General features: G+C 40.2%; 46 protein-coding genes and 1 pseudogene. 22 read left to right on the forward strand and 25 right to left on the reverse strand.

What is annotated here, in order from left to right:
* Positions 1-170: 170 nt before the first annotated feature.
* Positions 171-824 carry an oxygen-insensitive NAD(P)H nitroreductase gene (gene nfsB, locus E0409_RS11150; RefSeq protein WP_131290892.1) on the reverse strand — a complete coding sequence of 218 codons (654 nt, stop codon included), beginning with the start codon at positions 822-824 and terminating at the stop codon, positions 171-173.
* 345 nt (positions 825-1,169) lie between these two features.
* Between nfsB and hpaI the strand changes: the two genes are divergently transcribed.
* Positions 1,170-1,964 carry a 4-hydroxy-2-oxoheptanedioate aldolase gene (hpaI, locus tag E0409_RS11155; protein ID WP_131290894.1) on the forward strand — a complete coding sequence of 265 codons (795 nt, stop codon included), beginning with the start codon at positions 1,170-1,172 and terminating at the stop codon, positions 1,962-1,964.
* Positions 1,965-2,036: 72 nt separating this feature from the next.
* On the opposite strand, the gene E0409_RS11160 is transcribed toward hpaI, so the two are convergent.
* The 3 genes from E0409_RS11160 to E0409_RS11170 all read right to left on the reverse strand — a co-directional run bounded on the left by E0409_RS11160 (position 2,037) and on the right by E0409_RS11170 (position 3,994).
* Positions 2,037-2,456, reverse strand: a complete 420-nt coding sequence (locus tag E0409_RS11160; RefSeq protein WP_131290896.1) for a hypothetical protein — start codon at positions 2,454-2,456, stop codon at positions 2,037-2,039.
* A gap of 174 nt (positions 2,457-2,630) precedes the next feature.
* Positions 2,631-3,350, reverse strand: coding sequence for a UDP-2,3-diacylglucosamine diphosphatase (locus E0409_RS11165; protein ID WP_131290898.1), 720 nt, complete (start codon positions 3,348-3,350; stop codon positions 2,631-2,633).
* Positions 3,351-3,484: 134 nt separating this feature from the next.
* Positions 3,485-3,994 (reverse strand): peptidylprolyl isomerase, encoded by a 510-nt coding sequence (locus tag E0409_RS11170; protein ID WP_131290900.1) that lies wholly within the window; start codon positions 3,992-3,994, stop codon positions 3,485-3,487.
* A gap of 166 nt (positions 3,995-4,160) precedes the next feature.
* Between E0409_RS11170 and E0409_RS11175 the strand changes: the two genes are divergently transcribed.
* Positions 4,161-5,882, forward strand: a complete 1,722-nt coding sequence (locus tag E0409_RS11175; protein ID WP_131290902.1) for a glutamine--tRNA ligase/YqeY domain fusion protein — start codon at positions 4,161-4,163, stop codon at positions 5,880-5,882.
* A 196-nt stretch (positions 5,883-6,078) separates the two neighbouring features.
* Complete coding sequence (locus E0409_RS11180) at positions 6,079-6,525, forward strand: SRPBCC domain-containing protein (RefSeq protein WP_131290905.1); 447 nt, start codon at positions 6,079-6,081, stop codon at positions 6,523-6,525.
* Positions 6,526-6,715: 190 nt separating this feature from the next.
* Here the strand turns inward: E0409_RS11180 and E0409_RS11185 are convergent, their stop codons facing one another.
* Positions 6,716-7,252 carry a lecithin retinol acyltransferase family protein gene (locus E0409_RS11185; RefSeq protein WP_131290907.1) on the reverse strand — a complete coding sequence of 179 codons (537 nt, stop codon included), beginning with the start codon at positions 7,250-7,252 and terminating at the stop codon, positions 6,716-6,718.
* A 164-nt stretch (positions 7,253-7,416) separates the two neighbouring features.
* Here E0409_RS11185 and E0409_RS11190 point away from each other — a divergent pair, with 164 nt between their 5' ends.
* Positions 7,417-8,175, forward strand: a complete 759-nt coding sequence (locus E0409_RS11190) for a phosphodiester glycosidase family protein (RefSeq protein ID WP_131290909.1) — start codon at positions 7,417-7,419, stop codon at positions 8,173-8,175.
* A 171-nt stretch (positions 8,176-8,346) separates the two neighbouring features.
* Here E0409_RS11190 and E0409_RS11195 read toward each other — a convergent pair whose 3' ends face one another.
* The 4 genes from E0409_RS11195 to putA all read right to left on the reverse strand — a co-directional run bounded on the left by E0409_RS11195 (position 8,347) and on the right by putA (position 15,452).
* Positions 8,347-9,591 carry an outer membrane protein transport protein gene (locus tag E0409_RS11195; protein WP_131290911.1) on the reverse strand — a complete coding sequence of 415 codons (1,245 nt, stop codon included), beginning with the start codon at positions 9,589-9,591 and terminating at the stop codon, positions 8,347-8,349.
* A 224-nt stretch (positions 9,592-9,815) separates the two neighbouring features.
* Positions 9,816-10,043, reverse strand: a complete 228-nt coding sequence (locus E0409_RS11200) for a hypothetical protein (RefSeq protein ID WP_067724629.1) — start codon at positions 10,041-10,043, stop codon at positions 9,816-9,818.
* Between the two features lie 251 nt (positions 10,044-10,294).
* Positions 10,295-11,377, reverse strand: a complete 1,083-nt coding sequence (gene trmA / locus E0409_RS11205; RefSeq protein WP_131290913.1) for a tRNA (uridine(54)-C5)-methyltransferase TrmA — start codon at positions 11,375-11,377, stop codon at positions 10,295-10,297.
* A 304-nt stretch (positions 11,378-11,681) separates the two neighbouring features.
* Positions 11,682-15,452: a trifunctional transcriptional regulator/proline dehydrogenase/L-glutamate gamma-semialdehyde dehydrogenase gene (gene putA, locus E0409_RS11210; RefSeq protein WP_131290915.1), complete on the reverse strand. Its 3,771-nt coding sequence runs from the start codon at positions 15,450-15,452 to the stop codon at positions 11,682-11,684.
* 118 nt (positions 15,453-15,570) lie between these two features.
* Between putA and E0409_RS11215 the strand changes: the two genes are divergently transcribed.
* Positions 15,571-16,062, forward strand: coding sequence for an Lrp/AsnC ligand binding domain-containing protein (locus E0409_RS11215; RefSeq protein ID WP_131290917.1), 492 nt, complete (start codon positions 15,571-15,573; stop codon positions 16,060-16,062).
* A 67-nt stretch (positions 16,063-16,129) separates the two neighbouring features.
* Here the strand turns inward: E0409_RS11215 and putP are convergent, their stop codons facing one another.
* Positions 16,130-17,665: a sodium/proline symporter PutP gene (putP, locus tag E0409_RS11220; RefSeq protein ID WP_131290919.1), complete on the reverse strand. Its 1,536-nt coding sequence runs from the start codon at positions 17,663-17,665 to the stop codon at positions 16,130-16,132.
* A gap of 462 nt (positions 17,666-18,127) precedes the next feature.
* On the opposite strand from putP, the gene aspA reads away from it, so the two are divergent.
* The 5 genes from aspA (at position 18,128) to E0409_RS11245 (ending at position 25,874) form a co-directional block, all read left to right on the forward strand.
* On the forward strand, positions 18,128-19,576 hold the full coding sequence (gene aspA / locus E0409_RS11225) for an aspartate ammonia-lyase (protein ID WP_131290971.1): 1,449 nt from the start codon (positions 18,128-18,130) through the stop codon (positions 19,574-19,576).
* A gap of 136 nt (positions 19,577-19,712) precedes the next feature.
* Positions 19,713-20,084 (forward strand): hypothetical protein, encoded by a 372-nt coding sequence (locus E0409_RS11230; protein ID WP_131290921.1) that lies wholly within the window; start codon positions 19,713-19,715, stop codon positions 20,082-20,084.
* 135 nt (positions 20,085-20,219) lie between these two features.
* Entirely contained in the window at positions 20,220-23,678 is a 3,459-nt protein-coding gene (gene mfd, locus E0409_RS11235) for a transcription-repair coupling factor (protein ID WP_131290924.1), read from the forward strand.
* A gap of 233 nt (positions 23,679-23,911) precedes the next feature.
* Complete coding sequence (locus E0409_RS11240) at positions 23,912-24,346, forward strand: HIT domain-containing protein (RefSeq protein ID WP_067865690.1); 435 nt, start codon at positions 23,912-23,914, stop codon at positions 24,344-24,346.
* A 124-nt stretch (positions 24,347-24,470) separates the two neighbouring features.
* Complete coding sequence (locus tag E0409_RS11245) at positions 24,471-25,874, forward strand: adenylate/guanylate cyclase domain-containing protein (protein WP_131290973.1); 1,404 nt, start codon at positions 24,471-24,473, stop codon at positions 25,872-25,874.
* A gap of 83 nt (positions 25,875-25,957) precedes the next feature.
* Here E0409_RS11245 and fdx read toward each other — a convergent pair whose 3' ends face one another.
* The 8 genes from fdx to E0409_RS11285 all read right to left on the reverse strand — a co-directional run bounded on the left by fdx (position 25,958) and on the right by E0409_RS11285 (position 32,119).
* Positions 25,958-26,296, reverse strand: a complete 339-nt coding sequence (gene fdx, locus E0409_RS11250; RefSeq protein WP_067724649.1) for an ISC system 2Fe-2S type ferredoxin — start codon at positions 26,294-26,296, stop codon at positions 25,958-25,960.
* A gap of 13 nt (positions 26,297-26,309) precedes the next feature.
* A complete protein-coding gene (gene hscA, locus E0409_RS11255; protein WP_131290926.1) occupies positions 26,310-28,172 on the reverse strand; it encodes a Fe-S protein assembly chaperone HscA in 1,863 nt (620 codons plus the stop codon).
* Positions 28,173-28,210: 38 nt separating this feature from the next.
* Positions 28,211-28,726: a Fe-S protein assembly co-chaperone HscB gene (gene hscB / locus E0409_RS11260; RefSeq protein ID WP_067724653.1), complete on the reverse strand. Its 516-nt coding sequence runs from the start codon at positions 28,724-28,726 to the stop codon at positions 28,211-28,213.
* A 109-nt stretch (positions 28,727-28,835) separates the two neighbouring features.
* Entirely contained in the window at positions 28,836-29,156 is a 321-nt protein-coding gene (gene iscA, locus E0409_RS11265) for an iron-sulfur cluster assembly protein IscA (protein ID WP_067724655.1), read from the reverse strand.
* A 37-nt stretch (positions 29,157-29,193) separates the two neighbouring features.
* Complete coding sequence (iscU, locus tag E0409_RS11270) at positions 29,194-29,580, reverse strand: Fe-S cluster assembly scaffold IscU (RefSeq protein ID WP_131290928.1); 387 nt, start codon at positions 29,578-29,580, stop codon at positions 29,194-29,196.
* 86 nt (positions 29,581-29,666) lie between these two features.
* Positions 29,667-30,884, reverse strand: coding sequence for an IscS subfamily cysteine desulfurase (locus tag E0409_RS11275; RefSeq protein WP_131290931.1), 1,218 nt, complete (start codon positions 30,882-30,884; stop codon positions 29,667-29,669).
* A 1-nt stretch (position 30,885) separates the two neighbouring features.
* A complete protein-coding gene (locus E0409_RS11280) occupies positions 30,886-31,359 on the reverse strand; it encodes an Rrf2 family transcriptional regulator (RefSeq protein WP_131290933.1) in 474 nt (157 codons plus the stop codon).
* Positions 31,360-31,471: 112 nt separating this feature from the next.
* Positions 31,472-32,119 carry a hypothetical protein gene (locus tag E0409_RS11285; protein WP_131290935.1) on the reverse strand — a complete coding sequence of 216 codons (648 nt, stop codon included), beginning with the start codon at positions 32,117-32,119 and terminating at the stop codon, positions 31,472-31,474.
* 192 nt (positions 32,120-32,311) lie between these two features.
* Here E0409_RS11285 and E0409_RS11290 point away from each other — a divergent pair, with 192 nt between their 5' ends.
* The 3 genes from E0409_RS11290 (at position 32,312) to E0409_RS11300 (ending at position 35,210) form a co-directional block, all read left to right on the forward strand.
* The gene (locus E0409_RS11290) at positions 32,312-32,779 is read left to right on the forward strand and encodes a phasin family protein (RefSeq protein ID WP_131290937.1); all 468 of its coding nucleotides are present in this window, start codon (positions 32,312-32,314) and stop codon (positions 32,777-32,779) included.
* A gap of 158 nt (positions 32,780-32,937) precedes the next feature.
* Positions 32,938-33,210 (forward strand): non-specific DNA-binding protein Hbs, encoded by a 273-nt coding sequence (gene hbs, locus E0409_RS11295; protein WP_004651791.1) that lies wholly within the window; start codon positions 32,938-32,940, stop codon positions 33,208-33,210.
* Between the two features lie 131 nt (positions 33,211-33,341).
* Positions 33,342-35,210 (forward strand): SurA N-terminal domain-containing protein, encoded by a 1,869-nt coding sequence (locus tag E0409_RS11300; RefSeq protein WP_131290939.1) that lies wholly within the window; start codon positions 33,342-33,344, stop codon positions 35,208-35,210.
* 60 nt (positions 35,211-35,270) lie between these two features.
* On the opposite strand, the gene E0409_RS11305 is transcribed toward E0409_RS11300, so the two are convergent.
* The gene (locus E0409_RS11305) at positions 35,271-36,143 is read right to left on the reverse strand and encodes a DUF2797 domain-containing protein (RefSeq protein WP_131290941.1); all 873 of its coding nucleotides are present in this window, start codon (positions 36,141-36,143) and stop codon (positions 35,271-35,273) included.
* A 34-nt stretch (positions 36,144-36,177) separates the two neighbouring features.
* Here E0409_RS11305 and E0409_RS11310 point away from each other — a divergent pair, with 34 nt between their 5' ends.
* Positions 36,178-36,648 carry a DUF6231 family protein gene (locus E0409_RS11310; protein ID WP_131290943.1) on the forward strand — a complete coding sequence of 157 codons (471 nt, stop codon included), beginning with the start codon at positions 36,178-36,180 and terminating at the stop codon, positions 36,646-36,648.
* A 110-nt stretch (positions 36,649-36,758) separates the two neighbouring features.
* Entirely contained in the window at positions 36,759-37,424 is a 666-nt protein-coding gene (locus E0409_RS11315) for a YidB family protein (RefSeq protein ID WP_131290945.1), read from the forward strand.
* A gap of 97 nt (positions 37,425-37,521) precedes the next feature.
* Here E0409_RS11315 and E0409_RS11320 read toward each other — a convergent pair whose 3' ends face one another.
* Genes E0409_RS11320 through E0409_RS11330 form a run of 3 tightly spaced genes read right to left on the reverse strand, consistent with a single transcriptional unit; the run spans position 37,522 to position 39,498 of the window.
* Positions 37,522-38,139 (reverse strand): OB-fold-containig protein, encoded by a 618-nt coding sequence (locus tag E0409_RS11320; RefSeq protein WP_131290947.1) that lies wholly within the window; start codon positions 38,137-38,139, stop codon positions 37,522-37,524.
* Positions 38,140-38,167: 28 nt separating this feature from the next.
* Complete coding sequence (locus tag E0409_RS11325; protein ID WP_171458811.1) at positions 38,168-38,479, reverse strand: Rieske (2Fe-2S) protein; 312 nt, start codon at positions 38,477-38,479, stop codon at positions 38,168-38,170.
* A gap of 14 nt (positions 38,480-38,493) precedes the next feature.
* On the reverse strand, positions 38,494-39,498 hold the full coding sequence (locus E0409_RS11330; RefSeq protein ID WP_131290951.1) for an adenosine kinase: 1,005 nt from the start codon (positions 39,496-39,498) through the stop codon (positions 38,494-38,496).
* Positions 39,499-39,635: 137 nt separating this feature from the next.
* Here E0409_RS11330 and E0409_RS11335 point away from each other — a divergent pair, with 137 nt between their 5' ends.
* The 3 genes from E0409_RS11335 (at position 39,636) to E0409_RS11345 (ending at position 44,680) form a co-directional block, all read left to right on the forward strand.
* Positions 39,636-40,085, forward strand: a complete 450-nt coding sequence (locus tag E0409_RS11335) for a GNAT family N-acetyltransferase (RefSeq protein ID WP_131290953.1) — start codon at positions 39,636-39,638, stop codon at positions 40,083-40,085.
* A 476-nt stretch (positions 40,086-40,561) separates the two neighbouring features.
* On the forward strand, positions 40,562-43,501 hold the full coding sequence (locus E0409_RS11340) for an insulinase family protein (protein WP_131290955.1): 2,940 nt from the start codon (positions 40,562-40,564) through the stop codon (positions 43,499-43,501).
* A gap of 24 nt (positions 43,502-43,525) precedes the next feature.
* Positions 43,526-44,680: a phospholipase A gene (locus E0409_RS11345; protein WP_131290957.1), complete on the forward strand. Its 1,155-nt coding sequence runs from the start codon at positions 43,526-43,528 to the stop codon at positions 44,678-44,680.
* A gap of 68 nt (positions 44,681-44,748) precedes the next feature.
* Here the strand turns inward: E0409_RS11345 and E0409_RS11350 are convergent, their stop codons facing one another.
* Positions 44,749-46,089 carry a TrkH family potassium uptake protein gene (locus tag E0409_RS11350; protein ID WP_131290959.1) on the reverse strand — a complete coding sequence of 447 codons (1,341 nt, stop codon included), beginning with the start codon at positions 46,087-46,089 and terminating at the stop codon, positions 44,749-44,751.
* Between the two features lie 3 nt (positions 46,090-46,092).
* Positions 46,093-46,743 carry a potassium channel family protein gene (locus E0409_RS11355; protein WP_131290961.1) on the reverse strand — a complete coding sequence of 217 codons (651 nt, stop codon included), beginning with the start codon at positions 46,741-46,743 and terminating at the stop codon, positions 46,093-46,095.
* A 325-nt stretch (positions 46,744-47,068) separates the two neighbouring features.
* Here E0409_RS11355 and E0409_RS11360 point away from each other — a divergent pair, with 325 nt between their 5' ends.
* Positions 47,069-47,614 (forward strand): hypothetical protein, encoded by a 546-nt coding sequence (locus E0409_RS11360; RefSeq protein WP_131290963.1) that lies wholly within the window; start codon positions 47,069-47,071, stop codon positions 47,612-47,614.
* A gap of 44 nt (positions 47,615-47,658) precedes the next feature.
* Here E0409_RS11360 and ilvA read toward each other — a convergent pair whose 3' ends face one another.
* Positions 47,659-49,197, reverse strand: a complete 1,539-nt coding sequence (gene ilvA, locus E0409_RS11365; RefSeq protein ID WP_131290965.1) for a threonine ammonia-lyase, biosynthetic — start codon at positions 49,195-49,197, stop codon at positions 47,659-47,661.
* 107 nt (positions 49,198-49,304) lie between these two features.
* On the opposite strand from ilvA, the gene rpiA reads away from it, so the two are divergent.
* The 3 genes and pseudogenes from rpiA to E0409_RS11380 form a co-directional block, all read left to right on the forward strand.
* Complete coding sequence (gene rpiA / locus E0409_RS11370; protein WP_131290967.1) at positions 49,305-49,976, forward strand: ribose-5-phosphate isomerase RpiA; 672 nt, start codon at positions 49,305-49,307, stop codon at positions 49,974-49,976.
* Positions 49,977-50,116: 140 nt separating this feature from the next.
* Positions 50,117-50,791 carry a M48 family metallopeptidase gene (locus E0409_RS11375; RefSeq protein ID WP_131290969.1) on the forward strand — a complete coding sequence of 225 codons (675 nt, stop codon included), beginning with the start codon at positions 50,117-50,119 and terminating at the stop codon, positions 50,789-50,791.
* 107 nt (positions 50,792-50,898) lie between these two features.
* Positions 50,899-51,001, forward strand: a pseudogene (locus E0409_RS11380) (IS5/IS1182 family transposase); the annotation flags it as partial.

Genomic DNA, 51,001 nt, shown 5'->3' on the forward strand with positions numbered 1-51,001 from the left:
TTTAATTAACTGATGAAATACGGTATTCTGATGTGACAAAACCTGAATCCTGGTCGTTAAAGTGTTTGTTTGCACTCATATTTTAACTGTTCGGACTCAGGTTTTTTTATTTAAATCAAACTATGGGACAGCAGTGGTTGAAACCCCCTTTTATTGTAATGAATCGTTAATTAAAGCTGAGTGAAAATCTGTTCTTTGTCTAGACGGGATTTTGGCAGTTTGGCATTGAAATCATTTTCACTACGATAACCCAGTGTCAGTAATACCGAAGGGATCAAGCCTTTCTCAGTTAACTGCAATTCATCATTGATGATTTGTTCATCAAATCCACCAATGGGCGTTGCATCAATGCCTTCAATTCCAGCAGCTAATAGAATTTGACCTAAGGCAATAAAGGTTTGATTTTCCGCCCAGCGCTGGATATCACCTTTTTCATTGCGATAATAATTGACATAACCGGAGCGGCTGTCTTTTTGTCCCTGTTTGGCTTGTTCATCTTTAAAGCGACCACTGATGTCATCTTGAGTGAGCAAGTTATCTAAATGCTGTTCGCTGATATCGGCTTTAGTACAGAACAAAATGGTATGCGATGAATCTAGAACTTTAGGTGCGTTATAAGCATATTTCCCAACCAATGCTTTGGCGATCCGTTCTTTAGCCGCTTGATGGTCAGCAATAAAAAAATGCCAAGGTTGAATGTTGATAGAAGATGGAGTCAAACGTAAGATTTCTAATAAACGTGCAACCTGTTCCTTAGGAATTTTTCGAATAGGATCATAGGCTTTGGTGGTATAACGGGTTTTCGAGACGTTTAAAAGATCCATGAATGATTACTCCACTTATAAATTATGTCTGTCATTTTACCTGAAGTGCTATCCAAATGGTTTATAACACATGGATCTCGTTTTAGACTTTGGCATGATAAAAAAGTATGTATAGTAAATACCATGCTTCACTTAATTTATTACACTTTATATAAGGCAGTATTGGTATCTTGTTTAGCTTAAGTTTCAACTGTCATCCATGATTTTATAAAATGAAGGATGGGCATTTTCAATAAATTAAGAGTTTTAGCAGATCAAGAAATATGTTTTCGATATTGGTACTTTTAGAAAAATGGCGTTTAATCAATATTAAGTAAAATGTATGACCATTCCGAGAGCAGACGTATGGACTTTAGCAATCACTTTAAAAGAAAACTAAAAACCCAACAGCAAATTGGGTTATGGGTCGGTTTGGCAGATGCCTACGCTACTGAAATTGCAGCCAATGCCGGATACGACTGGTTATTGATTGATGGTGAACATGCACCCAGTGATTTAAGAACCACGCTTTCGCAACTGCAAAGTATTGCAGCTTATCCTTCGCAAGCCGTGGTGCGCCCACCGATTGGCAGTGTGCAACTGATTAAACAATTGTTGGATATTGGCGCACAAACCTTATTGATTCCGATGGTGGAAACTGTCGAGCAAGCAGAATTGATGGTCAAAGCAGTGCGTTATCCACCTGAAGGCATCCGTGGCGTAGGTGCAGCTCTGGCACGTGCCACACGTTGGAACAGTATTCCGGATTATTATCAAACAGCGCATGAAAATATTTGTTTGCTGATACAAATCGAATCGGTCACTGGTTTGGAAAACCTGGATGAAATTTTAAAAGTTGATGGTATTGATGGGGTCTTTATTGGGGCTGTCGATTTGTCTGCCACCATGGGTTATCAGGGCAATCCAAACCATCCTGAAGTGCAAAAAGCCGTGGTTGATGCCATTACCCGTATTCGTGCAGCGGGTAAGGCAGCCGGAATTTTATCGACCCAACATGAAGCCACGCAGCAATATTTGGAACTCGGAACCGAGTTTGTGGCAGTGGGCGTAGATACCAGTGTATTGATGCAGTCGCTGCGTGAATTATTGGCCAAATATAAAACTGGGGCAGATATCCCTCAAGTTTCGGATGGATATTAATTTTAAATAATTGTTCCACATTATTTAAACTGACAAAAAGCCCCTACTTTTCATCGAGCAGGGGCTTTTTTATTAATAGGCGTATTTTAAATCGGTATAGTCATTCAATGACATTGCAACATGCTTGTTAATGAATTCACGGATGTCTTCTGGAGTCATGGGCTGACCTTGCTTGGTAATCACGTGTTCCATAGGGGGTTGGTCGGCAGCAGTAATTCTATAAACAAAGTTACACACTACTTTGTAATTAGAGTCAGCTTTAACCATACACGTTACGTAGCTATAAGCATGTTCAAAATTTAAATCGGCATGTGAGAAGATAAACTGGTCAAATAATTTAAGTGCTTTACCATCTTCCAGTGCTTTTAATTCATCCACAATATTACTTTCAAATTGCACGCCATAACGCTCGGAAACAGGCTTTCCATCGATTAAAAGTGAAACTTTGCCGTCGTCATGATGGGTCACGGTGATATTGCTAAAATCAGACATGGAGATCTCTAAAATTAAATGATAGATGCTGATTATGTTTGAATTGTTTCACAAATCAAGAAACGATTGGATCAGTTGATTATATTCAGTATAAATAAACAACAATTGTGATGCTCTTGATGCGCTGTAAATGAATTCGCTTTTATTCGATCAAAATGGCTGGAGTCGCTAAAATTAATAAGTCCAAGTTTTTAATTCTAATGTTTGATTAAGCTGTTCGGGATCAATTTCTAAAATTTGTGCTTCATGTTCACGCCAGTCGCCTAAAACAATACGTGATTTACCATTTTCATTATGGATATTAGGGCGGTGGGTATGTCCATGAATCAGTAAATCCACCGATTGCAATGATTGTTCAACGGCTTGTTGATTCACATCCATAATCTTATAAGATTTTACTTGCTTGGTTTCTGCACTTTTTTTACGGAAACCATTGGCCAGTTTTTGTCTAAAACTTAATGGCGTGCTTTTAAGAAAACCTAAAAGGAACGGATTACGAATAATTTTACGGAATTTCTGGTAGGACACATCATCGGTGCAAAGCAGGTCGCCATGTTCAAGACGAATATTAAGCTTACCAATCTTTAACTGATCTATATCCGCTAAGAGTGAGCCATTAAACTGCTTTAAAAAACGTTGACCGAGTGCAAAGTCACGGTTGCCGACTTGAAAGTAAACCTGATTACCGGCTTGGGTAAAGTCTTGCAGAGCGCTGACAATTTCATCTAACCATGGGGCAGAGTAGTCATCACCAATCCATGCGTTAAACCAGTCTCCTAAAATATAAAGCTGGGTGTCTTGATTTTTATAGTGTGCCAATAAATCCAAAAACCCCCGAACGAGTCGAGGGTGTTCAGGTGACAAATGTAAATCAGCGATAAACAGATAGGTCACTTATTTTCCTTTTTATAGAATCCCTCCCAGCCTCCCTTTTTCAAAGGGAGGAGTACCCATTTCAAAAGTTAGGTTTTATTCCAACTTTTTAGGGTGGAAAGTCCCTCTTTTATAAAGAGGGATTTAGGGAGATTTTATTCAGAAATAATTTTAGCAGATTCGATTACAACATTTTCTAGCGGAACGTCAGCGTGGTAACCACGGTTACCTGTACGAACGCCTTTAATTGCGTCAACAACATCCATGCCTTCAACGACTTTACCAAATACTGCATAACCCCAACCTTGTGCTGTTTTACCAGAGTGGTTAAGGAAAGAGTTGTTTTTTACGTTAATGAAGAACTGAGCAGAAGCAGAATGAGGCGCTTGAGTACGCGCCATAGCGATCGTACCTTCGTCATTGCTTAAACCGTTGTCAGCTTCATTTTCAATAGAATCGCGAGTTGCTTTTTCTTTGAAGTTTTCATCCATGCCGCCGCCCTGGATCATGAAGTTTTCAATTACACGGTGAAAAATCACGCCATCATAAAAACCGTCACGAACATATTCTAAAAAGTTAGCAACAGTCTTAGGTGCTTTTTCAGAGTTTAATTCAAGAACAATACGTCCTTTATTGGTGTTTAATTCGACTTGAGGAAAACTCATTCTATAATCTCCTAATCATGGACAAAAAAAGCCATGGGTTTTTGGTTGAGAGAAGCATAAGCAAACTGTAAACTACAAGGCAAGCAAAAACGTTATTTTCTTTGTTAAAAACTGAGAAAAGCGTTTTAATTATCCTATTTTATCTTATAGAAGTGATTTATCAACTATGAAGCCGAATGATGTTGTTTCATCCCTGCCAAATAACCCGACAACTCAAAATCAATCTGTCGATGCTGCGCAGCAAGAACAACAGCCTGGCTTAGACTTTGTACGCCAAGTGATTACTGATGATCTAGCAGCAGGCCGTACACAACAAGTGGTGACACGTTTCCCGCCAGAACCAAATGGTTATTTGCATATTGGCCACGTAAAAGCCATTTGTCTGAATTTTGGTATTGCCCAAGAATTTGATGGCGTATGTAACCTGCGTTTTGACGATACCAATCCAGATGCAGAAGAACAAGAATATGTAGATGGTATTGCCAACGACGTAAAATGGTTAGGTTTTAACTGGAATGGTGAACCTCGCTATGCATCAAGCTATTTTGATCAACTGTACACTTGGGCAGTACAATTGATTGAACAAGGCGATGCTTATGTTGATTTGCAAACGCCTGAAGAAATTAAACTCAACCGCGGTAATTTCGTAGAACCGGGTAAAAACTCACCCTATCGTGATGCTTCAGTAGAAGAAAATCTGGCGCGTTTTGAACAAATGCGTAATGGTGAGCTTGGCGAAGGGCAAGCGGTACTGCGTGCCAAAATTGATATGGCATCTCCAAACGTGCATATGCGTGATCCTATTTTGTACCGTGTACTGCATTCTGAACATCACCAAACAGGTGATAAATGGAAAATGTACCCAATGTACGACTATGCGCATCCATTATCAGATGCGATTGAAGGCATTACGCACTCACTGTGTACTCTGGAATTCCAGGATCACCGTCCGTTCTATGACTGGGTGGTTGAGAAAGTTAAATCGCCAGCTGTTCCGCATCAGTACGAATCAAGCCGTTTAAACATCGATTACACCATTACCTCTAAACGTAAATTGCGTAAATTGGTTGAAGGCAATCATGTCAATGGTTGGGACGATCCACGTATGCCAACTGTAGTCGGTATGCGCCGTCGTGGTTTTACTGCTGAAGGTTTACGTGAATTTTGTAAGCGCGTTGGTGTGTCTAAAACCGATGGTATTGTGGATGTCGCAATGCTTGAGTTCTGTATTCGTCAATCGCTTGAAAATACCGCTGCTCGTGGTATGGCAGTGTTAAATCCACTGAAAGTAACGTTAACTAACTTGCCTGAGGATATGGACTTAAGCCATGCACGTCATCCGAACGTAGACATGGGCGATCGTATTATTCCTTTATCTAAAGAAATTTATATCGATCGTAAAGACTTTGAAGAAGTACCGCCTAAAGGCTTTAAGCGTTTAATTCCACAAGGTGAAGTGCGTTTACGTCATGCCTATGTGATTAAATGCGACGAAGTGATTAAAGATGCCAATGGTGAAGTGGTTGAACTGAAATGTTCAATTGACCCTGAAACTTTAGGTAAAAATCCTGAAGGTCGTAAAGTGAAAGGCGTGGTTCATTGGGTATCTGCAATCAAAGGTGTGCCTGCTGAAGTCCGTGTTTATGATCGTTTGTTTACTGAAGCTGCTCCAGATGCAGATGATGATTTCCTTGCGAACTTAAACTCAGAGTCTTTAACTGTACTTCAAGCAATGATTGAACCTGCTTTGGCAGAGGCTCAACCTGAAGATCGTTTCCAGTTTGAACGTGAAGGTTATTTCGTGGCAGATCAATATGATCACACCAGCGATAAACCGGTGTTTAATCGTATTTTGGACTTAAAAGATAGCTTTAAGCCAGGTAAATAATTTACTTGCGGTTTAATTTAAAAAAGCTCAACTTCGGTTGGGCTTTTTTGTTTGATAAAGCTAGTTTTGAACAAGTCATGTTTATTGTGTGATTTTATTTATAATTGTTGATTGGCTACATCTATTAGCATAAAGATAATATTCAATCAGAAAGCAATTATGCTATCACTATAAGAAAAAGCTGAGGGTAATAAAAATGAGCGTCGTTATAGAAACCCAGATGTTAATTCGAAAACCGGTTGCTGAGGTGTTCAATGCCTTTATCGATCCTGAAATCACCAGCAAGTTTTGGTTTACTTCCTCTACGGGACATTTAATGGAAAATAAAAACGTAGATTGGTATTGGGAAAAATATGAGGTGACGATCAGTGTTTTTGTGGAACAGTTGATTAATAATCAATTAATCCAGATCAAGTGGGGCGAGCCAACGTCTACAGTAGATTTTATTTTTGAGAAAATATCCGAGAACGAAACCTATCTTAGAATCCGTAACTACGAAATTCCTTTAGAGGGTTCAGAGTTAATTGCTTTTGTCATTAAACATACCAATGATTTCACCATGCTTTTAGATGGTGCTAAAGCCTACTTGGAGTATGGTGCACAACTGAACTTGGTCAATGATAGACTTCCACCATTTGATTAAAGGTTTTGAGAAATTTTTTGAAGATAAGCATTTTATCAACTGAGCAAAATTAAAATTATTATTATGCTTATTTTTATACATTTTACGGTTGAATAACACGAGTTGAGCAGCACATCTTTTCAGTTCTTTTCATACCCCATTCAAATGGGGCTTTTTTATCTTTAAAATTATCAATTGGCTGAACTCAAAATTAGGGATTTTTCTGTTCAGGTTCTTTTAATAATAAAGAGGGCGGCAGACGTTTTTTTGCTTTATCACGTAATTTTTTCTTGATGTACAACACCAGAGCAAAACAGGTGGTGGTGATGGTCAGCAACATGCTGTTCATATAACTCATGATGGAACTGACGTAACCAATCGTGGTCAGACGGTTCATCATGCGAATGACTTGTGGGCTACTTTCAACACCGGTAATTGCCCAAGTGCACAGATGTTCACAGTTATTAATAATCAGATGATAGTTGTTTTCGTTCATACGTGAACGCATACGCCGTATGACTTTACGCCCCCTAAATTTTGGATTGTTGTAGTGTTGAACAATAATGGTTTTGCCGAAACTGAATTTTTCCAGTGAGGTGATCTCAATTGGGCGTTTTTTAAATAAATGGGCAAAACCCGAGTAATGAATCACCCGGCCACGCCCTGCATATATGCCATGATGGGAATAGCCTAAGTGTTTAACGATAAGATGTGTCCCTAAAGGAAATCGGATTTTCTGCTGTCGCATCGCAAACTTAATCAATAAAGTTATACATGTATTTGTTGACGTAGTTTACTGCTTCTTTATGAAAGAATCGACTATTTCACTAAGCTTAATGACTATCTTTATAAAAACTACATCATTGTATAAAATTTTCAGCTTATGCCTAAGTCATTGGGGGAAGATAAAAAATGAAGCATCTATTTTTCTTAAAATATAGCGTAATTTTCGCTTTAAATTTGACCTCATTAACTTATGCGGAAGTTTACTCGGAACATTGGCAAGAGGATGTTTTTAAGGTAGATGTGGTAAAGATCACACAGCCTCAAAACTTACGTTTATTTTTAAATGATGCTAAAACCAATCAACCACTGCATAAATTTGATGCCGTTCAGAAGCAATTAAACTCTTGTGAAAAATTATTATTTGCAATGAATGCCGGGATGTATCACCCAGATTATTCTGCAGTCGGTTTATACATAGAAGCATCACAACAAAAGCAGAAATTAAACAGGGTAAAACAAGGCTTCGGTAATTTTCATATTCAGCCGAATGGTGTGTTGGCTTGGAATCAAAATAAAAGCCTGATTACAACCACAGATGACTACTCAAAGCTAAAGTTTAATGCGGATTATGCGACGCAATCTGGACCAATGCTGGTGATTAATGGAAAAATAAACCCGCAATTTTTAGAGCATTCGGACTCATTGGAAATTCGTAATGGGGTGGGGATTAAAGATCAAACCCTGTATTTTGTAATTAGTCATACTGCTGTGAATTTTTATCAATTTGCACAATTTTTCAAACAAGAATTAAACGTACAGAATGCGTTGTACCTGGATGGCTCAATATCAAGTGCATATATCCCACAGTTAAAACGTGCAGATTCAGATTTTAATCTTGGTCCTATGATTGCTTATGTCGATGAACACCACTGTCAAAAAAACTAAGCTGTTAAGTCTTAAAATTATCTGTTTATGTACGTTGTTATTTTAACTCTTTTTATTATGACTCCATTAATTCGGAATAATTTTAAGCACGATTTTTATTTTGTAAATCTTTTACCTAGAACGAAGTATAAACCCATATTTCACTTTTAACTGAATGAGATCATTGACAAGTTAAAAATGATATCCAATTTTTAAACCATAGCCTATGGCATGATTGTTATCGAATTCCCCCACTTTTGACGCTTCTGAAACGCCTGGAAGGGGTAAATAATAGGTTCCATCCTGTGCCGTTACATCTCCCAACCAAAAGTATTTAACTTCGCCTGAAATAAAGTAATTGGGTTCGGGATTGTACTGCATTGCTAAACCAACTCCCCAATAGCCTTTGGTTGGATTTAGGATTGATGCAGGATCGCCTGTGCCGGAATCCCAGCCGATATCAAAAGCGCTAGACCATTGCTGAGTCCATTTTTTTGAGACACCGACAGTCGCACTCCACTGATTCTTTTGATAATCATCCAGATTGAATCCAGAGGTATAAGTTCCACTACTCATTGTCGTCGTTGCTAGTTGAGATAATGCACCGAATTGGGTTGGGCGGATCACAAAATCTTTCCAGTCGACCCAACGAAGATTGAAGTAAAGCAAAGTACTGAGGGTAATCGCCGTTTGAAAATCGAGGTTGACAGACTGAGGTGTGGAAATTTTAGTTTTAGTTTCATCAACCAAAAGCAGCGGTGTTCCTAACACATTTTCGGTGACATTGATTTTGTGATCAATTTTGGAGTGATAGGTCAATGCAGCTTTTAATGCAATGTCAGGCCGCTGGTAAGCAAAACCCGCCAGCCAGCCGATGGCAGCATCTTCCTTGAAAATAGCGTTATAGCCATTAAATTCCTCATAAACCAATCCGCGAAGTGAAACATGACCTTTAATGGTTTGAAAGGCGGGTCCGGCATAAAGATTGAAGTTTTTAAGGGGTTGATAGCCTAAAATTAGACTGAGATTTTGGGTATCCACATTGATTTGTGTACCTTGTTTACTGAGAGTCGGATCAGAAAAACTGCCATTGTCCTGGAGTGGATATTGAAGGTCTGAGCCAAATGGCTGATCGTAAAGGATACCGAAAGAGAGTTCTGGTTTTAATTGAAGTTTAAGTGCGGCACCGTAGTATTGGAAATTCTGGCTAATCTTATCTGTTGAATAGTCATCAACCCCTGAATTGATCAGATCTGAACGTGTACCTAAAGTGTGCCCTGACACTTCAGGATCTGCAGCGGTAATGGAGGCTTCAAAATAATGCCCGGCTTCGAGAAAAGGCAACAGGGATTGTCCGGATTGATCCATTGCTGCGGCCAGGCTATGACTTGATATAAGGCTGCATAATATTGCCAGTCTAGGATAATACCATTCCATATATTTTCCTTTTGATTAGACTAATTTTTATTCTTAAGTCAGGCTTATTTTATTTGTTAAAATACTTCAGCTATGAGTAAAGCACTTTTAAATAGAGGGGAACAGAGATTTCTGGATTAATGAACAGAAGTGTGTTTCGAAGTATTAAAATCTAAAAATAAACAGTTTTGACAGGCACATAAAAAAGGCATTTAGTGAACCAAATGCCTTTTTGTCAGACTCTACTATTGGAGTGGTAGGTGCTGTAATTCGTTTAACTCTTTACGGCTATAACCTCGGGAAGCTAGAACCTTTTTAATTCCAATGATGACATCTTCATCTGTCGCTTTTGCTAAAGCTTGGATCAATTGTTCATTCGATTTACAAGAGCAATCATTTTCGACACACGAGATTTGATTCTTGTGTTCGTTTTGCTGTTGATTAGCAGAAAACAGCTTTTGCCAAAAACTCATAGAGCCTTCTTACGCAACTTAACATAGATCGAAATATATCCAATTTCCTAAATAATACAAGCCTATGTCAGTGATAAAAGCAGCATTTGAACTTTAAATTTTCCGATGATAGGTAGCAAGTTTAACGATATTATGAGATTTACTATTCAGAATTGTTTATAAATGATTAATTCCCAATGAAATAAAAATGAAGCTCATCGGAGCTTCATTTAGGCAACAACCTATACAAAATTAACAATGAAATAAATTGTTTAAATCTTTTCCAGTAACACACCTGACTCTACATGATGGGTATACGGGAACTGGTCAAACATCGCAAATTTGGTAATTTTATGCGTGGTTGATAAGGTCTTCAAGTTGTCTTCTAGGGTGTCAGGATTACATGAAATATAAATGATACGTTTAAAGCGTTGGATCAGTTTTAAAGTTTCATCATCAATACCCGCACGCGGTGGATCAACAAATACCGTATCGAAGTCATAGCTTGAGATATCAATCTCAGCTTCCTGCAAGCGGCGGAATTCACGTTCACCATTATAGGCTTGAGTGAAATCTTCAGCAGATAAACGTGCCACCTGAATATTATCAATCTGGTTTTGCTCAATATTCCACTGCGCCGCATAAACAGATGATTTAGCCAGTTCAGTTGCCAGTACGCGGTTGAACTTGGTTGATAGCGGCAGGGTGAAGTTACCATTACCACAGTACAATTCAAGTAAATCTTTATCTGACTGTTCAGCCGCATTGCATGCCCATTCCAGCATCTTTTGGCAGACTTGTGCATTCGGCTGGGTAAAGCTGCTTTCGATTTGCTTGTATTTGTAAGTACGATCAAATACTTGCAGTTCTTCAACCACAAATTCATCGCTTAATACCACTTTCTGACCGCGGCTACGACCAATCAATTTGATATTCAGTTTTTCAGCCAATTGTTTGGCCAAGCTTTCCCATTCGGCATCCAGCGGGCAACGATAAATCATGGACACCAGCATTTCGCCTTTTAAAGTCGCCAGAAAGTGAACTTCAAATAAGCGTTTAGACAATACCGGATTGCTTTTCAGTTCTTGCAGCAAAACAGGCATCAGTTGATTAATGCTTTTATCTGCAATCGGGAATTCGTCAATGCGAATCACTTGTTTCTGGTTATCTTCGCTGCGTTCAAACATCGCATAAAACATATCGTCGTCAGTATGCCAAATACGGAATTCTGCGCGCATACGGAAGTTTTGTTCAGGCGAAGGAAATACTTCTAAAGAAGGGGGATTAAACTCGGCAAATTGAGCAGAAATACGTGCAATCTTGGCATCAAGTTGTAACTGATAAGCTGAAGTCATATGCAGTAAAAATCACAAACACATTGAAAACAGGGATGGTAACAAAGTTTGAATCAGATGACTAAACTTATTGCCCATATCAGCGGCAGAAATATCATTTGTGCTGAAATTTTAGGTCGATCTTTAGATTACTTATTTCTAGCCATTTAAAGCTTGCCCCATCAATTTACTAAAGCATCGCTGAGTTTGGGGATTAAATATAAAAAAAACCAAGCCAACCTGACCAGGGAGCGGTTGACTTGGTAAAGAGGAAAAACATTGATTTATAGAATGAAATGCAGAAATTCAGCTTTTAAATTTAACCTTAAGTTAAGGTCATCAGGCTGGCATTTCCTCCTGCTGCTGCGGTATTGATGCTGATCGCGCGCTCAATCACCAATCGTTCTAATGGAATATCGTAGTCAAGCGGCTGCAAATGGGTGATGACAATAATCGCACCGGAACGTGCAGCAATCTGATGTTGCAACTTTTGCAGTTGGGCTTTGGTACCGTGATGTAGTACGGCATCAAAATCATCTGTTTCAATGTTCTGGATCACGGCAAAACGCTGTGCAACTTCTTTTGGCATTTTAGAAAGATATTTGAGCACAAAAGTATTTTCAGCCAGAACCACAGGCTGACTGCCGACCGCAAAAATTGCAGCCAATTGCTGAATCTGATCCTGTTCCTGATCCGCTAAAGAAAGCACACGTTTTCTTGGTAATACCACATATTGATTGCTTTCACCGGTCGGCCCTTGCAATTCATAATGATGGCCAGAGCAAAAAGCAGGGCAAGGCTTCAGAGGATAGTAAGGAAAAGTTTTTTCAGCCCAAGTGTAAAATATCTCGTATAAAGGCTGATGCGCTGGCTGTGTTTTTATTGATTGAGTTGCAAAAGGAGTTGCCAGTTTTTTAGCAGAGCAGTGCTGCATTAAACGGTACAGATAAATCGGACCGCCCGCTTTAGGACCGGTACCAGATAATCCTTCACCGCCAAAGGGCTGAACGCCGACCACAGCCCCGACAATATTACGGTTGATATATAAGTTACCGACTTCAGCATGTGCAATCACGGTTTGAATGGTTTCATCAATACGGGTGTGTAGTCCCATGGTGAGTCCATAACCTTTGGCATTGATCTGTTCAAGCAAGTTTTCTAATTGACCATATTTATAACGAATCACATGCAGGACTGGACCAAACACTTCACGTTGCAAATCATCCAGATTTGGTAATTCAATCAGAGTCGGCGGAATGAAAGTGCCTTCGTTTAAAGCTTGATCCTGTTTAGTATTCAACATGAACTGATGGACGGGATGGCCTTTGCCGCGCATCTGATCAATATGCTTTTGAATATTGCTTTGTGCTTCCACATCAATCACAGGGCCGATATCGGTTTTTAACAGGAACGGATTGCCGACACGCAGTTGTTGCATGGCGCCTTTCAGCATATTGAGGACACTATCGGCATTATCTTCCTGAACGCAGAGCACACGTAAGGCAGAGCAACGTTGCCCTGCGCTGTCATAAGCCGAACTCACCACATCCAGAATCACTTGTTCAGTCAATGCAGATGAATCCACAATCATGGCGTTTTGACCGCCTGTTTCGGCAATTAAAGGAATTGGACGACCTGATGGACTCAGTCTATGCGCAAGGGTCTTTTGCAAAATTTTAGCCACATCAGTTGAACCGGTAAACATGATGCCTTGAATACGCGCATCTCCACTTAATTGCGCACCGACGGTTTCACCTTGTCCGGGAAGCAGTTGCAAAACATCTTGAGGAATACCGGCTTGCCATAATATTTGAATCGCTTGCGCGGCAATTAGCGGTGTCTGCTCAGCCGGTTTGGCAAGTACGGTATTTCCGGCAACCAGCGCCGCTGCAATCTGTCCGGTGAAAATAGCCAATGGGAAATTCCATGGACTGATACATAAAACGGGACCGAGTGGTTGAATCAATACATTTTCATCCAGATCGATCATTTGCGCAGCGTAATAACGCAGGAAATCGACAGCTTCACGAACTTCTGCAATGGCATTGGCATAGGTTTTACCGCTTTCGCGACACAGTAGAATCATCAATTCTCGTAAACGCGATTGCATGATGTCCGCAGCGCGTTGCAAGTACGTGGCACGTATATCTTTAGGAGTATTTGCCCATTCAGCTTGTGCATTAACGGCATGATCCAATGCCAAATTCACTTGTACAGAACTCGTTTCTTGCACATGGCCGACGACATCGGAGTGATTTGCAGGATTTAAAATGGTGATGAGTGCTGAATGTTCATCAGTCAGATGATCTTCGCTACCAAGGTTTTTACCCAAAGCCTGAGCTTGCCATTGCTGCTGACTTAAATCTTGTGCAGTTTGATTCAGCAACATTAACTCGTGATCATTGGCTAGGTCTAGACCGGCCGAGTTTGGACGAGTATCGCCGTATAAATCCGGTGCGAGGGGAATAGCCGGATGCTTTTGACCAAGCTGTGACTCTTTGGCGGCATTTTTCAAAATTTCAGCACGTGGATTTTCAATCAGATCTTCAATTTTTAAGGATTTATCTGCAATGCGATTGACGAAAGAGGTATTGGCTCCGTTTTCCAGTAAACGTCTTACCAGATAGGCCAGTAGTGTTTCATGATTGCCGACTGGTGCATAAATACGGCAAGGCACGCCCAGTTTGTTATCCATTTTATCGCCCACCACTTGCTCATATAGCGGTTCGCCCATGCCATGCAGACACTGGAACTCATATTGACCGCTGTAATATTGGTTCGGATCGGCCAGATGGTAAATCGTGGCAAGAGTTTGGGCATTGTGCGTCGCAAACTGAGGATAAATCTGCTCTGGGGCAGCCAGGAGCTTTTTGGCACAGGCAATATACGATAAATCAGTATGTACTTTACGGGTAAATACCGGATAGTCAGTCATGCCATCAATCTGGGCTTTCTTGATCTCGCTATCCCAGTAAGCACCTTTAACCAGACGGATCATCAAACGTTTTTGACTGCGTTTTGCTAAATCCACCACGTAATCAACCACGTTGAAACAACGTTTTTGATAGGCCTGAATCACAAAACCAATCCCTTTCCAGTCGGCAAGGCTAGGCTCAAAACACAGACGCTCTAATAATTCTAGAGAAATTTCCAGACGTTCAGATTCTTCTGCATCAATGTTTAAACCAATATTGTAGCGTTTTGCCAGTTCTGCCAATTGCAGCACTTTAGGATACAGCTCGTCATGCACGCGGCTGATTTGTGCACGCTGATAGCGCGGATGTAGGGCAGACAGCTTGATCGAAATGCCAGGGCCGTCATAAACATCTTTGTCTTGTGACGCTTGACCGATGGCATGAATCGCATTGCTATAATCTTGATAATAACGTTCAGCATCATGTTCAGTCAGCGCAGCTTCACCGAGCATGTCATAGGAATATCGGAAGCCCTTATCTTCTAAAGGTTCCGCATGTTCTAGCGCTTCTTGAATGGTTTCACCAGTAACGAACTGTTCACCCATCATCCGCATTGCCACATCTACCGCTTTACGGATAATACCGCGACCACTACGTGCTAACAGCCCGGTCAGTACACTGGATAGACTCTTTTGTTTTGGCGTTTCCATCAGTTTGCCGGTCAGCATGAGACCCCAAGCCGCAGCATTGACAAACATCAGGTTACTTTGTCCAACATGTTCTTTCCAGTTACCCTGATTGATTTTGTCGCGAATCAGCAGGTCACGTGTCGCACTGTCCGGAATACGAAGCAAGGCTTCTGCCAGACACATCAATGCGATGCCTTCTTGAGAGGACAATGAAAATTCTTGCAATAAACCCTGTACGATCCCGGCTTTGCCATTCGTGCTTTTACGTTCACGCAATGTGTGAGCCAAGTTGAAGGCAAGATCATAAATACGCTGACTCAGTTGTTCAGAAATCTGGCTATATTCAAGCAGGTTTTCAACACACTCGGGTTCAGCACGGCGCCAGGCAGTATTAACCTCAACTTCATAATCATTCTTTTCTTTGAATTCAGTAATATATTCAAAGTGAGGTTTAGCTTCGTCGAAGCGAGTTTCTGTATCCATCATATTCATGCCAACATCCTGTGACTGCCAATTTTTTGTTGAGTCAAATACCTTATATAATTTATGATTACAGAAAGGATGCCGAATAACTCACTATAATTTTTATTCATTTTAGAGAATAATTCAGATGACGAGCCCAATTTTTAGTTTGGATAGAACGGATATCAAAATTTTAGATATTCTGCAAAATGATGGACGAATTTCAAATATCAAATTGGCTGAAGCAGTCAATCTGTCAGCCACTGCAGCACTGGCGCGGGTGCAAAAATTAGCCAAAGACGGTTTTATTTTAGGCTATGAAGCGAAACTCAATCCTGACATGCTAAATGCCAGTTTTGTGGTGTTTGTGGAAATCTTACTGGATAAAACCACGCCTAATGTGTTGGAAGAGTTTTCCGATGCGATCATGCAATATCCTGAAATTGTGGAATGCCATATGATCAGTGGCGGTTTTGATTTTGTGGTGAAAATCCGCTGCGCCAGCATGGAAGAATTCCGAAAAATTTCAGGACAGGTGCTCTGGCAATTGCCTGGGATCAAAGAAACACGCAGTTATCCGGTAATGGAAGTGATTAAAGAAAGCTCCAAGATTCATCTGAAAACCAAAATGCAAAAATAGAATTAATAAAAGGGGCTTACGCCCCTTATCTTTCAATAAAACTCAAGTGAAAATCATCTGAGTTCTATTAGGAATTTTCAGCTTGAGCCGGTATTCCACTTTTTAATTCATCCATTTCTTTTTTATACAATTCATCTGCCTGTTCAAAACGTTGAATCACTTCTTGAGACGGTGCTTTTTCCAGTAAACTCACCACGACAATGCTGACAAATGACAGAATGAAACCGGGAATAATTTCATATAATCCAGTATCAGCCATCATGTTTTTCCACAGAATGACCGTGCTTGCACCCACCAGAATACCCATAATGGCGCCGTTTAAGGTCATGCGTTTCCAGAACAAGGACAAAATAACTAATGGTCCAAATGCCGCGCCAAAACCTGCCCAGGCATAGGCAACCAGACCTAGTACTTTACTGCTTGGGTTGCTTGCCAGCACAATGGCAAGAACAGCAATAGCTAACACCATAAAGCGTCCTACCCAGACCAGTTCCTTTTGTGATGCATTCTTGCGTAGAAATGATTTGTACAAATCTTCAGTCAAGGTACTTGAACAGACCAAAAGCTGACAACTGAGCGTACTCATCACTGCGGCTAAAATCGCGGCTAGAATAATACCGGCAATCCATGGGTTAAACAGGATTTTGGTCAGTTCCATGAAAATGGTTTCAGGGTTCTGGGAAACCGCGCCGGCAAGTTCTGCATGCTGCTGGAAATAGGCAATCCCGATGAAACCAGCACCGACTGCGCCGCCCAAACATAAAATCATCCAGCTCATGCCAATACGGCGTGCCGCAGGAATGGTTTTCACCGAATCTGCCGCCATAAAACGCACCAGAATGTGCGGCTGACCAAAATAGCCTAAGCCCCAAGCCAGGGAAGATAAAATGGCGACCGTACTTAAACCTGAAAGCATATTACTGGCATGCGGGCGGGCTGTTTCAATTACCGTTGCCAACTGCTGACTATGATCACCGATGGCCATATAAGCCATAATCGGGGTGAGAATTAAGGCGAAAATCATCAATCCAGCTTGGAAAGTATCGGTCCAGCTAATCGCGAGAAAACCGCCAATACAGACATAGCTAATGGTGGCAATTGCACTAATCCATAATGCAGTGGTATATGACCAGCCAAAAATGCTTTCAAACAGTCGCGCGCCTGCAACCATGCCGGAAGCACAATAAATCGAGAAAAATACCAGAATCACTAAGGCTGAAATCACTCGTAAAACACGTTTGCGGTCAGCAAAACGACTGGTGAAATAATCCGGCAGGGTCAAGGCATTATTTTGAACTTCGGTATGCACGCGCAAGCGACCTGCAACCAGTAGCCAATTCAGCCATGCACCAATAATCAGGCCAATGGCAATCCACGCTTCGGATAAGCCAGAGAGATAAATGGCTCCAGGTAAGCCCATGAGCAACCAGCCACTCATATCCGATGCACCTGCAGACAGGGCAGTAACCACACTGCCCAGACTCCGTCCACCCAGAATATAATCTGAAAAGTCGGTGGTGGCTTTATAGGCATATAGCCCAATACCCACCATGGCGACAATATAAAAAATAAATGTGATTAATGTCGGGTTCAGTTGACTCATGTACTCATCCTTATGTCCTTATAAATACATCTGTCCAAGATGAATTTTTATCCATATTCGCTAAGGAGTTGATTCAAACACAAAATCAAAATTACCTTCTGTTACATTTCTAAGGGAATTAATCGCATGTTCTGTTGCAGAATGTATTTTTAGATACAATTGATGAAAAGTTAATAAAATCAAATAAATATAAATATGATGCTAAATGTCATTTATAAGGTGGGGAATGTGGCATAGGGTTAATTGAATATTCAGGCGACAAGCTTTACAAACTCTGTTTTTAGAGCGGGTAAATTGAATCGCAAAAGTTAAATTACAAATACTTACATTAGCTACAAAGCTGCTGTAATTGGTTATAGAGCATTGCCAAATAAATATCTTTTTACAATATTTAAAATAGCGCAAAGGTTTAATATTTTTTTAATTGCACAATTCTGGTGCATAAATGTGAGTATATTTAAAGTGTCTACGGTTCAACTCGATAATACAAGAATAGAGCGTGATTTGTTGGGAGCGAAGGAAGTTCCGGCAGCATGTTATTACGGCATTCATACTGTACGTGCTTTAGAGAATTTTCAAATCTCTAATCAGAAAGTCGGAAATCATCATCATTTTATTCGTGCTTTGGCGCAGGTCAAAAAAGCTTCAGCACAGACCAATTTAAAATTTAGCAAAATTTCTGAACAAGTCAGTCAGGTGATTCAGCGGGCGTGTAATGAATTAATCGAATCTCCGGAAAAATGGAGTCATGCTTTTCCTTTAGATGTTTATCAAGGGGGAGCAGGTACGTCTATTAATATGAATACCAATGAGGTATTGGCCAATATTGCATTAGAGCATTTAGGTTTTCATAAGGGGCAATATGAACATATTCACCCGAATGATCATGTCAATAAATCCCAATCGACCAACGATGTCTATCCCACGGCTTTGCGCTTGGCAACATATTATAGTCTGGATGATTTATTGCTTCAGATTCAAAAACTAGTTGATACATTGCATATAAAGGTTGCAGAGTTTCAGTTTGTTTTAAAAATGGGGCGTACCCAATTACAAGATGCAGTTCCGATGACCTTGGGACAAGAGTTTCGTGCTTTTGCAACCTTATTAAAAGAAGATATAAAACTTATTCAACGGACACGTGAACTTTTACTGGAAGTGAATTTGGGTGCCACTGCCATTGGAACCGGGGTAAATACACCAGCGGGCTATGCACATGAAGCGATTCAATCTTTAAATAAAATTACCGGATTGAATTTAATTGGTGCGGAAGACTATGTGGAAGCCACCAGTGATTGTGGTGTATTTATTATTTTATCCAGTACGCTGAAACGTCTTGCGGTGAAGCTTTCAAAAATTTGTAATGACTTACGATTATTGAGTTCGGGGCCACGTACCGGTTTGGGTGAAATTCGCTTACCTGAATTGCAAGCCGGCTCATCAATTATGCCGGCCAAAATCAATCCGGTGATTCCTGAAGTGGTGAATCAGATTGCCTATAAAGTGATTGGTAATGATCTAACCGTTACCATGGCTGCGGAAGCGGGACAATTACAGTTAAATGTGATGGAACCTGTCATAGCGATTTCCATTAATGAATCGATTGAATTACTGACAAAAGCCATTTCGAGTTTGGATAATAAATGTATTCAGGGCATTCAAGCCAATGAGCAGGTGTGTTATGATGCTGTGATGCGTAGTGTCGGCATTGTCACTTTACTCGATCCGATTTTGGGTCATGCCAAATGTGATGAAATTGGCAAGCAATGTATTGCTGAAAATAAAACCATTCAACAGATTGTTTTGGAACAGGAATTACTGACCCAAGAACAGTTAGATGAAATCTTTGCCTTTAACAATTTGGTTTCAGAAGTGACAGCAGCACATGAATTGTTGGCACAAGTGAGCTAATTCGCTAAGGCTAAATTTAATTTTCGTTATAATGAAAGGTAGCCGTTTAAACGGCTACCTTTTTTATGGAAAATAGTACTGAAGATAAAGCCGCTCAGGGTTAGAATAGGGAGGTTTTTTAATATTTGTAATGCGTATGTTGAATAAAATTGCTGGACTATTTACAAGTTCAAGACTGTTTAAAAGTTCCAAGCCATCTCCTGAACACGTGTTTCTAGAAGAAAATAATATCCAATTCAATCAAGAACAGGGCTATATCGTCGATGGCATTATTCTTAATGAATGGTCAGAACGGTTATCTTATTTTTCCAATCGCAAATTAAACACGTTTGATGATTTAAAAGCATTGTATTTCACTGCCATGATTATCAATGAAAAAATTGATCTTGAAATTGCCAGTCAACGCTTTGTGGTGCGTTTAGGTAATACCGAAGAAAACCTGTTGCAGTTAAAGCAAATTATTCAAAAGCTGAATGACTATTACCGCAATTTCTTACGCGAAAAATAATTGTAAAACATAGGCTGAGTAGGTGACATCTAAAAGGATTTAGATAGATAAACGGGCTGCATATAAAAATAACTCAACCCACAAAAAACCCATGTTAAGATACAGCTCATGTCATTTAGACCAAAAGCTATATACATGTTCCAACAAGAAATTTCCCAATTAAATCTGCAGCAATTAAAAGCAGGCGAAAAACGCTGGGTCGGTAATTTACAAGGCTCATCAGCCGCTTTATTGTTTAAAGAAATTGCCACGCAAAATAAGCAATTGTTCATTATTGTTGCCAAAAATAATCAGCACTTGGGTCAGTTGGAAAGTGAACTGGAATTTTATGGCATAAAACCGACCATTTTCCCGGATTGGGAAATTTTACCTTATGACCGTTTATCTCCGCATCAGGATATCGTGTCAGAACGTCTTTCCATTTTATCAAATATGCCAAAGCAGGGCGTATTGTTGCTTTCTGCCTCGACTTTAGCACAACGTGTCGCACCCACCTCATGGGTATTGGGTGAACATTTCGATATTAAAGTGGGTCAAAAGTTTGAACTGGAACAGCAAAAACTGCGCTTGATTCAAGCAGGTTATCATCTGGTCGATACCGTTTATGATCATGGTGAATTTGCGGTACGCGGCAGCATTATGGATATTTATGCATCCGGGCAAAATTCACCGATCCGTATCGATTTGTTTGATGATGAAATTGAGAGCTTAAAATTCTTTGATCCTGAAACGCAAAGAACCACACAAACGCTACAACAGTTTTCGGTATTGCCTGCCAAAGAATTTCCGCTCAAAGAAGGACGTGCGACTTTCCGTGACCGATATGCAGAGAGTTTTCCGACTGCAAATCCCAAGAAAAATCCGGTGTATCAGGATGTTCTGGAAGGCATTGCTTCTCCGGGGCTAGAGTTTTATTTCCCTTTATTTTTCACTAAAGAGGCGATGCAAACTCAAAGTACCCTGATAGCGTACTTACCCAAGAATGGCATTGTCATTACAGATAAGCATCTGGATGATGGATTAACCAGTTTCTGGAAGGATGTGGTTCGACGCTATGAAGACCGTCGCCATAATGTTGATCACCCTATTCTATCGCCAGAAGAGATATTTCTGCAACCGAATCAGGTATTGGAACAGCTGAATCACTTCGCCAGAATCATTGCTTCAGCAGAAGAATTTGTAGATAAAACTGGGGTGCTTAATCTCAATACCGAATTGCCACCCCGTTTACCCGTTGATCCGAAACAAGAAAAACCGTTTTCAGCGGTTAAAAAGTATATTGATGCAGCCAATCATCCGGTACTGTTGGTGGCTGAAAGTGCAGGTCGCCGTGAAACCTTAAAAGATGCTTTGCGTCCGACTTTGGGTGATATTCCCAATGTTGAAAATTTTGCAGAATTTAGAAAATCATTACATGCCATCGCCATTACCAGTGCGCCACTTGATCGTGGCTTGGTGATTCCGAATCACCTGACAGTGATTTCTGAAAATCAGCTCTATGAACATCGCGTCGTCCAGCGCCGTCGTAAACGTCAGCAGGAAGTTTCAGAAGAATTCCTGATTCGGAGTTTAACCGAGCTGAGTATTGGTGCACCAGTGGTGCATATTGATTATGGCGTGGGGCGTTATGCGGGCTTGGTCACTTTAAGTATTGATGACCAAGATCATGAGTTTTTACAGCTGGATTATGCCGATGCAGCAAAGGTCTATGTTCCGGTCACCAACTTACATTTAATCAGCCGTTATAGTGGTGGCGATCCTGATTTAGCGCCCTTACATAAATTAGGTACCGATGCCTGGAACAAGGCAAAACGTAAAGCCTTGGAACAGATTCACGATGTCGCAGCTGAATTGTTACATATTCAGGCGCGTCGACAGGCTAAACCCGGCTTTAGCTTTGAGCTGGAACAAAGTCCATATATGCAGTTTGCCAGTGGCTTTGCCTATGAGGAAACTCTTGATCAAGCCAATGCGATTGAAGCGACCCTGCACGATATGCAACTGGCGAAACCGATGGATCGCCTGGTCTGTGGTGATGTCGGTTTTGGCAAGACTGAAGTGGCGATGCGAGCTGCATTTTTAGCAGTACAAAACAATAAACAAGTGGCGATTTTGGTTCCGACGACCTTGCTGGCACAGCAACATTATGAATCCTTTAAAGACCGTTTTGCCGATTGGCCGATTCGGATTGAAGTGCTTTCGCGTTTTGGTTCCAATAAAACCCATCTGAAAATTACTGAAGACTTGGCTGACGGTAAAGTCGATATTGTGATTGGAACGCACAAAATTCTGCAGGAAAGTATCCAGTTTAAAAACTTGGGTTTGATGATTGTCGATGAAGAACATCGCTTTGGGGTACGTGATAAAGAACGTATTAAAGCCATGCGTGCCGATGTTGACATGCTGACCTTGACCGCAACTCCCATCCCGCGCACATTAAATATGGCTTTTAGCGGTATGCGTGATTTGTCCATTATTGCCACACCGCCAGCACGTCGTTTGGCTGTCAAAACCTTCGTTCAAGAGCACACCAGTGACGCGATAAAAGAAGCCATTTTGCGTGAACTGTTGCGTGGTGGTCAGGTTTATTTCCTGCATAATGAAGTGGAGAGCATTGAACGTACAGCTGAAAGTATTCGGGAGCTGGTACCTGAAGCACGAGTAGCGGTAGCGCATGGACAAATGCGTGAACGTGAACTGGAGCAGGTGATGCAGCAGTTCTATCACAAGGAATACAATGTTCTGGTCTGTTCAACCATTATTGAAACCGGAATTGATGTTCCAAATGCCAACACCATTTTGATTGAACGTGCAGATAAGTTAGGTTTAGCGCAGTTACATCAATTACGAGGACGTGTTGGGCGTTCGCATCATCAAGCCTATGCCTATTTATTGGTACCTTCAATTAAAGGTTTAAAAGGTGATGCTGAAAAACGTCTGGATGCCATTCAGCGTGCATCTAACTTGGGTGCAGGTTTTATGCTGGCCACGGAGGATCTTGAAATTCGTGGTGCAGGTGAATTGCTGGGTGAGCAACAAAGTGGTTCGATGCATGCGATCGGTTATAGCTTGTATATGGAAATGCTTGAAAAGGCGACTAAAGCCATTCAGAAAGGTAAAACACCGAATTTCGATGCACCGTTATCTTTAACGGCAGAGATTAATTTACATATGCCGGCATTGATTCCAGATGAGTATTTAGGTGATGTACACCAACGTCTGATGTTCTATAAACGGATCAGTAATACCGATACTCAAGAAAAACTTGATAACATTCGGATGGAGTTGATTGACCGTTTTGGTGTGCCACCACAACCTGTGAAGCAATTATTTGCTGTGCATCAACTCCGCTTAAAAGCAGAGCAGTTGGGTATTACCAAGGTTGATATCAGTTCAAATGGTGGTCATATTGAATTTTCACCCGATACCCCGGTTCAAGCCATGAGCATTATTCAAATGATGCAAAAACATCCGACTTTTTTCCGTATGGATGGAGGGCAACGTTTAAAAATCATGGTGATGCTGGAAGATTATCAAAAAAGAATTCAATTTATTTCCGATTTACTCGCGAGTTTATTAAAAGAAATTCACTAATCAGAAAGTGGGTGTGTAAATATTATGCACTCACTTCTTAATCTGCCCATAATTTAGAGTTTATGGAAAAGAAATACTTGAATTTTTAAGGAAATTTATTAAATTTATCTGTGCTTGAGTGTTCAGGACAAATAGTGGTTTATTTGTAATGAAACACATTGCATAGAATATTCACGTCTCATTGGATGTGATAGTATTAGCCATCATTCTAATTTTGCATAATTTATAAAGATATGTTTAGTTTGCATCCACAACTTGCTCAAGATACTTTTTTTGTAGGCGACTTTCCACTGTCAACATGTCGTTTAATGAATGATATGCAATTTCCGTGGCTAATATTAATTCCGCGTGTACCCGGTATTAGCGAATTATATGAATTAAGTCAGGCTGACCAAGAACAATTCCTACGTGAATCTAGCTGGTTATCAAGCCAGTTGGCGCGTGTATTCCGTGCAGACAAAATGAATGTTGCTGCTTTAGGAAATATGGTTCCACAATTACATTTTCATCATGTGGTGCGTTACCAAAATGACGTCGCGTGGCCAAAACCAGTTTGGGGAACGCCAGCTGTTCCTTATAGTAATGAAGTCCTTGCACATATGCGTCAAACTTTAATGCTTGCGTTACGTGGTCAAGGTGATATGCCATTTGATTGGCGTATGGACTAATTCAAAGCGATTTAAAAAGCCAAACAGGGAATGTTTGGTTGTGAATACTGGGACCAGGAGTGATTGAGTGTTAGACGACTGGATTAGCAAAGAGCCGAGACAATTTGAATATTTTCATCGTTTGATGGGATATATCATGTTGTCTTTACTCGTCATCGTCTATCACTACACTTCTTCTGATACGCAATATCAGATCTATGTCCCTTTATTCTTATTGTTTGTCTTGCTGATTACCCCGAAGTTATCGACTGGGTTGCTGTACCGTTATAATCCAAAAATACAACGCAGTCTGTTATTTCTCATTGATGTTGTTGCCATTTCAGTTATTTTATCTGCCATTCATTTAAACCTGGTGCTGACTTTTATTTCACTTTTTGCACTTCTATATACTGCAATCAGTAATAAAATTTCATTTCTCATGGTGTCATTGGCGAGTTTGATTGGAATCGCAATTTTCTATCTGTGTAATATCTTTATTTTTGGTTTTGGCGAATATTTTGAACAAACCACAGGTGAATTAACCGTTCTGGGCTTTATTTGTCTCATCACTTATTTTGGTGTGGGAAGTTTTTACCAGCGTAGTCAAATCCAGCATGTTACCGATCGTAAAGCTTATTATTATGAGCAAATGAATCGTTATATGGAGTTTGCCAACCAGCTCAGCCGTTATGCACCGGTACAATTGTGGCAATCAATTATGAAGGGTGAGTCGGAAGCCAAAATTGAATATAAGCGTAAGAAAATGACCATTTTCTTTTCAGATATTCAAGGTTTTACCGAGCTCTCCGAAACCCTTATTCCCGATGACTTGGCATTCTTGCTCAATGACTATTTAAGTCATATGACAGAAATTGCGAAACAGTATGAAGCGACTGTCGATAAGTTTATGGGGGATGCGATTTTAATTTTCTTTGGTGATCCTATTTCTCAAGGTGTTGAACAAGATGCAAAAACTTGTTTAGACATGGCGATTGATATGCGTCAGCAAATGAAATTGTTAAGAGAGCGATGGATTAAAATGGGCTATCCGGCTTTACATATTCGTATGGGGATCAGTACGGGATATTGTCACGTTGGGAATTATGGTGCAGCGCATCGTATGGCCTATACCATTGTTGGACGTGATGCAAATTTGGCAGCGCGTTTACAAAGTGCGGCAGAAGTGGATGAAATTTTAATCTCAGATGATACCTATAATTTAATTAAAAATGATTATTTGTGTGCACCTAAAGCACCGATTAAGCTTAAAGGTATTCAGGATCCAGTGAAAACCTGGCAGGTGATGGAAAAATATACTTCACGTAAATCGGATTATCAGCGTTGGTTTGATTATGAGTATAAAGGCTTTCATCTATTGTTGAATCTGGATGAAGTTCAAAACTATGAATATCCAGAGTTGATCAATGTTTTGGAAAAAATGATTAAACGCATACAAAAACAGCAAAAAATGACCAATTCTCAAGGTGTGGTAAAACTGAATCTGGAAGATGAAGTGATAGAAGATCACAAAGATGAACAATATCATTAAGATGAATAGTCACTAAGCATCGTTGCTATTGAATTGAATATAAAAAAACCACGCTTGGCGTGGTTTTTTTAATCCTGAATCAATTAATGATTTTCAGATGCATGATTGATGGTGTATTTCGGAATTTCAACTTCCAAGTCTTCATCCACAATTTTAACCTGGCAGGAAAGACGTGAGTCAGGCTCAAGACCCCAAGCGCGATCAAGTAAATCGGCTTCGACATCATTCATTTCTTCAAGGCTGTCAAAACCTTTACGAACCACAACATGGCAAGTGGTACATGCACAAGACATGTCACATGCATGCTCAATCTTGATGCCATTTTTCAATAAGCTTTCGCAAAGATTTGCATTCTGTTCAACTTCAAACTCAGCACCATTTGGGCAAATTTGCGCATGTGGAAGAACTTTAATACGTGGCATAATTTTTACCTATTTATTCGGGTGAGTTTGACCAGTCATCAAGTTTAGTGCCTTTTAGGGCAGCATCAATGTGTTGATTCATGCGTGCAGCAGCAAAAGCATCACTGTGTATTTTAAGCTGTTCTACAGCCTGTTCAATAGCTTTGATATCTGTGGTTTTAAGTTGAGCTTCAAGTTGAACTTTGGCTTGATTTAAAGACTCTAGCTGTTCGGCAATTAATAGCTGAGCATCCACTTTAAGTGCCTGTTCCAATGCTTCAAGTTCACGTTGTGCTTCAACTTTGGTTTCTTGCAAATGACGAAGATTTTTATCTTCTTCAGCAAATTTAAAACCTTCAATCAATAAGCGTTCAGTATCAGAATCGGATAAACCATAAGAAGGCTTAATATCAATTTGCGCATGCACGCCTGAGGTGGTTTCTTTTGCCGAAACGGTCAGTAAGCCATCCGCATCGACCTGAAAGGTTACTTCAATACGTGCCTGACCAGCCGTCATCGGAGGAATGCCATGTAAAACAAAACGACCTAAACTGCGGCAGTGTTCAACCAGATCACGTTCACCTTGTACCACGTGAATCAACATGGCAGTTTGACCATCTTGATAAGTGGTAAACTCTTGGCGACGTGCCACAGGGATAGCGGTATTACGTGAAATGAGACGCTCAACCAAACCACCCATAGTTTCTAAACCTAAAGAGAGTGGGGTAACATCCAGCAGCAATGAGCCATCTTTGCTATTGCCAATCAGCTGGTCTGCAGTAATGGCTGCACCAATCGCAACGACTTCATCTGGATTGATAGTACATAGAGGTTCTTGATTGAACACATCGCGAACTGCTTTTTGTACTGCATATGAACGGGTTGACCCACCGACAAGAACCACGTTTTGAATATCGTCAAGTTCAAGTTTGGCATCACGCATCACACGTTTGCATACGCTAATGGTTTTATCTAAAGCAATTTTAATAATGTCTTCAAAGGTTGCGCGATCTAAAGTTAAAACTTGATTGAGAGCTTGAAGTTCAACAGATTCTAAATCTGTTAATGCTTCCTTGGCATGACGTGCAGCAACCATCAGATGTGCATGTTCTGCATCATCCAAGGTTTCAATATTAAGCTGTTTCTTCGCCCATTTCACAATGAGGCGGTCTAAGTCATCACCACCGAGTGCAGTATGGCCACCCGTCGCTAAAACTTCGAACACACCTTGGGTAAAACGCAAGATAGAAACGTCAAAAGTACCACCGCCTAGATCATAAATTACATAGTTGCGGTCAGAAGCTAAATTGCTTTGTTGATCTAGACCATAGGCAACAGCAGCAGCAGTCGGTTCATTCAACAAGCGTAGAACATTTAAACCGGCTAATTGGGCAGCATCACGGGTGGCTTGACGTTGAGCTTCATCAAAATAGGCTGGCACAGTGATTACCGCGCCATTAATTGGATTTTTTAAACTTGCTTCAGCACGTTCTTTCAGTTGTTTTAAAATTTCAGCAGAAATTTCAACAGGGGTTTTACGACCTTGACTGGTTTCAAAAGCGGGCATTTGGTGATCTTCACCCGCCAATGTATACGGGTGCTGGAATTTAATATCCGCTTTTGAACGACCCATAAAGCGCTTAACAGAAACAATGGTGTTTTTAGGATCGCTGGTCATGAAGGCTTTTGCTTCATCACCATATTGAGTTGCCTGATCTGCATAATGCACAATCGACGGGAGTAACACGCGACCTTGTTCATCGTTAAGAACTTTGGCTTTGCCTGATAAAACCGTAGCCACTAAAGAGTGTGTTGTACCTAAATCGATACCAATAGCAATACGGTGTTCGTGGGGCGCACTTGATTGACCAGGTTCTGCAATTTGCAAGAGAGCCATTGTGTTACATCCTTTGAACGTCTAAAAGTAAAAATAAATTAAAAATCATCATCAAGATCGAAAGAATCATCATCCAAAAAGCGATCTTCAGCTTTGTCGATATCCGCCATGACTTTTTGGAAGAAGCGTAACTTACGCACTGTGTCGCGCGCTTCCGCCCAATCTTCTTCAGTATAGTCAATTTTGAATTCACGAACCAAGCTGTCAATCCATTGTTGAACTTCTTGTTTAAGTGAAATCAGGTCTTCGGCAGCGTGAGCTTCATCCAGCTGTTCACGAATTTCTAGCGCAGATTGTAGAAATTCAAAATCGCTGATGGATTGATCTAGAAGGTGATCTTGTTTTTTTAACGAAAGCAAATATCCTGCACGACTATCAACTTGAGATAAAACTTTAAATGCCTGATTGATTTCACTTGACTTGATCAGTGCCTGATCTTTGTCTTCAGCTTTATCGGGATGATATTGTTGCTGCAGCTTTAAAAATTCATTTTTTAAAGCTGCTAAATCAATATCGAGTGCTGCAGGAAGATTGAACAACTCAAAATGATTCATGGGAGATTTGATCCGCGAAAGTTCTATGAAAATAACTGCAAATATAAATGTAATTAAAACAGTGTATTGTACACTGTTTTAATTTTTAAAAGAGGATGAAGGGGATTGATTAAACAGTGAAAGATTCACCGCAACCACATTCACCTTTTTTATTGGGGTTGTTAAATTCGAAGCCTTCGTTCAAGCCATTTTTCACATAGTCCATTTCTAAACCTTCTAAATAGACACTGCTTTTAGGGTCAACGAAAACCTTAACACCAAACTGTTCAAAAATTTGATCATGTGTATCAATTTCATCAACGAATTCGAGTACATAGGCCAAACCAGAACAGCCTGAAGTTTTCACGCCAACGCGAATGCCTTCACCCTTACCGCGATTTTTTAAGTAATTGCTGATATGAGTTGCAGCATTTTCAGTTAAATGAATCATGAAAACTCCGTTATTCCTTATTTAAAACTTAAAGCCATTAAGCTTTAGCTTTTTTGCTGCGGTAGTCTTCAACAGCAGCTTTAATTGCATCTTCAGCAAGTACAGAACAGTGTACTTTCACTGGAGGAAGCGCGAGTTCAGTTGCAATATCAATGTTTTTGATTGCTTGTGCTTCGTCTAAAGTTTTACCTTTAAGCCATTCAGTTACAAGCGAGCTTGAAGCAATAGCAGATCCACAACCATAAGTTTTGAAACGTGCCTGTTCAATCACACCATTGTCATCTACTTGGATCTGAAGGCGCATAACATCACCACAAGCGGGTGCACCGACCATACCTGTACCAACATTTTCAGCGTTTTTATCTAAAACACCAACATTACGGGGGTTTTCGTAATGATCAATTACTTTTTCACTATAAGCCATGATGCGTCTCCAAACCTCGGGGTCAGCCTTGATAAGATTTAATATGGGGGCATCTTAAGCAAATTCTATAAGATGCCAAGAATAAATTAGTGTTCAGCCCATTCGACTGTAGACAGATCAACACCATCTTTGTACATATCCCAAAGAGGAGAAAGATCACGTAGTTTTTGTACAGCCGCTTTGGTTATTTCAAGTACATGGTCAATATCTTCTTCAGTGGTATATTTACCGAAGCTGAAACGAATCGAACTGTGCGCAAGCTCATCAGACAAACCTAATGCACGAAGTACATAAGACGGCTCAAGGGTTGCAGATGTACATGCAGAACCAGAAGATACAGCAGCATCTTTCAATGCCATCATCAATGATTCGCCTTCTACAAAGTTGAAGCTTACATTTAAGTAGTTTGCAACATTGTATTCAGGGTGACCATTTAAGAACACTTGTTCTAAACCCTGTAAGCCGTTCCAGAGTTTGTCACGTAATACACGCAGACGTGTCTGTTCAGCTTCGAGGTTTTTGCCTGCAAGTTCAAATGCTTCACCCATACCCACGATTTGGTGAGTTGCAAGTGTACCAGAGCGCATACCACGTTCATGACCGCCACCATGCATTTGAGCTTTAAGACGAACACGTGGGCTACGACGTACGAACAGTGCACCAATACCTTTAGGGCCATAAATTTTATGAGCAGAGAAACTCATTAAATCGATTTTCATGGTTGAAAGATCAATTTCAACTTTACCTGCGGCCTGAGCAGCATCAACGTGGAAATAGGTTTTGTTTGCGCGAGTGATTTCACCAATGGCAGCAACATCAGTCACGGTACCAATTTCGTTGTTCACCATCATCAATGAAACAAGAATGGTATCTGGACGAATCGCAGCTTTAACCATTTCAGGCGTAATTAAACCTGTTTTTGGTTCTGGCTCAAGATAGGTAATTTCAAAACCTTCTTCTTCGAGTTCACGGCAAGAATCTAAAATTGCTTTATGTTCAATTTTACTGGTAATGATGTGTTTGCCTTTAGAGGCATAGAATTGCGCAACACCTTTTAGGGCAAGGTTATCTGATTCAGTCGCGCCAGACGTCCACACGATTTCACGTGGATCTGCTTTAACCAAGTTGGCAACTTGTTCACGTGCATATTCTACTTTTTCTTCCGCCTGCCACCCGTAAGCATGAGAACGAGATGCAGCATTACCGAAAGTACCATCGAATGTTAAGCACTCCATCATACGTTCTGCAACTTGAGGATCTACCGGAGTGGTTGCTGCATAATCAAGATAAATCGGACGTTTCATGTCAAATACCTGTAACCGATAAAAGGGCTGAATCAAAACTTGGTGAATTTTGGCGGATTGCAACGGTTTGTACGTTGTCACGTGCTACCAGATCAGCAAGCGTAATTTTTGCTAAATAATCGGCAATGTGGTGGGAGAGTTCTTGCCATAAATCATGAGTCAAGCACATTGCACCATTTTGGCAGTTGCCTTTATGATCACAACGCGTTGCGTCAACTGTTTCGTTTACAGCTTCAATAATTTCTAACACAGTGATTTCTTCAGCGCGACGAGCAAGATGGTAGCCACCGTTGGCACCACGTACACTAGACACTAAGCCGTGACGCTTTAATTTCGCAAATAACTGCTCAAGATAAGCCACAGAAATAGTTTGACGAGCTGCAATTTCAGCAAGCGTGATCGTTTGTTCAGTTGGCTGCAAAGCTAAATCAAGTAGAGCAGTCACTGCGTAGCGACCGCGAGTAGTAAGACGCATGATTCGATACACATGTTTAGACTAGATGTGTCGATTTTAAGAATCCTGACTAAAATAGTCAAGTTTTTTATGAGGCTTTAAATTGTTTTGTTTTATAGGAAAAATTGTATATTTATCCAAGCCATAAATTATACACTAATAACGCGATCAAAAGCACGGTGATTACAATAAACACGATATTAATTCTTTTCTGCTTTTGTTGAATGCGACGAATACGATTTTGGTATTGCTTCACTTCAACTTCCAGGCTATTTATTTTTGAGCGTTGCGAGTCGATTTTTTCTAAAAGAGGGACAATCCGTTTTTTAGAGGCAATAATATCTTGCTCATCAGTGGGTTCCGTTAACCACTGTTTCCAGTCTGACAAAACTTTTGGAAAGCTAAAAAGTAAAGCTAAATCGCGAAATTCATCTTTTAGCGTCAGGTCGCCATCGATACGCATTTTTTTGATACTGCGACGGTTAGCAAACACAAAGACTTTAATTAAATCCATGAGGGTGGTGCGGATATCCAGATCAACCGCTTGCTCTGGTGCTTTGGTGTCAAATAAAACCCCGTGTTCAGTAAATTGAACGTAAAAATCAAAATACGGCAAATAGCTATTAATTTTAATCGCAACATTTTGATCTATAAATTTTTTAGCCTGTAAACCAATGACGCGATCATGCTTCAAAATAAGGGTAAAAATTGTTTCAAGAACAATCATAGCCATTGTGAGCAACAAATGCGGTTGATTTGGACTTTGCTGCGATTCACTCATAAAACTTAATCCTTACCTGAAATAGAGCATCCTGGCTCGTAAAGTATGTTTCAGGACTTTAAACCAGATACATAATAATCTTGCTTTGTAGAACAGTTTAGCAAATCTATCAAGTATTTAATTTGCTATTATCAGTGTATTTTATGGATAAATATGTTTGGTCGTACATAAAACAATCAGGAGAAAGAATGAATGGATAAACAGATAAAAGATCAGGACAATGAACAAAAGCCAGCGGAAAATACTGATAAAAAAAAGAATAAATCGCGTGATGGGCGAAAATCAGGGCTAGATTTTCGTAAATATACCCAACAGATCTGGCTTGCCGGTTTAGGTGCTTTTTCACGTGCAGAAGAAGAAGGAAATAAGCTATTTGATTCTTTAGTTAAAGTGGGAGAAGAACTGGAGTCTAAAACCACGGAAATCGCTGACCAAACCGTAGAAAAGGTGTCAGAGAAGGCCAAAGAATCAGTGACCGATACCAAAGATAAAGTTGAGAAGCTAATCGACCATAGTGTGAACCATTCTTTAAACCGAATTGGTTTGGTCACGGTAAAAGATATTCAGCATTTAGAAAGTCTCATATTACAACTACATAGCAAGGTCGATTCTTTGGTTGAAGAAAATAAGTCATTAAAAGCGCAAATTGTAAAAAAATGAAACAATTTTGCTTTTTATGCATTTTTCAACAATTTTTTTCGCATTTATTTTGCAGAAATCGATATCCAGAGTATTGCGTTTTGCCCTAAAGCATTGCTATAAAGGTGTTATGGAATCCTTAGACCTTAAATAAACGATATTAAGAGGACGTAATCTTCATGAATAAATCAGAATTAATCGATGCAATTGCAGAGAAAGGGGGATTGTCTAAGACTGATGCAGGTAAAGCCTTAGATGCGACAATTGCTTCAATTACTGAAGCACTTAAATCTGGTGATACTGTAACACTTGTTGGTTTTGGTACATTCAACGTAAAAGAACGTGCAGCACGTACTGGTCGTAACCCACAGACTGGTGCAGCTTTAGAAATTAAAGCAAGCAAAGTTCCTAGCTTTAAAGCTGGTAAAGGTTTAAAAGATTCTGTTGCTTAATCTTTTTTAAAGCCAATAAACGCGCCGCTTAGGCGCGTTTTTTTATTAATATGCCGATTTTCGGTTTGAACTCATTCATTCATTGGGGGTTTTCGGGTAAAATCCCTCACAAATAAAATATTGGAATACTTATGGAATCTTTTCGTAAAGTTATTAAGGGTTGGTTGGGCAAAGCACTGCTCATTTTGTTTTTGACCCCTTTAGCGCTTGTAGGTATTGAAGGATATTTTAGTGGCGGGAAGTCAGAAGACACAGCAAAATTAGTCAATGGCCAAGAAATTTCTAAAAAAGAACTAGAAACACTGACCAAATCATTTAAAGAACAATACTTGGCTTATGCCAATGGTGATGAAACTTTATTGAATCAATCTTTTATTCAAAATAAAGCGATGGATACCCTGGTTGCTCGTACTTTGTTATTGCAGCAAGCTGAAGATTTGGGTATTTCATTAAGTGATGCACAGATTGAGCAAATGGTTGCCCAACAACCTAACTTTCAAGAAAACGGTAAATTTTCGGAAAGCTTGTATGCCAACTATTTGCGTTCAGTGGGCATGACCAGTCAAGCTTTAATTGCGAATTTGCGTCAAGACCATGCCTTAAAAATGTTGACCTCAACATTTATGGATTATGCTTTGGTCAGCAAACTGGATATTGAACAAATTGCGAACTTGCAAACTGAACAACGTACCTTGCATCTTGCAAGCATCAAACTTGATGATTATAAGAAAAATGTAAAAGTAACGGCTCAAGAAGTTGCTGCTTATTACAACAAACATCAAAATGCCTTTAAGCAGGTTGCAAGTGTTGATGTGGATTATGTGGTATTAACGCCTGCCAATGTTGCGCCGGCGAATACGCAAGTGACAGAAACAGAATTGCAGCAAGCCTATGCAACATATGTAGAGGCGCAAAAGAAAGATGCTAAACCATTAGTGAAGCATATTTTAATTGCAGCAGATACGCGTTCAGATGCGAAAGCGAAGAAATTAGCCAATGATGTGGCAGCGAAAATTAAAGCAGGCATGACCTTTGCTCAAGCTGCTGCACAATATTCAGATGATACCGAATCTAAAGCCAAAGGTGGTGTGATCGACGCATATGCCAAAGGTGTATTTGGTGATGCATTTGACCAGGCTGTGGATTCATTAAAGTCAGCGCAAGTATCTGCTCCAGTTAAAACCCAATATGGCTATCACTTAATTGAAACAGAAGCGGCTTCGGTTAAGCTTCCATCATTTGAAACTGAAAAACCACGTTTGCTGGCTGAATTGCAAAAGAATAAATCTGCCAATGCCTTTTCAGATACTGTGAATAGTTTAAATGAAATGGTTGTTGGTACTGATGCACTTGATGTTGTTGCACAAGAAGTGAAGGGTGTAACCGTTCAATCAATCAAGGGCATGACTTTAGCGACTCAACATCCTGTACTTAGCGATGCAAATGTAAAAGTTAAGCTATTTAATGATGATGTGAAAAATGGTGACCGTAATGCATCAAGCAGTATCCAGTTAGCAAATGGTGATACAGTTTGGGTGAAAGTGCGTAATTACCACGCGGCTGGTGCGCAAACTTTGGCAGAAGCAACACCTCGTGTAAAAGCTAAACTCATTGAGCAAAAAGCAATTGATGCTGCCAAAGCAAAAATTCAAACTGCATTAAATAGCTTTAAATCACAACCTGCTGCAACTGTTTTGGCGCAAAGCAACATCGCATTTGAAAGTGCAGGTGTATTTACCCGTTCACAAGGTCTGAAACGTGAGATTGAGCGTGCAGCATTTAGTGTTCCAGCACCGAAAGCGGGTATGTGGTCAGTGACTACAGCTTCATTGCCAAATGAGTTGGTGGTTGTGGCAGTGTCTAATGTAAATAAGACAACGTCTAATGCTTTAACTGATGAGCAGTTGAATGAATTGTCTAAGTTGTACCAACAGCTTCGTGGTCAACAAGAATTGGATGATTACACTCAATATCTTAAGTCGCATGCGAAAATTAAATAATTTCCTATGAAATAAAAAAACCTGCATTAATGCAGGTTTTTTTATGAGTTAAATAAAATTTTATTCAGTGCGTAGCTTAAGTTCATAGCCTGAGTATTTGCGAATATTAATCACCCCGGTATCCAGGATCAGGTATTGACCTTTAATCCCGAATAATTTGCCGCGAATAACGGGAGTCTTATCCAGATTATGCGATTTGATTTTCTCAGGATATTCATCGACTGGATAAACAAACTCACGTGGCAATTCGCTTTCCATGATTTCAACAGTTTCATTGAATTCAAGGTTTTGATTGAATTCCTCACGAATGGTTTGAATTTTCGGGGCAAATTCTTCAATCAGTTGCTCACGAACTTCAATCAAATCTAATGGCTCAGCTTCACCTTTCAGCAGTTTTCGCCAATCGGTTTTGTCTGCGACCTGTGTCCCAAACATGATTTCCAGTTGACCTGATAGACGGCGTGAACCCACTTTCATAATGGGTAGCGCTTGGGTTGCACCTTGATCGAGCCAGCGGGTAGGCATTTGTCCCTGACGGGTGATGCCCACTTTTAAAGCACTGGAATTGGCAAGGTATACAATATGCGGCTGGAAACAGACTTCATGCGCAAAACTATCTTCACGACACGTACCTAAGTGATAGTGACAAGTTTCTGGCTTCATGATGCACATGTCACATGAAGCTTTGGTTTTGAAGCATTTGTAGCAGTGACCTTGTGAGTATGATTTTGGAGTTTTACTTCCACAAGAAACACAATAAATATTGCCGGTCCACTCAATTTCGACTTCTTGTCCTAAACTAAATGGCAGATCAATTTCAGCGCGATCTAGCACAAATTTATATTCTACATTTGCCTTACGGGTCTGTTGATCAGTTACAATAGGGTCCTTTAGACCTGCATGCATTTTATGGCAAATGCCTTGTAGTTCCATGAAGAATACTCTCTCAAATAATAAGGATGCAGTTATGGCTGAACAAAATGTCATCGCTTCAATGCTAGACGATTTATCCAAAGAACAGCCTATTCAAACTGCATTATGTATTGGCCAAAATCTTGCACAATACGACAACAATCAATCAATTCAATGGCACTATTTTAACGTAATTGAGTTTTTAAATCTGCCTTTTACACAGCGATATGACTTGGGGCTGGTATTGCTTGATTCACCAGAGTTACTTGATATTTCCGATAATCAAAAATCACGATTGTTGGTCAAACTACGTGATTTGATGGCGAAGCGTATTGTGGTGGTGAGTCAGTTGCAAGATGAGAAATTATTACGTTCTTTAGGCTTTACCCAGCTGATTGATAAAACTCGGCATGATAGCGATTTTGCTTTATGGCAATTTAATATCCTGACCTATAAGCATGTGCCGGACTGGTTTAATTCCAAGTTTTGGGCAAATCCAGAAAACTGGAATAAATTTCGCTGGTAAGATTCAAGCATTTATTGCTTTTCCAAATCTTGCAAAACTTAACAATTTGTCCTCATTGCTGGTTTTGAAAGCATCGTATGCTTTTCCTAAGTGAATAAAAGGATAATACGATGACCAATCTTAGCAATATTGTAGAAATGTTGGCGAAACAGGCTTTGGGTGGCAATCAGAAAAATCAGTCACAGCATCAATCACAGCAGGGCGGTCTAGGTGGGATTTTAGGTTCCGTACTGGGACAAATGAGTGGTAACAATACGCAGCAACAATCTCAATCCAACCCGCAATCCCAACAGTCACAACAAGGTGGATTAGGCGGGATTTTGGGTTCGGTCCTGAGCCAGTTAGGTGGTAGAAACCAGCAAACTCAAAGAACACAACAAACGAGTAGTGTGGGTGGTGGTGCAAAAACATTATTGATTGCAGTTTTACCTTTGGTTTTGGCGTGGATTCAAAAGCAGGGGGGTATACAAGGTGCTTTGGATAAATTGAAAGGCCAAGGCTTAACCAGTCAAGTGGATGATTGGGTTTCGACTGGTCCGGGTGAAAATGCAGGTGTGGATCAACAGCAGGTTCAATGTTTATTTGATGAGCAGGATGTAGAAAAGGTGGCGGAAGAAGCGCACGTGCCTAAACAGGATATTTACAGTGCGATTTCAACGGTTTTACCACAAATTATTGATTCATTGACCCCACAAGGTGAGCAGACCAATAAACAGGAAGCCAATGCAGATATTCAACAAGTCATGAAATTGGTTTCTGGCTTTCTTAAACGTTAAGATTTTGCTTTTTTAAGACCCATTGGGTTTTTGACCTGACTGGTTTTTTTATACCTGAAATTAATTTTCAGGACTCACTATCTTAACGACTTAAATGTTACTGATGATTTTCCATGCTAAAGAGGGTATTGGATTTGGATATTTTTTTAGCAATATAGTGCGATTTTTTTAGACGAATTAAAATAATCTGTGACTGAAATTCGAGTTCACCAAATTCCGGTTCAACTTGAACATAATGCAGTTGACCAAAGCTGTCTCGCACCCGTGCCTGAGCGGAAAATCCTGGGCGGGCATTGCCACTGGATATCGTAGCTAAACGTCCAAGTAAACTGACTTGATGTCTGGTAAACGTGGGTTTGATGACTTGATCAAGACAATGAATCATAAACACAGTGAAGAAAATTGCAACGATGAGTGCAGGGATCACCAAGTAAAAAGCAGGCAGAAATTGCTGTTGCTGGGTATAAACACACAGTTGAAGAAAATAGCCTGCAAAACTGAAGTTCATCAGCAAAAACACCACAATCAGTGTTTTGGAAAATTTAACATTCAGCAAAGGTGATTCAGAAAGTTTCTTTGGAGAGAGTTTCTTTAGATATTGCGTCGGGCGAATATTAAAGTAATAGCCAAGGGTTTCTGCCATGCTGAGTAAAACTAAAGCCAGTAAACTTAAATGAAACGGGATTAAGTCATAGTTATGTAAAAACTCAAGCATGGCAAGATTCCATTAAATTATGTTCTATTTATTCTTCGTTGAGGTAAATTCCACCATCAGAATGCACGTTGATCGCTACTTTTTCAAGTGATTGCCCCTGACAAGGGCCAGAAATACATTCACCTGTTTCAACCAAAAACAGTGCTCCATGAGTAGAGCATTCGATGTATTCCTGATCGCGATCTAGGAACTGGTTTTCTAAAAATTCCAGTTCCACCTGTAAGTGCGGGCAGAGATTCTGATAGGCATAAAATGCACCATCACGCTGAGTAATAAAAATGGTATCACCATCCGGCGTTTCGTATGAACGCGCTTCACGTTCAGGAATTTCTTCCGTCATCGCAATTTTAATCATTATGCACATTCCTTTTGGAAGTTGTTTAATAATTCCGCGTAATTTTCTACACTCAGGCGTGGACCGAATTGTGAAACGACTTCACTTGAAATCAAAATTGCCAATTCAGCAGCAGCTTTAAGGCTTAAACCTGCATTTAATGCATAAAGGAAAGCACCTGCAAAGGCATCACCGGCACCATTGGCATCTACCGCTGTGACCTTGCGACCTGGAACTTTAAGGGTTTGCTCGGAATCGGAAATTAAAGCGCCTTCTGCAGATAATGTAATGACAGTGTATTTGCTTTTTAATTGCAATTTAGCCAATGCAGCTTCAATGGAATCGGTTTCTGTATACATTAATGCTTCATGATAATTACAAAGCAATACATCTACGCCATCATCAAGCAATTCATCCAAACCTTGACGGGCATATTGCACCATTGCCGGATCAGATAAAGTTAATGCAATTTTTACACCATTAGCTTTGGCAATTTCACGTGCGTGTTTAACCGCTTTGCGTGCAGTATCGCTGGTCGATAAATAACCTTCAATATACAGCCATTTTGCCGTTTTTAAGGGTTCAAAATTGATTTGTGCTTCACTGAGTTCCGCAGTAATGCCCAGAAAAGTTTGCATGGTACGTTCAGAGTCAGGGCTGACAAGAACCATACAGGTACCAGTCACACCTTCACTGACAGATTTTTCAGTAGTTTGAATACCGGCTTCGTTTAAACCTTGTAGGTAAATACGACCGAGTTTATCATTGCCGACACGGCATCCGTAAAATGCCTTACTGCCTAAAGCACTAAAAGCAACGGTGGTATTTGCAGCAGATCCACCAGATGCTTGACCTTTGTATACTTGCGTTTCTTTTAAATTATTATATAAATTTGCTTGTGTTTCACCATCAGTCAACTGCATAGTGCCTTTTTGCAAATTTTGTTGAATAAGGAAATCATCAGAGACTTTAAATTCTTGGTCGATTAATGCATTACCAATTGCAAAAAGATCAACAGTTGCCATGTCTTTCGTTCACATTTCAAAATAAAACGCTAAGTTTACACCAATGCTCATGATTGCTGTAGATTGATGAATAAAATTCAATATATGGCTGATTTATTCGTACAAAATGCACGATAGGAAACGATTAGGAAGGTTAGATGAATATCACGATTGCTAAAGCTGAACAATTACCTGCACAAATCACAGAATTAGCCAAGCAAGCTCAGAAAGAAGGATTTCAGTTGGTTGGTCAATTGATTGAAGAATATGAAAGTGGCAAAAACAGGTTTGATCAGCCGGGGGAATTGCTGCTTTTTGTTTATGATGATGAGAAACTGATCGCCTGTGGAGGCTTAAATCAGCAGTGGAATGAAAACGAAATTGATGCTCGTATTGGTCGGGTACGTCGTTTTTATGTCTTGCCGAAATACCGCAAGCATGGGGTAGGCAAACAGCTTTTACAACATCTGGAAAAAAATGCCCGGGCAAATTTTTCCGCACTTTGTCTGAATACGGATACTAAATCTGCAGCAAATTTCTATCAGAAACAAAATTATGTTTTTGTTGAAAATCATCCGAATTATAGCTATTTCAAATATCTGCTCTAGTTTAATCACCCCTGGTCATGATGCTGTGGAGCTTGAGTGGTCACATCAGCATCATGATTACGCTCACTTTTAAATTCCACGGATGAATTTTAATGACTCAAGTAGATTCTATAGAATTAAAAAACAGCTTTAAATTTTAATCTTGAGTTAAGTGCATCGGTTGAAATGTTAGCAAAGACCTTTAATAAGTCAGTCTGGTGAATCAACCACAAGATAGTGCAGATCACTGTTTATTTGAGCAATACCGTCACTTCAAAACATGTTTTAAAGACATAAAATGTTTTTGGATCTGATTTAAAAAAATAGCAATCGGTTGCTATTTTTCTGCATTGAAAATAGTGCTGATTTTGATTAAAAAAGAACACAGTTCAAACTGGACTGAAATGCTAGGAAATTCGTAACTGTACGAATCCATATAGTTCAAGATTCAGGTATAATCACAACATCTTATAAATATGTATACATGAGGAGATCACATGACTGTAGATGTCACTGAAACCATTACTCAAACTGTTCATCCTGCGTTTCAGTTGATACGTCAACACCATGTTGAGGCCTTAGACGTTTTTGTGTCTGAATATAAACATAAAGTGACCGGTGCGACGCATTATCACCTTGCCAGTGATCTGGATGAAAATGTCTTTCTGGTGGCGTTCCGTACTCAACCGATGGATTCAAAGGGTGAAGCGCACATTTTAGAACATACTGCATTATGCGGTTCTGAAAAATTCCCTGTTCGTGACCCATTCTTTCTGATGATTCGTCGTTCACTGAATACCTTTATGAATGCGTTTACTTCAGCAGACTGGACGGCCTATCCATTTGCAACGCAAAACAAAAAAGACTTTCAAAACTTGCTGGAAGTCTATTTGGATGCCGCTTTTGCTGCGAATTTAAACGAACTTGATTTTGCTCAAGAAGGGATTCGTATTGAGCTGGAAGATGGTCAACCTGTGTATAAAGGCGTGGTGTTTAATGAAATGAAAGGGGCGATGAGTTCTCCTTCAGATCAGTTGTATCATCAACTGGCGCATCATTTATTCCCGAAAACTACCTATCATTACAATTCAGGTGGTGATCCGAAAGATATTCCTGATTTAACTTACCCAGAGTTAGTCGATTTCTATAAGTCACATTACCATCCAAGTAATGCGGTGTTTATGACTTTTGGCAATGAATCTGCCTATCATTTGCAAGAACAATTTGAAACTTTAGCCTTATCTAAATTCGAGAAAGGTCAAACGCTGCATTCAACGCCTGAAACACGTTTAACTGCACCGATTGAAGTCACAGAAACTTATGCTGTAGATGCAGAAGATTTAAAAGATAAAACCTATCACATTATTTCATGGTTATTGCCTGAAGCGAGCGATATTAAATTGCGCTTGGGCATGCGTCTGGTTGAAGGGATTTTACTGGAAGATTCTGCTTCGCCATTACGTCATTATCTGGAAACCTGTGATTATGCACAATCTACCGGCCCAATTATGGGCGTAGATGATTCTAACTTTGAAATGACCTTCTTCTGTGGCGTGCAAGGTTCAAATCCTGAACATGCGAAAGAATTTAAAGAAGGCGTATTTAAAATTCTGCAAGAGGTTGCCTCTAAACCGGTTGACTCTGCAATGGTCGATGCTATTTTACATCAGATTGAATTGCATCAACGTGAAATCAATGGCGACGGTATGCCATATGGTTTAAGCCTGATTTTAAATGGTTTAGGCAGTGTGATTCATCACAGTGACCCAATTCATGTTTGGGACGTGGATACTGCGATTGAGCAAGTCAAAGAAGAGCTCAAAGACCCAATGTGGTTATCGAATCTGATTAAAGAACATTTGCTTGATAATACCCATCGTGTGCAAATGACTTTGGTACCCGATGCAACTAAATCTGCGAAGGAAGCTGAAGCTGAAAAAGCACGTTTGGCTGAAATTGGTGCCAAACTGACTGATGAGCAAAAAGCTGAAATCATCAAGCAAACTGAAGCATTGAAAGTTCGTCAAGATACGCCAGATGATATGAACTTGTTGCCGAAAGTAGGGCTGGAAGATGTGCCTGCGGATCTGCATATTGTGCAGGGTCAATTGCGCGAAATTATCAGTAATAATTACGATACGCCTTTGAATTTGTACCATGCGGGCACCAATGGTCTTTATTATCAACAAGTGACGGTTAAAATTCCAGATGAAGTGGTGCAATCGCCATATTTCACCTTGCTGTCTGTATTGTTGGGTGAAGTCGGTGCTGGCGAGTACGATTATCTTGAGCTTCAGCAACTGCAAACCGCAGTCAGCGGTGGCGTTGGGATGGGTGCATCATTACGTTCAAAAGTGGATGATAAAAACAAAATCAGCGCTTGGCTCACGTTGACCACCAAATCGTTGGTGAATAATTTTGAAGCCATTCGTATATTGAAGTTGGCATTTGAACAACTACGTTTTGATGAAAAAGACCGTATTATTGAATTGTTGCAACAACGTAAAACCCGTTGGCAATCACGTATTTCAGGTTCAGGTCATAGTTATGCGATGCAAATTGCATCACGTAATTGCAGTGCTTTGGCACAACGCGATTACCAAAATACCGGTCTGGGTGCGTTGAACTGGTTAACTGAGCTGGTTGCTAAAATTGAAAATGACGAAGCTGCATATGATGCTTTAATTGCGGAATTAAAAGCCATTCATCGTTTACTTTTACAAGCGCCGAAACAGTTCTTACTGGTCTGTGAAGAACATCAATCTGATCGTTTGATTGAAGAAATTCAAGATGTTTGGGACAAGTTGGCCGTTGATAAAACACCGGTAGAATTAACGACAATTTTCACAGAAAATAGTAATAAAGACGAAGCCTGGTTAATTCAAGCCAATGTTCAATTCTGTGCTTCCGCTTATCCTGCAGTTGAAGTTTCTCATCCTGATGCAGCGCCGTTAATGGTGTTGGCTGCATATTTACGTAATGGCTTCTTGCATAGTGCGATTCGTGAAAAAGGTGGGGCTTATGGTGGTGGCGCGAGTTATGACGGCAATGCATGTTCATTCCGTTTTTATAGCTACCGTGATCCACGCTTGGCAGAAACATTTAAAGACTTTGACGCAAGTATTGACTGGTTGTTGAATACCGAGCATCTGGAGCATCAACTTGAAGAAGCAATTTTAGGCTTGGTTGCGAGCATGGATAAACCGGGTTCTCCTGCGGGTGAAGCGATTAGTGCTTGCTATGCTTTATTGCATGCACGTACACCGGCAGTTCGAAAACAATTACGTGCACGTTTACTTGCAGTCACTCTGGATGATTTAAAACGCGTTGCAGAACAATATCTGGTTCAGCAAAAACCAGTGAAAGCTGTGGTTGCACCCGTTGCGAAACGTGACACTTTGGTTGAACTTGGCTTTGATATCAAACAGGTAAACTAAAAGAATCAACTGAGGTCAGACCCTATGGCGTTCAAAACAATTGAACGCACTACTTTGCAACTGAGCATGATCATGCTCAGTTCATTGTATGTGACGAATGTAAATGCAGTAAGTCCCGGATCTTCAATTACACCGGCAAGTCCTGAAGCCTGTGTGGCATTGGAATCAAATGCGGATCGTTTGGCTTGTTATGATACTTTGTTTAAAGTACCCGAGGCTGAGAAAACACCGCTGCTTTCTGAACGTCAGGCAGCAAATGAAATTGCACCTAAACCGACTGAACCTGAAACGATTAAGGATAAAATCAGTCAGGGGGTCAGTAATTTGTTTGCTGTTGAAGGTCCTAAAATTGACCCAAATCGATCTTTGCTGGATAAGCGTTGGGAATTGTCTGCCGACAGCAAACTTGGCACCTGGAATATTCGTGCGCATCAGCCCGTTTATCTCATGCCTGGATTTTGGACTTCGGATAAAAATGAACGTCCTTCCAGTCCGAATGAAAATAATACGGTTCAAGTAGGTGATGAGCAAAATCTGAAATCGATGGAAGCAAAATTTCAACTCTCATTAAAAACCAAAGCGGTTGAAAACCTGTTTGGTGACAACGGTGATATCTGGTTCGGTTATACGCAATCATCACGTTGGCAGGTCTATAACGCAGATGCATCACGTCCTTTTCGTGAAACCAATTATGAACCGGAAGCCAGCCTGATTTTTCGGACCAATTATGAAATATTGGGTTTAAACGCACGTTTACTGGGGTTGACGTTAAACCATCAGTCCAATGGTCGTGCGGATCCTTTATCACGTAGCTGGAATCGTATTATTTTTAATGTTGGTTTGGAACGCGACAACTTCGCGTTGATGTTACGACCTTGGTATCGCATTGAAGAAACTGCTAAAGACGATAACAATCCCGACATTAAAAATTATATTGGTCGTGGGGATTTAACCGCATTCTACCGCAAGAATGATCATGAATTTTCACTCATGCTGCGTCATTCGCTTAAAGGCGGTGATGATGCACATGGTGCTGCTCAGTTTGATTGGGCATTCCCGATTAGTGGGAAATTACGTGGGCACTTCCAGTTATTTGATGGTTATGGTGAAAGCCTGATTGATTATAACCACCACGCCACTTATATCGGTCTAGGTGTATCGTTGATGAATTGGTATTAAAATTTATCAATGCTTCATAAAAAAACCACTCCACGGAGTGGTTTTTTTATATCGAAAATTAATAACAGCTAACCAATTTGAATATCTGCCGGTGGGTGTTTTAAGCGACTCTTTTTAGGTGTGGCAATCAGATAAGCCAAAGTCAGTGGTCCCAAACGACCAGCAAACATCAGTAAGATTAAAGCAATCAAGCTTGCAGGTTGAAGTTCACTGGTCACCCCACGGGACAAGCCTACGGTACAGGCGGCTGAAACCGCTTCAAACAGTAAATCCAGAAAGTCTTTTTCTGGTTCTAAAATGAGCAGGCTAAAAAATCCAAAAAAGATTAATATGGCTGTGATTGAAACAACGGCTAAAGCTTTAAATGAGGTGGCCTTGGAAACGGAATGATTAAATACGCGCAATTCTTCAGAACGGCGTAAAAAAGTGATCACACTTAAAACCACAATAATAAAGGTACCAACTTTAATGCCACCCGCAGTACTTAATGAACCACCGCCAATAAACATCAGGATCATGGTGACTAGGGTTGAAGCATCGGTCATGTTGGACATATCCAAGCTGTTAAAACCTGATGAACGTGGAACGGTGGCATGGAACCAGGAATTTAGAGCTTGATCACCCAGACTCATGCTGGAAAGTGTTAGCGGATTGTTTGCTTCTAATGCCCAAATGACGATAAAGGCAACCAGGTTTAACCCTGCAATGGTGGAGAGTATTAATTTGCTATTGGTGCTTAATTTTTTCCAGCGATGGGCACGTTTAATATCCATGAGTACCACAAAGCCGATTCCACCAATAATGTAAAGCATGCTAATGGTAAAGGTAATCAGGTAATGGTCTGCAAAACTCATCAGACTATTGGGAAAAAGTGAAAAACCACCGTTATTAAAAGCAGAAACACTGTAAAAAGCGGCATAGAAAAATGCACGGGTAAAATCATATTCCTGCATCCAGGCAATGGTGAGAATAACTGTACCGACTGCTTCAAAAAATAAGGAATATAAAAGCACGCCTTTAATGGTGAAAGATACTCGGGCTAGACTGGTTTGACCAATGGTTTCCTGCGCCATGACCTGTTGTTTTAATTTGAGGTTGGAAGACAGGCTTAATGCAGCAAGGATGGCAAAAGTCATAAAACCTAAGCCACCAATCTGCAGCAAAAGCATAATCACGATTTGACCAAAAGTGGTATAGGCTTCCCCGACATTGACCACGGAAAGACCGGTAATGGTCACGGCAGAGGTGGAGGTAAACAGGGCATTGAGCCAGCTTAATTCTCCATGATGTGAAATGGGAAGTTTAAGTAATAAGGTGCCTGCAAAAATAAAACTTAAGAACCCCAAGGCAAGTAAGCTGGGAGGGCTCAGATTGACGGTATGATGCTTTTTATTTTGCGCTTGATTCATATTTTATTTAAACCTGGCAGACAGTTTTCGTAAGGGTTCAAGTTCACCTTCAACCACTAAGATATCACCTTCTTGCAGGATTAAATTGGGATCAATGCTATATGAAATTTCCTTGCCGCGTTTATGCAGAATCGTTTTAATTCCTGAGCCATGATCCATAAGGTGATTGAAGCGCTCACCCTTTTGATTTGCCTTGATTTCAATTTTAACGATGAAATGATTGTCTTCTATACCCATATAACGACTAACCATCGGGTAGCTTAAAGACTGGGCCACGCGGGTACCCATATCCTCTTCGGGATGGATGATTTTATTCACGCCGAGATGGGTCAAAATCATGTGATGGGCTTGGGATTTAGCCTTGGCCCAAATCTTGTTTATCCCCATGTTTTTCAGATGCAGGACACATAAAATACTGGATTCAATGTCCTCACCAATCGCCACCACAACGGCTTCACAGTTTTGAATATTGAGTTCTTTGAGTACATGTTCATCGGTGGCATCTGCAATCACGGCATGGGTGATTTGATCTGAAATGCTTTCAACATTTTTTTTGTTGTTGTCGATCCCAATCACATCGTGATTTAAGTTCACCAGTTGGGTGGCAACAGTGGCACCAAAACTACCTAAACCAATGACTGTAAATAGTGCCATTCAGCGTATTCCTTATCCATTTTTATGTGGTTTTGATTCATGAAATGTATGTAAATATAAACTCATTTTATAATTTTATTATTCATTCAGCTATCAGGCTTACAAAATTATATATAACAAAGGCTTATTTCTAAGACGAGATAATGAGATGCAGACAGCATTAATATGCAAAATTTTATAAATGATTGAATTTTTACTGCTTAATCATTTGAGGAGATTTTGAGGCTATAAAAGAATGATTGTGCTCATTGCATAACGTCACAAAACCTTCAAAAAAACTGTATATCATTCTTCATATAATTTTCTATTTATATAGTGAATTAAAATGGATGATAAAAAGATCTTTAAGATATTGCAGGGATGGTTTCCGCTGCTGGAACAACGAGAAATCCCAAAGAAGAAACACAGGCATTTCTTTCAGCAATTTCTGGAGTGGATGGCAGCTGAAAAAGTAGCTAACCATTTCCAGGCTTATTTAATGTCTATTGATTCTGAAAACCCTCATGAGAATGGGCTGGAGCGATGTGCTATTTTGCAGCACATGAATATTGATATGGGTTTAACCCAGCAGAAAATTCGTAAAAGAACCATGCCTTTATATGAGCATTATAAGAAGCATAAAGAGACCATTGGGAAATACTACAATGTGAATGCGCAAGCTTTTGATATTGTTTTTGAAGAAATTTATGCTCTGCTAAAGTCGCAAAATTTAGAATTATTAATCATTTATGCAGAGGCGGCTTATTGGATGGCAGTTCCTAAAGAGGATGTTGAAATCCATAAATTCTGTAAGTCTTTCTCGAAGCAATTTAAGGATGACGCGATCTGTATAGAACACTATATAAAACTGGACTGTTTAAGATCAACCTAAAACAAAAAAGAGCCATTTGCAGGCTCTTTTTTGATGTCTGAGTGTTATTTTAGGAAACGTTGATACCCTAGATTATTGGTGATTTCAGCATATGGATAAGTAATACTTTCCAATGTTTCGATTAAACCATCTGGATTCTGTTTCGCGTCGCTTGCTTCTAAGCCAACCAGTACACGACCTTCCGCTGCACCGTGGTTGCGGTAGTGGAATAGGGTAATGTTATGCGTTGGACCTAGGCGTTCCAAGAAAGTCAGTAATGCGCCTGGACGTTCCGGGAACTCGACACGGAATAGGCGTTCATTTTCGATATCCGCATGACCACCAACTAGATAACGGATATGCAGTTTTGCCACTTCATCATCAGACAAGTCATCAACATCATATTGCGTTGTCAAGGTGTCATAAATGTCGTGACGTTCTTTTTCGCCACCTTTCAAGCTAATGCCGACAAACACTTGAGCAGCACTAGAAGAGCTGGCACGGTAGTTGAATTCAGTGATGTTGCGACCTTGCAAGGCGCGGCAGAAGTTCAGGAATGAACCTTTTTCTTCTGGAATGGTGACTGCAAAAATGGCTTCTTTACGTTCACCCAGTTCGGTACGTTCAGCAATATAACGTAGACGATCAAAGTTCATGTTGGCACCACAAACAATCGACACCATGTTTTTATTTTCTAAACCATGTTCAGCGACATATTTTTTGATCCCTGCAAGTGCCATTGCACCAGAAGGTTCAACAATGCTTCTGCATTCGTCATAGGTATCTTTAATGGCTGCACAGATTTCATCGGTGTTGACCAAGACGACGTCACGCTCAACAATTGGACCTGAGTTGTCTGATTTTTGCAGGCGAATCACGTCAAATGGTTTTGCACCAATTTGTGCAACAGCAGTACCATCAGCAAATAAACCTACAGAGGGCAAAATCACGCGTTCATTGGCTTCAAAGGCTGCTTTTAAACATGCTGACTCATCATATTCCACAGGAATGACTTTTACATGTGGAGCGACATCACCTAAGTAAGCAGCAACACCGGCAATTAAACCGCCACCGCCGACAGCAACAAATACATATTCCACATCACGCCATTGACGCAAGATTTCATTGGCAATAGTACCTTGACCCGCCATCACCAGTTCATCGTCATAAGGCGGAATGAAAGTCATGCCTTCTTCGGTTGCACGTTGAATAGCATATTTGTTGGCAACATCGAAAGAATCGCCATGCAAAACCACTTCACCACCCAAACGTTTTACCGCCTGGACTTTAATGTCGGGTGTGGTTTTTGGCATCACAATAATGGCGCGAATTCCCAGTTTTTGACCAGATAGCGCCACACCTTGTGCATGGTTACCTGCTGAAGCCGTAATAACGCCACGTTCCAACTGAGATTTCGGTAGTTGACTAATACGGTTATAAGCACCGCGTAGTTTAAAGGAAAAGACAGGTTGTAAATCTTCGCGTTTAAAGCGAATGTTGTTGTTTAGCTTTTCACTAATTCGTGGCGCTGCTTCGAGTGGAGTTTCGATTGCAACGTCATACACCGTTGCTTGTAATATTTGTCGAACCAAACGAGACAGCATGTTAATTTTCCATCTAACAGTTTAAAATAGGCCTTTATTGTAACAAACCCCTGTACATTTGGGCTGAATAATCAGCAACAAATGTCAAAAAATAGTTGAGCCAAGTTATGAGTCTGTATGCGACCCAAGATGAAAAGAAACAAGCTGCTGCGAAAGCGGCTTTAAAGCACTTGCCTAAAGGCGGGATTTTGGGTGTAGGTACAGGAAGTACTGTGAACTTCCTCATTGAATTATTACCAGAATTGCAATTGGAAGCTGCTGTGGCAAGTTCTGAAGCAACAGCACAGCGTCTTAAAAAATTAGGCATTGAAGTGGTCGACATGAACTCTGTAGGCGGTTTGGACGCTTATGTAGATGGTGCAGATGAAATTGACCGTCATATGCATATGATTAAAGGTGGCGGTGCAGCATTAACACGTGAAAAAATTGTCGCTTCAATTGCGAAAAAATTCGTGTGTATCGTTGATGATTCTAAATGGGTTGAACAATTGGGTCATGATTTCCCACTGCCTGTAGAAGTGATTCCAATGGCGCGTTCTGCGGTGGCACGTAAAATTGTAAGCTTGGGTGGCGATCCGGTTTACCGTGAAGGCGTAGTTACTGATAACGGTAACGTGATTTTAGATGTGCATAACTTTAATATCTTGAATGCGCTTGAACTTGAAAAAACCCTGAATAACATTCCGGGTGTAGTGTGTAACGGTATTTTTGCATTGAACAAAGCGGATATCGCAATTGTTGCAACGGATAATGGTATTGAAGAGCGTACTGCTGTTTAAGAAATCCTCCCTGACCCTCCTTTTTCAAAGGAGGGGAAAGTCTGTAATTTAATAAGGCTCCTCGAAACTTTTAAAAGCTTGAACTTCCCGCTTTATCAAAGGGGGATCGAGGGGTATTAAAATAACGATTAAATATAAAAATGACCCTAAACGACCTACCTGAAATCAAAATTGTCCGTCATGCGCGAGCGAAGAATTTACGTTTACGTGTTGAGCCGACTCAGATCCGTTTAACTGCACCCGTACTTTGCAGCAAACGACAAATTCAAAATTTTATAGATCATTCTGAGCAATGGCTCATTCAAACTTGGCAGAAACAGCAAGAAAAAATTGTTCAAATAGACAAAACTTTACCGAATGAATTACAGCTGTTTAATTTGGATCAACCTTTACAAATCATGTATCAAAGCCAAAAGCATGGTTTTATTTTTGATGGTGAAAATTTAAAACTTTTGATCAGTGATCGTCAGCCTGAACAATATTTAAAAGCGTTTGTAATAGCCTATGCAAAGCAGCATCTTCCGCTTTATTTGGGGGATGTGAGCCAAGAAAGTAATTTGAGTTTTGGCAAATGTGCGATTCGTCAGCCTAAAACACGATGGGGAAGTTGTACATCGAAGCATGACATTATGTTGAATAGCGGCTTGGTGCTATTTCCTGAAAAGATTACCCGGTATGTTTGTGTGCATGAGCTGGCACATACCAAGCACTTTGATCATAGCCCACATTTTTGGGCGGAAGTTCACAAGCATGATGCCAATTTTCAACAGCATCGGAAATTATTAAAAAGTACGCCAATGCCATATTGGTGGTGAAGATAAAGAGCCACTTAATGAAACGAATGTCTATTACGATTCATTGGTTAGCTAGGGCCTGTCATTAATTAGCTTGAGAAAATCTAACCTGTCCTCATTATTTTTTCATGACTAAACGCTATGCATTAAGAGATGATCAGTGGGAACAGATTAAGGATCTGTTGCCCGGACGAGCGAGTACTGTTGGAGTAACTGCCAAAGACAACAGGC

Source organism: Acinetobacter sp. ANC 4862 (assembly GCF_004336635.1).
GTDB lineage: Bacteria > Pseudomonadota > Gammaproteobacteria > Pseudomonadales > Moraxellaceae > Acinetobacter.

What these genes read in the sequence shown, in the direction of transcription:
- nfsB (WP_131290892.1), bottom strand. Translation starts at nt 824, where the DNA reads ATGGATCTTTTAAACGTCTCGAAAACCCGTTATACCACCAAAGCCTAT.
- hpaI (WP_131290894.1), top strand. Translation starts at nt 1,170, where the DNA reads ATGGACTTTAGCAATCACTTTAAAAGAAAACTAAAAACCCAACAGCAA.
- E0409_RS11160 (WP_131290896.1), bottom strand. Translation starts at nt 2,456, where the DNA reads ATGTCTGATTTTAGCAATATCACCGTGACCCATCATGACGACGGCAAA.
- E0409_RS11170 (WP_131290900.1), bottom strand. Translation starts at nt 3,994, where the DNA reads ATGAGTTTTCCTCAAGTCGAATTAAACACCAATAAAGGACGTATTGTT.
- E0409_RS11175 (WP_131290902.1), top strand. Translation starts at nt 4,161, where the DNA reads ATGAAGCCGAATGATGTTGTTTCATCCCTGCCAAATAACCCGACAACT.
- E0409_RS11180 (WP_131290905.1), top strand. Translation starts at nt 6,079, where the DNA reads ATGAGCGTCGTTATAGAAACCCAGATGTTAATTCGAAAACCGGTTGCT.
- E0409_RS11185 (WP_131290907.1), bottom strand. Translation starts at nt 7,252, where the DNA reads ATGCGACAGCAGAAAATCCGATTTCCTTTAGGGACACATCTTATCGTT.
- E0409_RS11190 (WP_131290909.1), top strand. Translation starts at nt 7,417, where the DNA reads ATGAAGCATCTATTTTTCTTAAAATATAGCGTAATTTTCGCTTTAAAT.
- E0409_RS11195 (WP_131290911.1), bottom strand. Translation starts at nt 9,591, where the DNA reads ATGGAATGGTATTATCCTAGACTGGCAATATTATGCAGCCTTATATCA.
- E0409_RS11200 (WP_067724629.1), bottom strand. Translation starts at nt 10,043, where the DNA reads ATGAGTTTTTGGCAAAAGCTGTTTTCTGCTAATCAACAGCAAAACGAA.
- trmA (WP_131290913.1), bottom strand. Translation starts at nt 11,377, where the DNA reads ATGACTTCAGCTTATCAGTTACAACTTGATGCCAAGATTGCACGTATT.
- putA (WP_131290915.1), bottom strand. Translation starts at nt 15,452, where the DNA reads ATGAATATGATGGATACAGAAACTCGCTTCGACGAAGCTAAACCTCAC.
- E0409_RS11215 (WP_131290917.1), top strand. Translation starts at nt 15,571, where the DNA reads ATGACGAGCCCAATTTTTAGTTTGGATAGAACGGATATCAAAATTTTA.
- putP (WP_131290919.1), bottom strand. Translation starts at nt 17,665, where the DNA reads ATGAGTCAACTGAACCCGACATTAATCACATTTATTTTTTATATTGTC.
- E0409_RS11230 (WP_131290921.1), top strand. Translation starts at nt 19,713, where the DNA reads ATGTTGAATAAAATTGCTGGACTATTTACAAGTTCAAGACTGTTTAAA.
- mfd (WP_131290924.1), top strand. Translation starts at nt 20,220, where the DNA reads ATGTTCCAACAAGAAATTTCCCAATTAAATCTGCAGCAATTAAAAGCA.
- E0409_RS11240 (WP_067865690.1), top strand. Translation starts at nt 23,912, where the DNA reads ATGTTTAGTTTGCATCCACAACTTGCTCAAGATACTTTTTTTGTAGGC.
- E0409_RS11245 (WP_131290973.1), top strand. Translation starts at nt 24,471, where the DNA reads ATGGGATATATCATGTTGTCTTTACTCGTCATCGTCTATCACTACACT.
- fdx (WP_067724649.1), bottom strand. Translation starts at nt 26,296, where the DNA reads ATGCCACGTATTAAAGTTCTTCCACATGCGCAAATTTGCCCAAATGGT.
- hscA (WP_131290926.1), bottom strand. Translation starts at nt 28,172, where the DNA reads ATGGCTCTCTTGCAAATTGCAGAACCTGGTCAATCAAGTGCGCCCCAC.
- hscB (WP_067724653.1), bottom strand. Translation starts at nt 28,726, where the DNA reads ATGAATCATTTTGAGTTGTTCAATCTTCCTGCAGCACTCGATATTGAT.
- iscA (WP_067724655.1), bottom strand. Translation starts at nt 29,156, where the DNA reads ATGATTCATTTAACTGAAAATGCTGCAACTCATATCAGCAATTACTTA.
- iscU (WP_131290928.1), bottom strand. Translation starts at nt 29,580, where the DNA reads ATGGCTTATAGTGAAAAAGTAATTGATCATTACGAAAACCCCCGTAAT.
- E0409_RS11275 (WP_131290931.1), bottom strand. Translation starts at nt 30,884, where the DNA reads ATGAAACGTCCGATTTATCTTGATTATGCAGCAACCACTCCGGTAGAT.
- E0409_RS11280 (WP_131290933.1), bottom strand. Translation starts at nt 31,359, where the DNA reads ATGCGTCTTACTACTCGCGGTCGCTACGCAGTGACTGCTCTACTTGAT.
- E0409_RS11285 (WP_131290935.1), bottom strand. Translation starts at nt 32,119, where the DNA reads ATGAGTGAATCGCAGCAAAGTCCAAATCAACCGCATTTGTTGCTCACA.
- E0409_RS11290 (WP_131290937.1), top strand. Translation starts at nt 32,312, where the DNA reads ATGGATAAACAGATAAAAGATCAGGACAATGAACAAAAGCCAGCGGAA.
- hbs (WP_004651791.1), top strand. Translation starts at nt 32,938, where the DNA reads ATGAATAAATCAGAATTAATCGATGCAATTGCAGAGAAAGGGGGATTG.
- E0409_RS11300 (WP_131290939.1), top strand. Translation starts at nt 33,342, where the DNA reads ATGGAATCTTTTCGTAAAGTTATTAAGGGTTGGTTGGGCAAAGCACTG.
- E0409_RS11305 (WP_131290941.1), bottom strand. Translation starts at nt 36,143, where the DNA reads ATGGAACTACAAGGCATTTGCCATAAAATGCATGCAGGTCTAAAGGAC.
- E0409_RS11310 (WP_131290943.1), top strand. Translation starts at nt 36,178, where the DNA reads ATGGCTGAACAAAATGTCATCGCTTCAATGCTAGACGATTTATCCAAA.
- E0409_RS11315 (WP_131290945.1), top strand. Translation starts at nt 36,759, where the DNA reads ATGACCAATCTTAGCAATATTGTAGAAATGTTGGCGAAACAGGCTTTG.
- E0409_RS11320 (WP_131290947.1), bottom strand. Translation starts at nt 38,139, where the DNA reads ATGCTTGAGTTTTTACATAACTATGACTTAATCCCGTTTCATTTAAGT.
- E0409_RS11325 (WP_171458811.1), bottom strand. Translation starts at nt 38,479, where the DNA reads ATGACGGAAGAAATTCCTGAACGTGAAGCGCGTTCATACGAAACGCCG.
- E0409_RS11330 (WP_131290951.1), bottom strand. Translation starts at nt 39,498, where the DNA reads ATGGCAACTGTTGATCTTTTTGCAATTGGTAATGCATTAATCGACCAA.
- E0409_RS11335 (WP_131290953.1), top strand. Translation starts at nt 39,636, where the DNA reads ATGAATATCACGATTGCTAAAGCTGAACAATTACCTGCACAAATCACA.
- E0409_RS11340 (WP_131290955.1), top strand. Translation starts at nt 40,562, where the DNA reads ATGACTGTAGATGTCACTGAAACCATTACTCAAACTGTTCATCCTGCG.
- E0409_RS11345 (WP_131290957.1), top strand. Translation starts at nt 43,526, where the DNA reads ATGGCGTTCAAAACAATTGAACGCACTACTTTGCAACTGAGCATGATC.
- E0409_RS11350 (WP_131290959.1), bottom strand. Translation starts at nt 46,089, where the DNA reads ATGAATCAAGCGCAAAATAAAAAGCATCATACCGTCAATCTGAGCCCT.
- E0409_RS11355 (WP_131290961.1), bottom strand. Translation starts at nt 46,743, where the DNA reads ATGGCACTATTTACAGTCATTGGTTTAGGTAGTTTTGGTGCCACTGTT.
- E0409_RS11360 (WP_131290963.1), top strand. Translation starts at nt 47,069, where the DNA reads ATGGATGATAAAAAGATCTTTAAGATATTGCAGGGATGGTTTCCGCTG.
- ilvA (WP_131290965.1), bottom strand. Translation starts at nt 49,197, where the DNA reads ATGCTGTCTCGTTTGGTTCGACAAATATTACAAGCAACGGTGTATGAC.
- rpiA (WP_131290967.1), top strand. Translation starts at nt 49,305, where the DNA reads ATGAGTCTGTATGCGACCCAAGATGAAAAGAAACAAGCTGCTGCGAAA.
- E0409_RS11375 (WP_131290969.1), top strand. Translation starts at nt 50,117, where the DNA reads ATGACCCTAAACGACCTACCTGAAATCAAAATTGTCCGTCATGCGCGA.